The sequence below is a fragment of the Blautia massiliensis (ex Durand et al. 2017) genome (genome assembly GCF_001487165.1).
GTDB lineage: Bacteria > Bacillota > Clostridia > Lachnospirales > Lachnospiraceae > Blautia_A > Blautia_A fusiformis.
Genome location: NZ_LN913006.1, coordinates 1,798,953 through 1,856,623, shown reverse-complemented (window position 1 = coordinate 1,856,623; position 57,671 = coordinate 1,798,953). Strand labels below are relative to the sequence as shown.

At 44.7% G+C, this 57,671-nt stretch carries 54 protein-coding genes and 1 tRNA gene (2 of these 55 cut by a window edge); 40 read left to right on the top strand and 15 right to left on the bottom strand.

Features of this window, described 5'->3' with window-relative positions; genetic code table 11:
- On the top strand, positions 1-440 hold the 3' end of the coding sequence (locus BN3261_RS09515; protein WP_059086127.1) for an acyltransferase family protein. Its footprint begins 637 nt before the window's first position; the window shows 440 of its 1,077 coding nt (coding positions 638-1,077); its start codon lies off the left edge, out of view; the stop codon is at positions 438-440.
- Positions 441-492: 52 nt separating this feature from the next.
- Entirely contained in the window at positions 493-2,067 is a 1,575-nt protein-coding gene (locus BN3261_RS09510) for a serine hydrolase (RefSeq protein ID WP_059086126.1), read from the top strand.
- A 139-nt stretch (positions 2,068-2,206) separates the two neighbouring features.
- Here the strand turns inward: BN3261_RS09510 and BN3261_RS09505 are convergent, their stop codons facing one another.
- Positions 2,207-3,127 (bottom strand): substrate-binding domain-containing protein, encoded by a 921-nt coding sequence (locus BN3261_RS09505; protein ID WP_059086125.1) that lies wholly within the window; start codon positions 3,125-3,127, stop codon positions 2,207-2,209.
- Entirely contained in the window at positions 3,120-3,332 is a 213-nt protein-coding gene (locus BN3261_RS09500; RefSeq protein ID WP_015527392.1) for a TOBE domain-containing protein, read from the bottom strand. The genes BN3261_RS09505 and BN3261_RS09500 overlap by 8 nt, the downstream gene beginning before the upstream one ends.
- A 307-nt stretch (positions 3,333-3,639) precedes the next feature.
- On the opposite strand from BN3261_RS09500, the gene modA reads away from it, so the two are divergent.
- The 3 genes from modA to BN3261_RS09485 all read left to right on the top strand — a co-directional run bounded on the left by modA (position 3,640) and on the right by BN3261_RS09485 (position 6,354).
- Complete coding sequence (gene modA / locus BN3261_RS09495) at positions 3,640-4,542, top strand: molybdate ABC transporter substrate-binding protein (protein WP_059086124.1); 903 nt, start codon at positions 3,640-3,642, stop codon at positions 4,540-4,542.
- Positions 4,543-4,609: 67 nt separating this feature from the next.
- Complete coding sequence (gene modB, locus BN3261_RS09490; protein ID WP_015527390.1) at positions 4,610-5,305, top strand: molybdate ABC transporter permease subunit; 696 nt, start codon at positions 4,610-4,612, stop codon at positions 5,303-5,305.
- Complete coding sequence (locus BN3261_RS09485) at positions 5,305-6,354, top strand: sulfate/molybdate ABC transporter ATP-binding protein (RefSeq protein WP_059086123.1); 1,050 nt, start codon at positions 5,305-5,307, stop codon at positions 6,352-6,354. The genes modB and BN3261_RS09485 overlap by 1 nt, the downstream gene beginning before the upstream one ends.
- Before the next feature lie 84 nt (positions 6,355-6,438).
- On the opposite strand, the gene BN3261_RS09480 is transcribed toward BN3261_RS09485, so the two are convergent.
- Positions 6,439-7,527 carry a PucR family transcriptional regulator gene (locus tag BN3261_RS09480; protein WP_059086122.1) on the bottom strand — a complete coding sequence of 363 codons (1,089 nt, stop codon included), beginning with the start codon at positions 7,525-7,527 and terminating at the stop codon, positions 6,439-6,441.
- A gap of 103 nt (positions 7,528-7,630) precedes the next feature.
- Complete coding sequence (locus BN3261_RS09475) at positions 7,631-8,746, bottom strand: ABC transporter ATP-binding protein (RefSeq protein WP_015527387.1); 1,116 nt, start codon at positions 8,744-8,746, stop codon at positions 7,631-7,633.
- A 331-nt stretch (positions 8,747-9,077) separates the two neighbouring features.
- On the opposite strand from BN3261_RS09475, the gene BN3261_RS09470 reads away from it, so the two are divergent.
- The 3 genes from BN3261_RS09470 to BN3261_RS09460 all read left to right on the top strand — a co-directional run bounded on the left by BN3261_RS09470 (position 9,078) and on the right by BN3261_RS09460 (position 12,227).
- Entirely contained in the window at positions 9,078-9,536 is a 459-nt protein-coding gene (locus BN3261_RS09470) for a transcriptional repressor (RefSeq protein ID WP_021651932.1), read from the top strand.
- Positions 9,537-9,795: 259 nt separating this feature from the next.
- Positions 9,796-10,137, top strand: coding sequence for a DUF6110 family protein (locus BN3261_RS09465; protein WP_059086121.1), 342 nt, complete (start codon positions 9,796-9,798; stop codon positions 10,135-10,137).
- Between the two features lie 14 nt (positions 10,138-10,151).
- Complete coding sequence (locus tag BN3261_RS09460) at positions 10,152-12,227, top strand: heavy metal translocating P-type ATPase (RefSeq protein WP_059086120.1); 2,076 nt, start codon at positions 10,152-10,154, stop codon at positions 12,225-12,227.
- A gap of 180 nt (positions 12,228-12,407) precedes the next feature.
- Here the strand turns inward: BN3261_RS09460 and BN3261_RS09455 are convergent, their stop codons facing one another.
- Positions 12,408-13,355, bottom strand: coding sequence for an AraC family transcriptional regulator (locus BN3261_RS09455; RefSeq protein ID WP_059086119.1), 948 nt, complete (start codon positions 13,353-13,355; stop codon positions 12,408-12,410).
- A gap of 260 nt (positions 13,356-13,615) precedes the next feature.
- Between BN3261_RS09455 and BN3261_RS09450 the strand changes: the two genes are divergently transcribed.
- Entirely contained in the window at positions 13,616-15,733 is a 2,118-nt protein-coding gene (locus BN3261_RS09450) for a glycoside hydrolase family 36 protein (RefSeq protein WP_110925789.1), read from the top strand.
- A gap of 245 nt (positions 15,734-15,978) precedes the next feature.
- Here BN3261_RS09450 and BN3261_RS09445 read toward each other — a convergent pair whose 3' ends face one another.
- The 7 genes from BN3261_RS09445 to BN3261_RS09420 all read right to left on the bottom strand — a co-directional run bounded on the left by BN3261_RS09445 (position 15,979) and on the right by BN3261_RS09420 (position 22,817).
- Positions 15,979-16,392, bottom strand: coding sequence for a C-GCAxxG-C-C family protein (locus BN3261_RS09445; RefSeq protein ID WP_022426236.1), 414 nt, complete (start codon positions 16,390-16,392; stop codon positions 15,979-15,981).
- A 20-nt stretch (positions 16,393-16,412) separates the two neighbouring features.
- Positions 16,413-17,771 (bottom strand): M20 family metallopeptidase, encoded by a 1,359-nt coding sequence (locus tag BN3261_RS09440; protein ID WP_110925788.1) that lies wholly within the window; start codon positions 17,769-17,771, stop codon positions 16,413-16,415.
- Between the two features lie 104 nt (positions 17,772-17,875).
- Entirely contained in the window at positions 17,876-19,084 is a 1,209-nt protein-coding gene (locus tag BN3261_RS09435) for a MalY/PatB family protein (protein WP_059086118.1), read from the bottom strand.
- A gap of 177 nt (positions 19,085-19,261) precedes the next feature.
- On the bottom strand, positions 19,262-20,425 hold the full coding sequence (locus BN3261_RS09430) for an RNA-guided endonuclease InsQ/TnpB family protein (RefSeq protein WP_059086117.1): 1,164 nt from the start codon (positions 20,423-20,425) through the stop codon (positions 19,262-19,264).
- Entirely contained in the window at positions 20,373-21,032 is a 660-nt protein-coding gene (locus BN3261_RS09425) for an IS607 family transposase (RefSeq protein WP_059086915.1), read from the bottom strand. The genes BN3261_RS09430 and BN3261_RS09425 overlap by 53 nt, the downstream gene beginning before the upstream one ends.
- A 449-nt stretch (positions 21,033-21,481) precedes the next feature.
- Entirely contained in the window at positions 21,482-21,637 is a 156-nt protein-coding gene (locus BN3261_RS17730; RefSeq protein WP_021652569.1) for a hypothetical protein, read from the bottom strand.
- 142 nt (positions 21,638-21,779) lie between these two features.
- Positions 21,780-22,817 carry a helix-turn-helix domain-containing protein gene (locus BN3261_RS09420; RefSeq protein WP_059086116.1) on the bottom strand — a complete coding sequence of 346 codons (1,038 nt, stop codon included), beginning with the start codon at positions 22,815-22,817 and terminating at the stop codon, positions 21,780-21,782.
- A 268-nt stretch (positions 22,818-23,085) separates the two neighbouring features.
- On the opposite strand from BN3261_RS09420, the gene BN3261_RS09415 reads away from it, so the two are divergent.
- The 4 genes from BN3261_RS09415 (at position 23,086) to BN3261_RS09400 (ending at position 26,737) form a co-directional block, all read left to right on the top strand.
- On the top strand, positions 23,086-24,108 hold the full coding sequence (locus tag BN3261_RS09415; protein ID WP_021652568.1) for an ABC transporter substrate-binding protein: 1,023 nt from the start codon (positions 23,086-23,088) through the stop codon (positions 24,106-24,108).
- A 320-nt stretch (positions 24,109-24,428) separates the two neighbouring features.
- Positions 24,429-24,851: an IS200/IS605 family transposase gene (gene tnpA, locus BN3261_RS09410; protein ID WP_059086115.1), complete on the top strand. Its 423-nt coding sequence runs from the start codon at positions 24,429-24,431 to the stop codon at positions 24,849-24,851.
- Entirely contained in the window at positions 24,851-25,492 is a 642-nt protein-coding gene (locus BN3261_RS09405) for an RNA-guided endonuclease TnpB family protein (protein ID WP_059086114.1), read from the top strand. Before tnpA ends, BN3261_RS09405 begins: the two co-directional genes overlap by 1 nt.
- 222 nt (positions 25,493-25,714) lie before the next feature.
- Positions 25,715-26,737: a threonine aldolase family protein gene (locus BN3261_RS09400; protein WP_059086113.1), complete on the top strand. Its 1,023-nt coding sequence runs from the start codon at positions 25,715-25,717 to the stop codon at positions 26,735-26,737.
- Positions 26,738-26,827: 90 nt separating this feature from the next.
- On the opposite strand, the gene proC is transcribed toward BN3261_RS09400, so the two are convergent.
- The 3 genes from proC to BN3261_RS09385 form a co-directional block, all read right to left on the bottom strand.
- Positions 26,828-27,622, bottom strand: coding sequence for a pyrroline-5-carboxylate reductase (gene proC, locus BN3261_RS09395; RefSeq protein WP_059086112.1), 795 nt, complete (start codon positions 27,620-27,622; stop codon positions 26,828-26,830).
- A 68-nt stretch (positions 27,623-27,690) separates the two neighbouring features.
- Positions 27,691-27,761 (bottom strand) — tRNA-Gly (locus tag BN3261_RS09390).
- 108 nt (positions 27,762-27,869) lie between these two features.
- Positions 27,870-28,352 (bottom strand): CYTH domain-containing protein, encoded by a 483-nt coding sequence (locus BN3261_RS09385; RefSeq protein WP_059086111.1) that lies wholly within the window; start codon positions 28,350-28,352, stop codon positions 27,870-27,872.
- Between the two features lie 182 nt (positions 28,353-28,534).
- On the opposite strand from BN3261_RS09385, the gene BN3261_RS09380 reads away from it, so the two are divergent.
- The 27 genes from BN3261_RS09380 to greA all read left to right on the top strand — a co-directional run.
- Complete coding sequence (locus BN3261_RS09380) at positions 28,535-29,092, top strand: DJ-1 family glyoxalase III (RefSeq protein ID WP_092068762.1); 558 nt, start codon at positions 28,535-28,537, stop codon at positions 29,090-29,092.
- A complete protein-coding gene (locus tag BN3261_RS09375) occupies positions 29,089-30,369 on the top strand; it encodes an InlB B-repeat-containing protein (RefSeq protein ID WP_059086110.1) in 1,281 nt (426 codons plus the stop codon). The genes BN3261_RS09380 and BN3261_RS09375 overlap by 4 nt, the downstream gene beginning before the upstream one ends.
- 156 nt (positions 30,370-30,525) lie before the next feature.
- Complete coding sequence (gene tig, locus BN3261_RS09370) at positions 30,526-31,812, top strand: trigger factor (protein WP_015527366.1); 1,287 nt, start codon at positions 30,526-30,528, stop codon at positions 31,810-31,812.
- A gap of 24 nt (positions 31,813-31,836) precedes the next feature.
- Positions 31,837-32,418, top strand: coding sequence for an ATP-dependent Clp endopeptidase proteolytic subunit ClpP (gene clpP, locus BN3261_RS09365; RefSeq protein ID WP_015527365.1), 582 nt, complete (start codon positions 31,837-31,839; stop codon positions 32,416-32,418).
- A 111-nt stretch (positions 32,419-32,529) separates the two neighbouring features.
- On the top strand, positions 32,530-33,843 hold the full coding sequence (clpX, locus tag BN3261_RS09360; RefSeq protein ID WP_059086109.1) for an ATP-dependent Clp protease ATP-binding subunit ClpX: 1,314 nt from the start codon (positions 32,530-32,532) through the stop codon (positions 33,841-33,843).
- A gap of 17 nt (positions 33,844-33,860) precedes the next feature.
- Entirely contained in the window at positions 33,861-36,173 is a 2,313-nt protein-coding gene (gene lon / locus BN3261_RS09355; protein ID WP_022426170.1) for an endopeptidase La, read from the top strand.
- 69 nt (positions 36,174-36,242) lie between these two features.
- Positions 36,243-36,854: a ribosome biogenesis GTP-binding protein YihA/YsxC gene (gene yihA / locus BN3261_RS09350; RefSeq protein WP_059086108.1), complete on the top strand. Its 612-nt coding sequence runs from the start codon at positions 36,243-36,245 to the stop codon at positions 36,852-36,854.
- A 14-nt stretch (positions 36,855-36,868) separates the two neighbouring features.
- Positions 36,869-37,720 (top strand): energy-coupling factor transporter ATPase, encoded by an 852-nt coding sequence (locus tag BN3261_RS09345; RefSeq protein ID WP_059086107.1) that lies wholly within the window; start codon positions 36,869-36,871, stop codon positions 37,718-37,720.
- On the top strand, positions 37,705-38,592 hold the full coding sequence (locus BN3261_RS09340) for an energy-coupling factor transporter ATPase (protein WP_022426171.1): 888 nt from the start codon (positions 37,705-37,707) through the stop codon (positions 38,590-38,592). The genes BN3261_RS09345 and BN3261_RS09340 overlap by 16 nt, the downstream gene beginning before the upstream one ends.
- Positions 38,589-39,392 carry an energy-coupling factor transporter transmembrane component T family protein gene (locus tag BN3261_RS09335; RefSeq protein WP_015527359.1) on the top strand — a complete coding sequence of 268 codons (804 nt, stop codon included), beginning with the start codon at positions 38,589-38,591 and terminating at the stop codon, positions 39,390-39,392. The genes BN3261_RS09340 and BN3261_RS09335 overlap by 4 nt, the downstream gene beginning before the upstream one ends.
- Before the next feature lie 157 nt (positions 39,393-39,549).
- Positions 39,550-40,287 carry a tRNA pseudouridine(38-40) synthase TruA gene (gene truA, locus BN3261_RS09330; protein ID WP_021650594.1) on the top strand — a complete coding sequence of 246 codons (738 nt, stop codon included), beginning with the start codon at positions 39,550-39,552 and terminating at the stop codon, positions 40,285-40,287.
- Between the two features lie 243 nt (positions 40,288-40,530).
- Positions 40,531-40,959 (top strand): 50S ribosomal protein L13, encoded by a 429-nt coding sequence (rplM, locus tag BN3261_RS09325; RefSeq protein ID WP_021650595.1) that lies wholly within the window; start codon positions 40,531-40,533, stop codon positions 40,957-40,959.
- Between the two features lie 16 nt (positions 40,960-40,975).
- Entirely contained in the window at positions 40,976-41,368 is a 393-nt protein-coding gene (rpsI, locus tag BN3261_RS09320) for a 30S ribosomal protein S9 (RefSeq protein ID WP_059086106.1), read from the top strand.
- A 614-nt stretch (positions 41,369-41,982) separates the two neighbouring features.
- Positions 41,983-42,999 (top strand): O-acetyl-ADP-ribose deacetylase, encoded by a 1,017-nt coding sequence (locus BN3261_RS09315; protein WP_059086105.1) that lies wholly within the window; start codon positions 41,983-41,985, stop codon positions 42,997-42,999.
- A gap of 56 nt (positions 43,000-43,055) precedes the next feature.
- A complete protein-coding gene (locus BN3261_RS09310) occupies positions 43,056-43,517 on the top strand; it encodes a hypothetical protein (RefSeq protein ID WP_021650598.1) in 462 nt (153 codons plus the stop codon).
- Positions 43,518-43,602: 85 nt separating this feature from the next.
- Positions 43,603-44,550 carry a DUF4868 domain-containing protein gene (locus BN3261_RS09305; RefSeq protein WP_059086104.1) on the top strand — a complete coding sequence of 316 codons (948 nt, stop codon included), beginning with the start codon at positions 43,603-43,605 and terminating at the stop codon, positions 44,548-44,550.
- A 961-nt stretch (positions 44,551-45,511) separates the two neighbouring features.
- Positions 45,512-45,889 (top strand): helix-turn-helix domain-containing protein, encoded by a 378-nt coding sequence (locus BN3261_RS09300; protein ID WP_015527351.1) that lies wholly within the window; start codon positions 45,512-45,514, stop codon positions 45,887-45,889.
- Positions 45,889-46,707, top strand: a complete 819-nt coding sequence (locus BN3261_RS09295) for an ImmA/IrrE family metallo-endopeptidase (protein ID WP_021652250.1) — start codon at positions 45,889-45,891, stop codon at positions 46,705-46,707. Before BN3261_RS09300 ends, BN3261_RS09295 begins: the two co-directional genes overlap by 1 nt.
- Positions 46,708-46,723: 16 nt before the next feature.
- The gene (locus BN3261_RS09290) at positions 46,724-47,527 is read left to right on the top strand and encodes a hypothetical protein (protein ID WP_021652251.1); all 804 of its coding nucleotides are present in this window, start codon (positions 46,724-46,726) and stop codon (positions 47,525-47,527) included.
- Between the two features lie 398 nt (positions 47,528-47,925).
- Positions 47,926-49,482, top strand: coding sequence for a cardiolipin synthase (cls, locus tag BN3261_RS09280; RefSeq protein WP_059086102.1), 1,557 nt, complete (start codon positions 47,926-47,928; stop codon positions 49,480-49,482).
- Positions 49,483-49,499: 17 nt separating this feature from the next.
- The gene (gene bsh / locus BN3261_RS09275; protein WP_059086101.1) at positions 49,500-50,489 is read left to right on the top strand and encodes a choloylglycine hydrolase; all 990 of its coding nucleotides are present in this window, start codon (positions 49,500-49,502) and stop codon (positions 50,487-50,489) included.
- Between the two features lie 222 nt (positions 50,490-50,711).
- Positions 50,712-52,268: an ABC-F family ATP-binding cassette domain-containing protein gene (locus BN3261_RS09270; protein WP_021652255.1), complete on the top strand. Its 1,557-nt coding sequence runs from the start codon at positions 50,712-50,714 to the stop codon at positions 52,266-52,268.
- A gap of 122 nt (positions 52,269-52,390) precedes the next feature.
- The gene (locus BN3261_RS09265) at positions 52,391-53,260 is read left to right on the top strand and encodes a patatin-like phospholipase family protein (protein ID WP_110925787.1); all 870 of its coding nucleotides are present in this window, start codon (positions 52,391-52,393) and stop codon (positions 53,258-53,260) included.
- 84 nt (positions 53,261-53,344) lie between these two features.
- Complete coding sequence (locus BN3261_RS09260) at positions 53,345-56,359, top strand: translation factor GTPase family protein (RefSeq protein ID WP_059086100.1); 3,015 nt, start codon at positions 53,345-53,347, stop codon at positions 56,357-56,359.
- Between the two features lie 216 nt (positions 56,360-56,575).
- Entirely contained in the window at positions 56,576-57,109 is a 534-nt protein-coding gene (locus BN3261_RS09255) for a CarD family transcriptional regulator (RefSeq protein ID WP_022427065.1), read from the top strand.
- A complete protein-coding gene (locus tag BN3261_RS17725; RefSeq protein WP_158526432.1) occupies positions 57,106-57,249 on the top strand; it encodes a hypothetical protein in 144 nt (47 codons plus the stop codon). The genes BN3261_RS09255 and BN3261_RS17725 overlap by 4 nt, the downstream gene beginning before the upstream one ends.
- A protein-coding gene (gene greA, locus BN3261_RS09250) for a transcription elongation factor GreA (protein ID WP_015527340.1) crosses the window boundary here: on the top strand, positions 57,246-57,671 show its 5' portion. 75 nt of this gene lie beyond the right edge of the window; only the first 426 of its 501 coding nucleotides appear in the window; its start codon is at positions 57,246-57,248; its stop codon lies off the right edge, out of view. Before BN3261_RS17725 ends, greA begins: the two co-directional genes overlap by 4 nt.

Sequence of the window (57,671 nt, the reverse complement as noted above, 5' to 3'; positions counted from 1 at the left end):
TGTGTGTAGCCAAGTATGATCTGTTTAACCGATGGTTTAAGATATGGAATGCTGGAATGAAGCATGTTTTCAAATTTCTTCTGGAGCTTCTTGCGGTGTTTATTTTGTATAAAGCGTACAGAACTTTGCCGCTGACGGTATACAGTGAGATCCACTGGGGTGTGTATCCAATTGTATTTATGGCATTTTGCTGCGAATTTATTAATGTCATTCCGGGAGTGCGACAGATTTTATTGTTCCTCGGAAAACATTCCATGAATATATTTCTGATACATACATTTATAAGAAAATCTTCTTTTGTGTATGTGAGTGGATATTTTCTGACCAATACACTGACGCTTCTGCTGGCTTCACTGGCAGTGTCCATAGCGCTGGAATGGCTGAAAAAGGTAAGCGGATACAACCGCCTGATCCAGAACATCTGTGTGAAAATAGGATAATAAAGATAAAGGAGAAAGACCTGCCATCGTCTGTGGCAGGTCTTGTTAAAGTATGAAAGCAAAAAAAACAGTTTGTATATATTGGTTGATATTAGTAGTGGTTTTTGGATGTATTATTGGTGCCAGAAGTACAGAGATAAAGGTCGAGGCTGCTGAAAGAACGGTACGATTTTGGGATAACAGTGGAAATTATCTTCAGAAATCTGGCGGGAACTGGTATTTGAAAGATTCTAATAAGCGAAAACTTACCGGATTACGTTATTTGTCAATCCCAAAGACAGAGTTTTTAAAAACAGGATTTTATATGTTTGATAAAAACGGAAAACTTTTGAGAAAGCAATCCGTTTATTATTTCGATAAAAAGACAGTTTCTGGTGTCCGCTTTGATAAATACCACATCACAGACTCCAATGGAAGAATTTCAAAGGGAGAGCGTGGCTTTGTAAACATAGCTGAACAGAAGGTACGGGGCAAAAAAATTATCGCAGGCATTTATTATGTGGAAGCGTACGGAAAACTGGCTGATCGTGGAACAGTACGCTATATAAGACAGAGAAGATTCGGTGGGCGTAATTTTAAAGGTGGTTATTATTATTTCTATGGAACCGGAAGAATCTGCATGCGTCCGTCTTTTCATAAAGTGAACAAAACAGTTCAGGGAAAAAAGTTTAACGGAATTTATTATTTTGGCAATGATAACGGAAGAATGGTACAGAAGGCAGGGTGGGTAACCTGTGAGGGCCAGCAATATTATGTAGACCAAAATGGAAAAATGCTGGTGAACCGGTGGAAAGATGGTTATTACCTGAAATCGAACGGAACCATTGCGAAAAATATGAAAACACCGGATGGTCAGTATGTGGACTGGCAGGGAAGAAAAAGTACAAGATCAGAGTATGCTCTAAGTGCATTTAAATCGGAATTGGAGAGCTTTGTTTCTGCCTACGGTGGAGAATGGTCTGTTTATATAAAAGATCTGAAAACAGGAAATGTTGTAAACATAAATGATCGGGAAATGTATCCGGCAAGTACGATCAAGGCATTTGTGATGGCGTCGGTCTATGATCAGATCCGTCAGGGAAAAATGCAATACAGCTCCGGTGTGTACAGCTTGCTGTGGGATATGATCACCGTCAGTGATAATGAATGTTATAATGAACTGGTAAGGCGTCAGGGAGGCGGAAGCTTTGTAGGAGGAACGGCTGTAGTGAACCAATATCTTCGAAAGAACGGTTACAAAAATACCGGTTGTCACAGTTCCCTGCATCCGTCTTCTTCTGCCTGGAGCAGTGATGGCTGGCGTAACACGGCATCTGCAAAAGATTGTGGGATACTCTTAGAAAAAATCTATCGAGGTCAGTGTGTTTCTCAACAGTATTCCAGAGAAATGCTAAATCTTTTACTGCATCAGACGAAACGATACAAAATTCCATCAGGTCTTCCGACAGGTATAGTATGCGCGAACAAAACTGGTGAGACAAGCTCAGTTCAGCATGATATGGCAATCGTCTATGGAAAGAAAACAAATTATGTATTATGTATATTTTCAGAAGGCGCTTCCGAAGATCATTTACTGTACGGAATTCGTTCGATTTCTTCAAGAGTATATCAATATCTGAATAAATAAAGATCAGCCAGCAGTCATAGGATCAAGAAACTTCCTTAATTAGGCAAAAATAAGGAGTGATCATTGACGTGCTGGCTGATTTTGTATTATCAAAGAAATGGTTGCGGAAGAATTTTTTACATAAGCGTTTTTCTTAGCCCTAAATATGCCGGATATTTCCGGTGTCAGTAGTATCGTATCCGGTTTGAAGAGCTAAAAACCGGCGGAAAGGTTCGGATGCAATGGTTTCCGCTACGGCCTGAAAGCCGGGGGTGCTCAGATTTTTGGTCTGCATAACCAGGAAGAGTGATTCCTGGCAAACAGGAAGAAAATCCAGCTCTGGAAAGCTTCTCGCTACACAGGCCTCGCCAAGAGCTATGTCTGCCTGTCCGCCAGCCACTGCAGCAGCCGTGGAGTGATCGGTAACAAGCTCATTTCGATATCCGGATATGGAATCCGGTGAAATTTCGGAAGACAGAAGTGTACGGTCAAGAAGGATACGACGGCTGCTTCCTTTTTCGCGGTTCACAAAAATAATATCTGCCCGTGTAAGATCAGAAAATCCCCGGATATTCTTGGGATTTTCTTTTTTTACATAGAAGCCGACAGGATATTGACACAGAGAGATCACAGTCAGTGGGATACCGGGTATAAGGCTATGGATATCTTCCGGTGAGGCGGATGCACAGGCAATGTGGACTTTTTCAAAATAGAGAGAATACAGTCCGTTGTAGGTGTTCATGTGAGACTGCAGAACCGGCAGATTGTCCGGGTGTGTGGGAAGCTGATTTAGGAGAAGATCCAGAGCCGGAGAAGCCTGTCCGCTGATGATCAGTCCACTGGAATGCAGAAGATAATCCCTTTTCAAAAGAGAACTCTCCGGCTGGTGATCATAAGACTGAGCAGAAGACGCAGAACATTCCGAACCCTTAAGATACTGAGACAGCTGTTCCTCGCTGACCCGTAGCTGTTTGCCGACTTTGGAGGAGGAAAGCTCTCCGCGTTTGATCAGGTCATATACTGTGGATTTTTTGATCTTTAGTTTATCTGCAACTTCCTGTGTTGTGTAGACTTTATTCATCGATACCTACCATAACATTGGTTGCCTTAATAACTGCGTAAGCATCAGAGCCTACTTTCAGTCCAAGTTCTTCCACCGCCGCACAGGAGATGGTAGCAGTGATGATATTTCCACCACCGATATCAATGGAAACGATGGAATTTACAGCTCCCTGGTTGATGTTGATGATTTTTCCTTTTAACTGATTACGTGCACTGAGTTTCATAAGTAATTCTCCTTTTCTTGAATATTGAATGAACCGGATCAGGCAAATTCTCTGCTTCCGTTGTGCAGAGCAATGAACCTTGTGTGGGATTTGTCTGTATCAGGAGTGCTGTAAGCCACTCATGATAAGAAACGAAGCGGATCGTGAACATCCGCCTGGCTTGTCAACTATGTATTTATGATAGCACTTGTAGAGAAAAACAGCAATGCCTTATAGCTTGACAAGAAACTTTCCTTTCGGTAAAATTAAACAAAACCATTCAAAACTAAACAAAACTGAACGAAACGGAAAAGGAGAGAAACAAAAGATGAAGAAAAAAATCTTAGCAGCCCTTACCGCGGGAATTTTAACAACAGGCCTTATGACCGGAACTGTTTTCGCGGCGGACACAGAAGTGAAAGGTGATGAGAACCTGAAGGGAGAGGTTTATGCATTTATTGCTGCCAGCCTCAGCAATTCCATGGAGGAGATCCAGAAGGATTTCAATGAGCTTTATCCGAATGTAACGATCTATTACAGTGCAGACAGCTCAGGTACACTGCAGACACAGATCGAGGAAGGTGCACGCTGTGATCTTTTCTTTTCAGCAGCAGATAAACAGATGGATGCCCTCACAGAGGAAAAACTGACAAAGGAAGACACCGTTAAGGATCTTCTTGAGAACAAAGTCGTTCTGATCAGACCAAAGGACGGAGAGACAAAGGTAACAGGATTCGAGAATATCACAGACGCTGAGAATATGGCGCTTGCAGGAGAGGATGTTCCGGTGGGACAGTACGCCCGTGAGATCTTTAACAATCTTGGAATCATGGACGATGTAAACAAAATGGAGATCAACGAGTGCAAGAATGTAACGGATGTACTTGCAGCAGTCAGTGAAGGAAGTAATGAGGTTGGTGTTGTATATGCGACAGATGCTGCATCTGTTACTGATAAAGTAGATATCATCGCAGAGGCGCCGGCAGACAGCCTTAAGACGCCGGTTCTTTATCCTGTGGGACTTATCGAGGACAAGGAAGCATCGGAAGACGATACCAGGGCTGCAGAGGCTTTTCTTGATTATGTAGAGTCTGACGCAGCGATCAAGGTATTTGAGGACTATGGATTTACAGCATATGAGGATGAGGATTCCGAGGATGCCACAGAAGCTTCTGCAGACAACACGGAGGCTGAGGACAGCACAGCTTCCGCAGACAGCACATCCAAATGAGTATGATGTAGAAAACCGGCAGGCAGTAAATATTGAAACACAGTAAATGCCGGCACAGGAATGAAATATGACAGAATTTTTGAGAGAAATAAACTGGAGTCCTCTGTGGATTTCCTTAAAAACAGGTCTGGCAGCCACAGTGATCGCTTTTTTTCTGGGAATATTTTGCGCCCGGAAGATCATGAAGCTGAAGCCGGGAGCCAGAGCAGTACTGGACGGGATCCTTACTCTTCCGCTGGTACTTCCTCCTACAGTGGCTGGATTTTTTCTGCTACTGATCTTCAGTCTGAAAAGGCCCTTCGGAAGCTTTCTTCTGGATAATTTTGATATTAAGATCGTGCAGACCTGGAAGGGCTGTGTGGTCGCAGCGGCAGTGATCGCATTTCCGCTGATGTACCGCAATGCTCGGGCTGCTTTTGAACAGGTGGATATAAATCTTATCCATGCAGGCCAGACTCTGGGGATGAGCGACAGCCGGATATTCTGGCGGGTAGTCATGCCGGCGGCAGGACCGGGGATCGCATCCGGAACAGTGCTGGCATTTGCACGTGCGATCGGAGAATATGGCGCAACCTCCATGCTTGCCGGAAATATCCTTGGAAAAACCAGAACAGTTTCTGTTGCCATTGCATCAGAGACAGCAGCCGGAAATTACGGAACTGCAGGATTCTGGGTCGTTGTGATCGTGCTGATCTCCTTTGTGATCGTAGCGCTGATCAATATCGTATCCGGAAAAGGTATGAAAACAAGAAGGTGGATCTGATGGCAGTCAAAGTAAATATCGAAAAAAACTTCTGTGATTTTTCCCTGAAGGTAGATTTTGAAGGCAGTTCGGCAGCCATTGGGCTTCTTGGTGCTTCCGGCAGCGGAAAAAGCATGACCTTACGCTGTATTGCAGGAATCGAAACACCGGATAAGGGAAGGATCGTTATCAATGGAAAAACAGTGTTTGATTCTGAAAAAGGGATCAATTTGAAACCGCAGAAGCGACGGATCGGATATCTGTTTCAGAATTATGCGCTGTTCCCGACCATGACAGTGGAACAGAACATCCGCTGCGGTTATCGTGGGGAAAAATCCTCCGCCAGAGAAAAAGTGGCAGATCTGATCCGGCGATATCATCTGGAGGGGCTGGAGAAGCGCCTGCCTTCACAGCTTTCCGGCGGACAGCAGCAGAGAGTGGCACTGGCCAGAATGATGATCGGAGAGCCGGAAGCTATTCTTCTGGATGAGCCGTTTTCCGCACTGGACGGTTACCTGAAGGATGTGCTCCAGCGGGAGATGCAGGATTTCCTCAAGGACTATCCGGGAGATATGATCCTTGTGACACACAGCAGAGATGAGGCCTATAAATTCTGCAGGGAGCTTTCCATTGTACATGAAGGCAGGATCCTTGTGACCGGGGAGACAAAGCAGCTGTTTGAGAGACCGGGACTTCTGGAGGCAGCAAAGCTTACCGGCTGTAAGAATTTTTCCAGAGCGGAGAGGCTGGGACCGCACGAGATTTATGCGGCGGACTGGAAAATGAAGCTCCATACCGAAGAAAACGTAGATATGGATATTACCCATGTAGGAATCCGAGGCCACTGGATCCGCCCGGAATCAAAGCCGGGTGAGAACTGTATGGCAGTACGGGTAGACCAATACATAGAAACTACATTTGAACATCAGTATATGATCCGAAACAAAGCGGAAGAGAATGCTGCCGGATTATGGTGGATGCGTCCCAAAAACAGCTTTACGGAGGATCCGGATAAAGATCTTCCGGAATATCTGTATCTTCCACCGGAGCATCTGATGCTGCTGAAATAAAGAACCCCCGGAAACAGACATTATCTGCTGTTTCCGGGGATTTTTTGTGTTCCTGCATTTTGGATGGATTTTTACGAGCAGAATCTATTTTCCATGATTTCCGGAATAGGTGATGTAATCGGACACCATCATGGCAAGCTTGAAGGCCAGTGCATCCTCAAAGGTACGGATATCCAGGCCAAAACGCTTCTGCAGCTTTTCAAAACGGTACACCAGAGTATTCCGGTGCACATAGAGCTGTCTGGAGGTTTCAGAAAGGTTCAGGTTATTTTCAAAGAAGGTCCGGATGATATTGAGGGTTTCGTCGTCAATAGATTCCAGGGATTCTTCTCCGAAGATCTCGCCTACAAACATGTTGCAAACCTGAGTGGGAAGCTGATAGATCAGACGTCCGATGCCCAGACGGTTGTAACCGAAAACGTTTTTGTCAGCATAAAAGATCTTGCCGACCTCCAGAGCAGTGCGGGCTTCCTTGTAGGCATCGGAAAGCTCCATGATATCATCTGCAACATTGCTGTAGGAAACCCAGGCAGAGGTCATGGCCTCTGTATTGAGCATATCCACCAGCATGCAGGCGATACCATCCAGTTCTTCGTAGCTTTCGGTGCTCTGAAGCTCACGTACTACGATGATGCCGGAATCATCCAGTGCAGTGATAAAATCTCGTGTACGGGCAGAAAAGATGTTGCGGATGGTAGCCAGGGCATTTTCGTCCTTGTGCTGCTTGGTTTCCACAAGAAATACCGCACGGCGGGCAGAAGGTGTGATATGAAGACGGGCAGCCTTGTTAAAAGCTTCTACCTGGGAATAGCGGTCCAGGAGAAGATTCTGCATAAAGGAGTTCTTGTCTGTTTTTTCCGTATAGGCGGTGAGGAGACTTTCTACCTGGCAGACAGCAAGCTCTCCGATGGTAGAAGCCTGCTCTCCGGAGCCCCATACGATCAGAAGCATATTGCTCTGAGGTATGTTGTTCAGCTTGTACAGACTGCAGCTGCGGTTGGAGATGCATAAGGCAGGATCCTCCCGGAACTGAGCAAGCTTTTCAGAAGAAGGAAGTCGACGGTCCCCTGTGGAAATGTATATCTGATCATTTTCATCCAGAATACAGAAATCAAGACCGCTGATCCGGTTCCAGTCATCCAGACATTTTTGAATTGTTTGCTGTATTTTCATAAAAAGCGTCCTTTCTGATGTGAAATAAAACTAGTGAAATAAAAAGAAACCCCGGGAAATCATATCCCCGGGGTTACATTCTGTTTTTATGATTCGACGAGAATTAGTTTGTGATAGTAAGCTCTGTCTCTTTGTCGAAGAAGTGAGCTTTCTCCATATCGAATGCAAATCTGATCGGATCACCGGTCTTAGCTGTTGTACGAGGATCAACTCGTGCTGTAACCTGAGTTCCGTCAACATCGAAGTACAGGAATACTTCAGCACCAAGAAGCTCGTAAACTTTAACTACGGAGTTCATTGGTTTGCTTGGAGATGTCTCAAGGAACATCTGAGAATCATGGATATCCTCAGGACGGATACCAAGAACAACTTTCTTTCCAACATAGCCTTTGTCTTTCAGGACTTTAGCCTTAGCTGCCGGAACGATAACCTCATGCTCACCACCGATCGTAGCAACTACATTGCCGCCTTTTTCGGAGATAACAGCATCAAGGAAGTTCATCTGCGGAGATCCCATGAATCCTGCAACGAAGAGGTTGCCTGGTTTCTGATACAGGTTCTGTGGTGTATCAACCTGCTGAACAACACCGTCTTTCATAACAACGATTCTGGTACCAAGTGTCATAGCCTCTGTCTGGTCATGTGTTACATAGATGATAGTAGCGCCAAGTCTCTGATGGATCTTGGAGATCTCGATACGCATCTGTACACGAAGCTTAGCATCCAGGTTGGAAAGAGGCTCATCCATAAGGAATACCTTAGGATTACGAACGATAGCACGTCCCATAGCAACTCGCTGTCTCTGACCACCGGAAAGAGCCTTCGGTTTACGATCAAGAAGCTTGTCAAGGTCAAGGATTCTTGCTGCTTCACGAACAGCCTTGTCAATCTGGTCCTTCGGAACTTTACGAAGCTTAAGTCCGAATGCCATGTTATCATAAACTGTCATATGAGGATACAGAGCGTAGTTCTGGAATACCATTGCGATATCACGGTCCTTAGGCTCAACATCGTTCATGACTTTGTCACCGATCTTAAGTGTACCACCGCTGATCTCCTCAAGACCTGCGATCATACGAAGTGTTGTAGATTTTCCACATCCGGATGGTCCTACGAAGATGATGAATTCTTTGTCTTCGATCTCCAGGTTGAAATCTTTAACTGCCTGGAAGCCGTTCGGATAAGTTTTATTAATGTGAGATAATGATAAACTTGCCATTGTTGTTTCCCTCCAAAATTAATATATTGTTTTACGTAATTTCCTTTGCTGGTTAACAGTATATCGAAAATGAGAGAAAAGGGCTAGAGCTGAATCTTACAAAGTTTCCGGCAGTTTCTTGTCATTCTGACGAAAAAACGAAAGGGGATTTTTCGTCATTTTGTCAAAACGACGGTTTCCTATGTACAGGTTCACGAAACATTATACGGTATTCAGGCAGAATCCTCAATATGTAAAAAAAGTTCAAAGGAGTTATTTACAACTAACCTAAGTTGGAGTATACTAACTTATTAGATAAAAGAAAAGTTTTCTCAATAAAGGAGGGATCAGAATGCATATTGCAGAAGCCGAAACAGAAGAGAAAAAAACAGGATGCTACCGACATACAGAGATGCAGAGGGATCTTATTATAGAGAAACTGAAGGAGAAGGGGCTCCGCATCACCAGACAGAGAAAGATTCTTCTGGACATTATCCTGGAGGGAGAGTGCTCCTGTTGTAAGGAAATCTATTACAGGGCTTCCGCATTGGATCCGAAGATCGGTGTAGCTACAGTATACCGTATGGTCAATACGCTGGAATCCATCGGTGCTATCAGCCGAAAGAATATGTATCGCGTGGCATGCAGCACAAAAGGCGTCTGCACAGTAGAACTGGATGATGATACGATATGCCATCTGTCCGGACAGAAGCTTAATGAAGTGATCCTTGCAGGACTTCGGGCTTGCGGGGAGATCAGTGAACAGAATATCCGTACCCTGGCGCTGCTGCCTGTTCATGAGGTCGGGTGAGTATGGAAAAGCTATGGCACAATATAATAGGAAAGAAGAGGTTTGTATAGACTAAGAATTAGATAGATCAAACTATTAGTAAAAATTAACTGTTAGGTAAAAATAACTGAAAATTTAACGAATTGTGCTGAGTTCACACAAAAAACACTGGACTTTTTTTTACAGACATTTTATAATATTGAAAATATCGGGGCGGACATGAAAAATCCTCACCGGGAATCAGAAAAAAATAAAAATCATATATCAGGAGGAAATTATTATGGTAGACTTTAAATTCAAGAAATCAGGACTTTTTGCAGCAGGCGTTCTTTTCGGTACAGCAGGAATCAAGATCCTCACAAGCAAGGATGCGAAGAAGCTTTACACAGGATGCACAGCAGCTGTTTTAAGAGCTAAGGACTGCATCATGAAAACAGCTACGAATCTTCAGGAGAATGCTGAAGATATTTATGCTGAAGCTAAGGAGATCAATGAGGAAAGAGCAGTAGCTGAAGAGGCTGTAGAGGATGTTGAGACAGAAGCAGAGGAAACTGCAGATGAGGATGCATTCAAAGAAACAGCAGAAGAGACAGAAGAAGCAGCAGAAGAGACAGCTGAGTAAAGAGGCGATTTTCCGTGAAATTTTATATCAAACATGAGACAAGAGGCCGGCTTCGTATCCATCTTGCTCAGAAGAGGATGAGCTACGGGCAGGCAGATACGCTGTTGTATTATCTCGAGAATCTTGATGGAGTGGTTTCTGCCAAGGTATATGAGAGAACCTGTGACGCAGTTGTAAATTATCGGGGCAGCAGAGCTGCGGTTATCCGTGGTATCAGCGAATTTCATTATCAGGATGTAGAGGTTCCTTCACAGGTGCTGCAGAGCTCAGGGAGAGCGCTGAATGCAGAATATCAGGAGAAGCTGATCTCCAAGGTGATCTGCCATTACGGAAGAAGGCTTTTTCTGCCATATCCGCTGAATGCCATTTATACAACAGCTACTTCCCTGAAATATATCTGGAAGGGAATCGATACACTTCTTCATCGTAAGATCGAGGTGCCGGTCCTGGATGCCACTGCAATTGGAGTGTCTGTATTACGTCAGGACTTTGGTACTGCAGGCTCCATCATGTTCCTGCTTGGAATCGGAGAGATCCTGGAAGAGTGGACGCACAAGAAATCCGTAGGTGATCTTGCAAGAACCATGTCCCTGAATGTTGGCAGGGTATGGCTGAAGAGAGAGGATCAGGAAATCCTGGTAGAGTCCGGAGAGGTCCAGCCGGGAGATGAGGTTGTTGTACGTATGGGTACTGTAATTCCTTTTGACGGAAGTGTTACAGATGGAGAGGCTATGGTCAACCAGGCTTCTCTTACCGGTGAGTCTGTACCTGTATGCAAGAAAGAGGGCAGCGTTGCCTATGCAGGCACTGTTGTGGAGGAAGGTGAGATCACCATCCGCGTAAAGACGGTAGGTGGTTCCAGCCGCTATGACAAGATCGTTACCATGATCGAGGAGTCTGAGAAGCTGAAATCTTCTTTGGAGGGAAAGGCAGAGCATCTGGCAGATAAGCTGGTTCCCTATACTCTTGGAGGAACAGCACTTACATATCTCCTTACCAGAAATGCCACCAAGGCCCTTGCGATCCTAATGGTGGATTTCTCCTGTGCGCTTAAGCTTGCAATGCCGATCTCTGTATTGTCTGCGATCCGTGAGGCCGGTACACATAAGGCTACAGTTAAGGGCGGTAAATATCTGGAAGCAATGGCTGAGGCAGATACCATCGTATTTGATAAGACAGGAACTCTGACAAAGGCGAAGCCAACCGTTGTGGATGTGGTTCCTTTTGACAACAATGATCCGGAGGAGATGCTGCGTATCGCCGCATGTATGGAAGAGCATTTCCCACACTCCATGGCCAAGGCTGTTGTCAGTGCTGCCAGGAAGAAGCATCTGGCCCATGAGGAGATGCATTCAAAGGTTGAATATGTAGTAGCGCATGGAATTTCCACTACGATCGAAGACCATAAGGCCGTGATCGGAAGCTATCACTTTGTATTTGAAGATGAGAAATGTCTGATCCCGGAGGATGGCAAGGAGAAATTCGACAATATTCCGGAAGAGTATTCCCATCTGTATCTTGCCATTGACGGACGCCTTGCGGCCGTGATCTGTATTGAAGATCCCCTTCGTGAGGAGGCGAAAGCTGCTGTAGAAGCACTGCGCGGGGCAGGGATTTCCAAGATCGTTATGATGACAGGGGACAGCGAGCGTACAGCAGCAGCCATTGCCAGACGTGTGGGAGTGGACGAATATTATTCCGAGGTGCTTCCGGAGGATAAGGCCAACTTCATCGAAAAAGAGAAGGCAGCCGGAAGAAAGGTTATCATGGTAGGTGACGGAATCAATGATTCTCCGGCACTTTCCGCAGCCAATGTCGGTATCGCCATCAGTGATGGCGCTGAAATTGCCCGGGAGATCGCAGATATTACTGTAGGTGCAGATGATCTTCAGGAGCTTGTTGTTCTGAAAGAGATCAGCAATGCACTGATGAAGCGTATCAGACGTAATTACCGTTTTATTATTACCTTTAACGCAGGTCTTATCGCCTGTGGCGTTGCAGGTATCCTGCAGCCGACTTCATCCGCACTTCTGCATAATACCTCCACACTGGCGATTAGCCTGAAGAGTATGCAGAATCTGCTTCCATAGAAAATTTTTAACCGAGTCAAGTAAGTCCTCTGCAGGATTGCGAATATCCGCTTGACAATAAATATAAAAAGCCGGCCAGGTTATCGAAGAGATAAGAGCTTCGTACCTGGCCGTTTTTTTAGGCGGCTCAGACGTGGATCGCAGGTATCAGCCTGAAGGTGTAGGTGTATGAAGTAAGTTTTATTCCTGAGGAAAGGGTTCGCTTTCCAACATCAGTCCGTCAGTCATATGATAGCGTTTTTTTTGGGTATCCGAACGGAGAGGCCGGGTATGAAGGCTTCGGTACCTGGAGGGGCTCATATGATAAAATTTTTCGAAGGTATGTGCAAAATGCTGCCGGCTGTTATATCCGGAAGAAAAGGCAATATCCGTAATGTGCAGAGTACTGTTGCACAGAAGAAAGGAGGCCTGTTCCATACGCTTGCGGTTGATATAGGTATTGATGGTGCAGCCGTTTTTTTCTGTAAAGAGCGCCTGCAGGTAGGATTTGTTGATCCCTGCATATGCGGAGATGGCAGGAATATCAATGTCTTCCAGATAATGCTCGTCAATATAGCGGAGCGCTTTTTTCAGATAGACGATTCCCTGGGTGCTCCGGCTGGAGCGGGCGCAGAATGCAAGCTCTGTAAGCATGCGGCTGAAAAGAAGAAAGAAGAGAAATTCTTCCTTTTGTATCTGACCGGAATTTTGTTGTAAAAAGGTGAGCAGATCCTTCAGGCTGTATCCGAAGCTGCGGGAATCCGCGCCGGAGCAAAAGCCCTGGGAGGATTCCGTAAAATTCCAGAACCAGGAAAATCCGGGATCCTTTTTCAGGAGAAGCTCCAGAGCAACCGGACTTTTTTCGGGAGTAAGGGAAAATTCCAGATTCAGGATCGAGCAGGGAAAACCATCCGGAATCTCCAGCCGGTGAGGTACATCCGGACGGATAAAGATAAATTGCCCGGATTTCAGTGGGAATTCCGTGTCCTGTGTGCCATCCAGGCAGAAAACCCGGCAGGAACCGGAGGTGATATACATGATCTCATAGCTGGAATGTGTGTGATGCTCCATATGATAATAAGGCAGGGAGAGAGCATAAAAAGCAGAAATATGGAAATATCGGGAAGAGCCCTGGAAAATATCTGGCATGAAAAAACCTCCTGAGTATACTGCGAAGCGGAATGTAAATATTTCAGCTGTAAATTGCGAGTCGGACAGATGCAGATATTCGATTAAATCGCCCTACATGTCTGACTGACTGTACTCTTTACTGTCAGCAAACAGTATATCACGCAAAAATAAATACGACAATATATTGCATTTTTACATTCAGGGGATGATACCTGTCACCTTATAAAAAAACAGATATTATACTGTGATCAGAATCAGAAAAACGGAGGGTATTTTCTATGAGCTATAAAAATGAAAACATGAAAATGATCGAATTACATGAGAATGGCCTGGATATCCAGTTTCGTATCCGGGAAAACGGCGTGGTAGAGCTGGCAGATTTTTCTTCACAGGAAGTAAAAAAAGCAGTCATGGAGCCGAAGGAGGATATCTGTTATCCGGCTGTTGAGATCCACAGAAGCGGCACAGGAAGCTTAAACATGCATGCCTACAAAAACAACATCAATCAGTCCTCTGTGGATTTTGTTTATGAGAACCATGAGCTGAAGGCACAGGCCGGCGGAAAAGAGCTGGAGATCGTAATGATTTCCCCGGAAAAGCTGAAGGCAGTATATCATATGCGCCTGTTTGACGGAGTGCCGGCAGTACAGACCTGGACAGAAATCATCAACGAGGGAAGCGAGAATCAGGGGCTGACCTATGTTTCTTCTTTTATGTATCAGGGAATCTCCAGAGGCGGCGAGAAGCCTTATTATAAAAAAACAGATATCTATGTGCCGTTTAACAGCTGGTGCTGTGAGGCACAGTGGCAGAAATACGATGCAGAAACGCTGAATTTAAACGGAATGGTCGTAGATGGCTTCAATCATCAGGGATATGGCCTGAACCGTTATTGTTACAGTGGAAAGGGCACCTGGTCTACCTGTGAGTATCTTCCCATGGGAATTGCCGAGGACAGAGAAACAGGGGAGACGTATATTTTCCAGATTGAAAGCTCCGGACAGTGGCTGGCAGAATATGGCTCTGCACAGGGCGGAAATCTGTATCTTGCCTTAAGCGGCGCCACAGAGCAGGAGCATGGCTGGTATAAGAATCTGAAACCGGGAGAAAGCTTTACAACCGTTCCGGCAGGGGCAGCGGTTGTAAAAGGTGGCCTGAATCCGGCAGTAGCGGCACTGACCAGATATCGGAGAAAAGTACGCAGACCGAATACGGACGATGAGAAGCTGAACGTGGTATTTAATGATTACATGAACTGCCTGATGGGAGACCCTACAACGGAGCGGGAGCTTTCCATCATTGACAAGGCAGCAGAGCTCGGATGCGAATATTACTGCCTGGATGCAGGCTGGTATGACGACGGATTCTGGTGGGACCGTGTCGGGGAATGGAAAGAAGCATCCGGAAGATTCCCCAATGGTTTGAAAGAAGTCTGCGATCATGCACACAGTAAAGGCCTGAAAATGGGACTCTGGCTGGAAATCGAGGTTATGGGAGTTGCCTGCGAGCTGGCAAACAAGCTTCCGGATGACTGGTTTGTCTGCCGTCATGGAAAACGCCACATTGACAATAAACGCTATATGCTGGATTTCCGCAATCCGGAGGTACGGAAATATTGCCGTGATGTAGTAGACAGACTGATCAATGATTACGGTGTAGAGTACTTTAAAGTGGACTATAACGTAACTATGGGATATGGAAGTGATCTGAACAGTGACAGCTGTGCAGATGCCATCCGTGAGCATTATGAATGTCTTCACCAGTGGTATGAGGAAATCTTCCGGGATCATCCGGAGCTTGTTGTGGAGAACTGCGGTTCCGGCGGACAGCGTATGGATTATGGTATGCTGAAGATCTTAAGCCTGCAGTCTACCAGTGATCAGACAGATTATCTCTACAATGCCAATATCGCTGCCAATGTAGCCAGTGCGGTAACTCCGGAGCAGGGTGGTATGTGGGTATATCCGTATGAGGATGAAGAAGAGCATGTAATCTACAATGTAGTAAATGGTATGCTTCTCCGCCCATATATCAGCGGTATGGTATGGAAGCTGGGCGAAAATTCCATGAACCGTATGAAGGAGGGAATCTCCCTGTATAAGGAGATCCGTGAGGAAGTCCGTGACGGCGTGCCGTTCTTCCCACTTGGTTTTGGAACTCTGAAATCTGAAGTTCTTGCTTACGGAGTGAAAGCAGAGAAGAATACCTATCTTTCGGTATGGACACCGGGAACAACAGAAGCAGTGATCCCGCTGGAAAATGCAGAGCAGGTCCGCAGAGTATCCGTGATCTATCCGAAGGAAGAGATGTGCGGATATAAGATCGAAAATGGAAATCTTGTAGTGAAGATGCCACAGGAAAAAGCGGCCAGACTGTTTAAGATCGAGATGAAATAGAAAAGCGTGAAAGACCGTAAGTTTGACGAAGAGGCGTGGGCAAAAATAAAAGAGCGCCGGCATTTTTACCAGAAAGCTCATCAGTCTGGATGAAGTTGTAAAGATCCCGGCTGTGTACCTGAATTATAAGAAATACAGATGGGTGAAGGATCTGACAGTGAAAAGCGAATAGAAACAGAAAACAGCAGAGCTGTATGTCCCGGGATTACAGGGAATATACAATTCTGCTGTTTTATTTTATGAGATTATCTGTTTTCCGCAAGATATTCTTCTGTAAGAGCAACCGCATCGGTGATACACTGCGGGCAGCTGCAGAGAACCTTGCCTGTCTCTACACCTTTTAATTCACGGCAGATACAGGAACCGTTTTTTTCTTTGAATTTCTGGATATAGGTGCGGAGCTTTTTGTAAGTGTCACCTTTGGAGCCGGAACCTTCTTCGGTATTTCCGCGGCTGTTGGAAAGTCCGATGATCATAGCCATACCGGAAAGAGCACCGCACATTTCCATAACACCCATTCCAAGGCCGAAGCCCTCGGCAATACGGAACATCTCGTTTTCATCGATGCCAAATTCCTGGCAGAAAGAACAGGCAACTGCCTGTGCACAGTTACAGCCATTCTCGTGTAATTTTGTAGCGTGTTCAGCTTTTGTACTCATGATTTCTTATCCTCCTGATTTCAGATCGCAAGCATATTTTTGATCGCTTCCATATAGATCAGTACTGCTTCTTCCATGCCGGAGACCAGGATAAATTCATCGGCTCCGTGGATACGGTAGTCAATTCCCTCTTTTTCAGGTCCGAAGGCTATGATGTTTTTGAGGGATTTTGCGTAAGTGCCGCCTCCGATGACCATTGGTTTGTGTTCGGTATCGCCGGTCACATCTGTGTAAGCTTTGTAAAGAGCATTTACCAGCGGAGATTCTCTTGGGAAGAATAACGGAGCAACAACCTTTATGATCTCAATACGACCGTTTTTATCTTCCAGTCTGTCCTGGCACATTTTGCGGATATCGGTCTCATTAAGAGTTACCGGAACACGGATATCGATGGTACAGGAAATGACACCGTTTTCTGTTTTTACGATTCCGTTGCATAACGTCAGATCGCCGTATTCATCTGCAAATTTCAGACCAATGCCGGAGCCGTCACATGCAGTGCCGATATGGGAGTTATAGAATTCCACAAAGTCATCTTCAAAGCCTGCTTTTGCCAGACATTCAAAGGTTACTCCTGCAGCATTGACACCGAGATGGGGAGTGCTGGCATGAGCCGGAATACCTTTGGCGTAGATGGTGAGCTCACCATTTTCTTCGGTTACCTTATATTCCTGGAGCTTCGTCCGGGAAAGTGCGGATTCCAGCTTTTCCTTCAGACCGTCCTCATCGGGAACAATGGTTGTACAGGTGTCACACATTGCATTGGATACAAAACCGCCGTTCATGGAGATAATCCGGGTGTTTTTGGAGCAGGCGATCATGGCAAGCTGACCTTTTTCACCGTGGATACACGGGAAGCTGGCATCCGGTGTGAAACCGCAGGAAAGCTCTTCTGCTACCTGATTGTAGTGATCCATACATCTGGAACCTGTTTCCTCGTTGCAGCCCATGATCAGGCGGACTCTTTTGTTCAGCTTCACGCCGTGGTCGCGGAGAAGCTTCATGGCATAGAGCGCTTCCAGGATAGGGCCTTTGTCATCAGTGGTCCCGCGGCCGTATACATGATCGTCTTCACGGGTAAGGCGGAACGGATCGTAGGTCCAGTCTCCGCCTACAGGAACGATATCCAGATGACCGGCGATGCCGACGATCTCATCGCCCTCACCCATTTCGGCATAACCGCAGTAGTTATCCAGGTTTACGGTTTTAAAGCCAAGTTCTTCGGCAATCTTCAGTCCCTCTTCCAGGGCTTTTGCAGGACCCTCACCAAATGGTTTTCCCTCGGAAGGGGTACCGAGCTGGGAGTCAATGGCAACCAGTCTGCCAAGATTTGTGAGCATTTCTTCTGATAATGCGTGGATTTCCTCTTTAATATCCATATTGATTTCCTCCTGTTTACAGCGTTCCGGAAAGTGACAGGATGGAACGCTGATGTTATGAGCTCTATTATAGCATAGATTGTAATGAATGGCAGAGTGGATTTTTACCTGTTGAAGACGTACCGATCCATTCGGCGGAAGGCTTCTTCTATGCGGGAACGGGGTGAGGCCAGATTCATTCTCAGGTGACAGGGACCGAAAAACATCCTGCCGTCCTGGACGGCAACGCCGACATCCCAGCAGGCTTTTTCCACATCTTCGATTGTTTTGCCATGGGCAGTACACCAGTCGGTGCAGTCGGCAAAGAGCATGTAGGTGCCTTCCGGTCTGGAAACGTTGACACCCTTAAAGTGCCGGTCAATGTAATCACAGGCAAAGCTTACATTTCCGCTTAGTACTTCGCATAGTTCATCGGTCCATTCATAGCCTTCAGGCTGATAAGCGCCAAGCAGAGCGTGCATGGACAGAACATTCATCATATTATAATGGCTCAGACTGGACTCCTTCAAAATACGATCCCGCCACCAGCTGTTGTATACAATGTGATAGCTGCCAACAAGTCCTGCCAGATTAAAGGTTTTGGATGGAGCGTAGAAGGCTGCTGTACGCTGGCGGGCATCTTCGCTGACGGACTGGCTGGGGATATGCTTATGGCCATTCAGGATGAGGTCAGACCAGATCTCGTCTGAGATGACGTAGACATCATATTTTCGGTACAGCTCCATGGCTTTTTCCAGCTCCCGGCGTTCCCACACGCGTCCGCAGGGATTGTGTGGATTGCAGAGAATGGCAGCGTGGATCTTCTTTTCACGGAGTTGTTTTTCCATGTCTGCATAATCCATTCTCCATATGCCGTTTTCATCCCTTACCAGCGGAGAATGTACGGCCTCGTAGCCGTTGTTTTTCAGGCTTGAGGTGAAGCCTATGTATGTCGGGCTGTGGACCAGGACGTTATCACCGCGGGAGCAGATGCAGTTCAGTGCACTGATAACTCCGCCCAGAACGCCATTTTCGTAGCCAATGTGCCTGGGCTTCAGACCGGTGACACCGTGGCGTGTTTCCTGCCAGCGGATGATGGCTTTATAATATTCCGGCGGGGCTTCGAAGTAACCGAAGGCCGGGTGACTGGCCCGTTCGATGATCGCCTGCTGTATGGTAGGTACAGTAGGAAAGTTCATGTCTGCTACCCACATCGGGATGGCATCGAAGCCCTCCTTCGGCGGGGCAGGAGAGAAACCATCGCCCTTCAGGCCGTCTACTGCGATGGAATCTCTGCCATGCCGGTCAATGATGGAAGTGAAGTCGTATTTCATATGAATGCTCCGTTACTGAAAACTTATAAAAAGTTATAAACTTCTATGTTTCATTCCTACTTCAACGAGTATGCTTTTGATGATATAAATATCTATCTACTCACAAGTTCTTGTACTCTCCATAGGCGTAAATTCCGGATTAACGTACCCGTACATATTTGCACTAACGTTTTAGTGTTAGCTTGCAAATCTTTCTCCATAAGCCTTGAGATTTATAGATGCCTGAAAATCTCTATCAATGACATTTCCACAATCACATTTATAAATTCTGTCAGATAATTTCAAGTCTTTTTTAATGTTTCCACAGCAACTGCAAAGCTTTGATGATGGATAAAACCGATCAGCCACAATAAGCTGGATCCCTTTATCGCTGCACTTGTATTCAAGCTGCTTTCTAAACTCAAAAAACCCCTGATTCTGAACTGCTTTTGATAAATGTCTATTTTTCATCATTCCACTAACATTCAAATCTTCAATACAAATAAATCTTGGTTTTCGACTTACAATTTCAGATGTAGTCTGATTCAAATAGTTCTTACGGATATTTGTTAATCTGTGATTTCGTTTTAATAAAAGTTTTTCCTTTTTGATTACATTATTTGTTTTGCAGTAACTTTCTCCTTTCTTATTTTTCTCGTAAGAGCGAGAGATACTACGCTGTAATCTGCGTTTCTGTTTTTCTAGTTTCTTTACTTTCTGACTTTTATTGATGTTCTTATACTTAGCTCCATCAGAGCAAATAGCCAGATCTTTGATTCCTAGATCTATACCAATCCCATCATCATTAAGTTTTTCTATGCAATCAGGAAATTCCACACATACGCTGATCCACCAGTTCAACCCATCAAAAGATATTCTCGGATTCATGTATTTAGCATCTGTAGGAATACGACCATGCTCTGCAAGTCTTACCCAATTTAGTTTTTGTTTATTTCTTTTCCTGCTCGAAGAAAATCCTTCAAACTTAACATGAGTATTGCTGAATTGTATCTTAATATTATCCTGATAGAACTTCGGTATTGATCTCTTTTTTGGCTTGAATCTTGGGAATTTCTGCAAACCTTTGAAAAAGTTCTTATAAGCGGTGCAGGCATCTTTGATCGCCTGTTTGGTTACATTATTTGAAATACTCAATAACCATGCGTATTCATCAGAATGTCTAAGCTTTGTAAATTCTTTTCTGAGTTCTGCATCTGAAATGAATTTTCCGCCTTTTTCATAGTTTTCTATCTCCATTGCCAAAGCCCAGTTATAAGCAAATCTTGAAGCACCTGCGTACTGAAACATCTTAGTTTTCTGTACATTGTTTGGTATCAACATTGCTTTTATGGCTTTTACCATCTACTTCCTCCTGTATCAGTTCCCGGATAAGTTTCTTGGCTTTATTCGCTCGTTTTCCTTGTAATTTGCAACTGAATACTGTGATTATCTGAACCAGATCTTCAACAAGTTCCGGCTGTTCGGATTTTTCAGTATTATCAATAATCTCAATCTCACAATTATAAAGCGAAGCGATATATTCTATCAATTCAAAACCAAATCGCAATAGCCGATCTTTATATAAAACAACAACCTTTTCAACCTGATTTTGAGATATTCGCCTGATCAATTCCTGGAGTTCTTTTTTCTTATAATTAATTCCGGAACCGATATCACTTATTATCTCAAATGGCTGTCCTTTTGCCAGAAGATATGTCTTAACATTATCAATCTGTCGTTCCAGATCATCTTTCTGTTTATGGCTGGAAACGCGACAATATCCAATTGTAATGCGATTTTTAGGCTTTACATTTATTACCTGGTTGAGTTGCTCGTCAGAATAATATCTATAGCCGCTTACTGTAGTATGATGCGGATGAAGTTTTCCATTGGCATCCCAATTTCGTAATGTCTGGGCGGATACGCCTATAATTTTTGAAAATTCATGTATAGAATAATATTTACTCAAAGCATCAACTCCTTTCAATAATATTCTGCTCTAATATCTTATAAAACTCAACATGTACTTATATGATTTTATAATTTTATAATTTATATTTAACTGTTAATAACCTCCTGAAAAATTCTATTTGCTTCACCTTATCATATTTTGGGGGTGGCGTACATATATTAATGTAAATTATGAGACGATTTGATTTTGTGTAATTGAGTGGATGGATTGAATAGTGCGAATAATCTATAAAAGAAGTGGCGGAAATACCAGCAATGATATTTCCGCCGTTTTACAACTCCGAATATCCTATCCAGAGCTACTTTGTGTTCAGAGTATATGTTATAAAATCAAATTTTATGAAATGTAAAAAGGAACTCGTCCAGAGCCCCTTTCCTTTGAATAAGTAATAATATCTTTCTCACTCCGGAAAAAGACTTCTTTGTACTTATATGATACTGGTTCAATTACTCCTTGTCAATATTTATTTTTATCTTTGTAATGTGTTCTGTCAAAGAAATATCATCTGGCAATTCAAGAATTTTCCTTAGTTCAGCAAGTTCGTCCTGTGCCTTATTACGTTCTTCTTTTATTTTTGAAATATATTGCAATTTATCATCCATTGAGGTGGTAAATTTCGTTGCAATCACGCACCCTATGGGTTAAAAGAGATGCAGGAGCCGCGACGCCTGCATCTCTTTCATCTATAAATGTGATCTATTGCGAATGAATAGGTTTTTTATTTTGCAATAAACATAAGCAGGATCAATACTTTGCTAATAATTTTTTCCAGGGTTTATAGCCTTTCATATAAGCAAAGTCTTCTTCATTTTGGAAGCCTGCAATCAGTTCTTTTTTCATTTCTTCAGCATATGGATTTTCTACATCTTGGAATTTTATATGTTTATATAATCTTGATTTCTGAAAATCACAGATTGTATCGACATTCTCCAGCAGTTGTTTTATTACCTTAAAAGTATCTTCTACATTTTGTTCTGCCACCACAACATTAAACATGGTTGCACATTCATTGTATTTTCCCATCTCAAAAATACCTGCTAATGCATACATTTTCTCGGCCAGGAATCTTGCGGATTTATGATCTTTATTGTCAAGAGCTTTTGTGATCATCATGCCAAAGGCAAGATTCAAAGTAGTATACTCTGAAAGAATTATATTTTCCAGTTTTTCATATGCTTCTTCTGTTTTTTCCTGTTCCATGTATAATTGCCCAAGTCTTAGTTTTTTCATGGGATCATAGTCGGAAAAATAGTTCAGATATTTTTCTGCCATTTCATAATTCCCTTTTCGCAAGTAGAATCCGAACAGAGAATCTGCCGCATGGTGCTGGATTTTTTCGTCCTTGTCATTTAGTGCCATTTCGTACCAGGAATTAATCTGTTCGTCGTACTTATCGGGATGCTCACACTGACCTATGATTCTTCGCGAGTCAAGCATCACCGCCACCTGCCAGATAAGCATGTTGCAGTTAGGGTAATCTTTTATGATATTTACTGCCCATTGATAGGTCTTTTCGTAACCTTCTGCTGAAAACATTTTGTCCATTTCCTGAATAAGTTCTGTAATTTCAACGTCTGTCAGATTTTCATGAAAAGACAACAGGGTATCAAGGGAAATATGTAGCAGTCTTGCAATTGGTGCTAACAGTTCAATATCTGGATTGGAGTTCCCGTTCTCCCATTTATTCACCGCTGGAGTAGTTACTCCTAAGCGGTTTGCCATTTCCTCCTGGGTGAAACCAGACTCTTTTCTATATTTTTTTATCACATTTCCAATATTCATCCTAATTCTCTCCTGATTGAAATTTCAAAAGCTTTTGTGATTAAATCATAGCAGGATTGGAAATTGAACACAATTGAATTGTTGTTAAATAAAATTCATATTTTTTAACTGATGGGAAAGTTGATCGTGATCAGCAGTTGGTTTTTGGGCATATCCTAACAAAAGGAATCATGGAGACTGTGTTTTACGATACTTTGTATGTTTCCCTGGTCACCAATTAATTAATTATGCATACTCTAACAGAAGAAGTCTGTAAAGGAGTATCTGCATGAAAAATAAAAAATGGATTGCACTGGCGGCAGCAGTTGTGCTGGCGGTGACGGCGCTGCCAATGGGAGTATTTGCTGCGAAGAAAGACAGCACAGAAGAGAAGCTTACAAAGGTTACACTGAATGAAGTCGCACATTCAATCTTTTACGCACCGCAGTATGTGGCGATTGAGGAGGGATATTTTGCGGAGAAAGGTCTGGATCTGACGCTGGTGACGGGATTCGGAGCAGATAAAACGATGACTGCTGTGATTTCCGGTGAGGCAGATATTGGATTTATGGGCGCAGAGGCATCTGTTTATGCTTATCAGGAGGGCGCCACGGATCCTGTCGTAAATTTTGCACAGTTAACCCAGCGTGCGGGGAATTTTCTAGTGGCAAGAGAAGAGATGCCTGATTTCAAATGGGAGGATCTAAAAGGAGAGAAGGTTCTTGGCGGTCGTAAGGGCGGAATGCCGGAAATGGTATTTGAATATATACTGAAGAAAAACGGCATTGATCCGCAAAAGGATCTGACCATCGACCAGAGCGTTGATTTCGGTTCCACAGCAGCAGCTTTTACCAGTGATGATTCCGCGGCATATACAGTAGAATTCGAACCATCTGCGACCATTCTGGAAAAAGAAGGAGCGGGCTATGTAGTTGCATCTCTCGGAGAGGCATCCGGCTATGTACCATATACATCCTACAGTGCAAAAGCAAGCTACATGAAAGAAAATCCTGAGATCATCCAGAAATTTACCGATGCACTTCAGAAGGGAATGGACTATGTGCAGAGTCATACGCCGGAGGAAATCGCAGAAGTGATCGCACCGCAGTTCAAAGAAACAGATCTTGAAACCATTACTGCCATTGTAAAACGTTATTATGACCAGGATACCTGGAAAGAAAATCTTATTTTTGAAAAAGACAGCTTTGAGCTTCTGCAGGATATCCTGGAAGATGCAGGTGAGCTGACGGATCGTACAGCGTATGAAAATCTGGTGCAGACAGAGTATGCACAGAAAGCATGTGAAAATTAAAAAATAGTTTAGAAAGTTTAAAAAAACATGGGAAAAACCTGCGGCTTTTATAAAAACCGCAGGTTTTTGTATGTAATAAAGAGGAAATAAGAAAAAAAGAAAAGTTGATTTCGGTGCATATGCGTTTCTGATACCGGCAGCAGTGATCTACCTTTCCGTAATTGTGGTACCGGTATTTTACTCACTGTTTATCCAATGCGTCGTAAAACCCCTTGTTTCCGCTATGGGGATATAAGACGCGTCCATCGAATTTATGCAAGTAATTGAAGATGGACAAAATAGTAATTGTATTAACTAATAAACCATAGTATAATATAAATATGAACACAACATATAAATCAAACAACAATGTCGTCTATTCCTGTAAATACCATGTAGTATGGTGTCCAAAGTATAGACGAAAAGTATTAATTAATGGTGTGGACGTCCGGCTGAAGGAGCTGCTCACAGAGTATGCTGCAAATCTTTCTGTAGACATTCTGGAAATGGAGATCATGCCAGATCATGTTCATATGCTTTTGGAAGTAGATCCTCAGTTTGGCATCCACAAAGCTGTAAAGTCATTTAAAGGCTATACGTCCAGAATTTTAAGACAGGAATTTCCCTATCTTAAAACGAAAATGCCGACTCTCTGGACAAACAGCTATTTTGTATCGACGGTGGGCGGTGCTCCGCTGGAAACAGTAAAACAGTATATTGAAAACCAGAAAACATCGCAGAGACAAAAGGATAAAATGGGATAATGCAAAAAGGAATTAAATTTAGAATCTACCCGAACAGAGAACAGAAAAACTTCATCCATCAGACCCTGGGATGCTGCCGGTTCATCTACAATCGGGGACTTGCCATGCGTAAGGAAGGCTATGAAAATGGGGAAAAGATCGGCTATTCCCAGACTTCCGCCATGCTGACTGAACTGAAAAAGCAAGAGGAGTTTGCCTTTCTGAAAGATTCCCATAACCGCGAGAAGCAGCGGATCAGGGTGGCAAGAGTGTATGAGAAAGTAACCAATCAGCGGAATGATTTCCTGCAGAAACAGTCAACGATGCTGGTGAGTGAAAACCAAACCATCTGTATTGAAGATCTGAATGTTAAGGGGATGATCCGGAATCATAAACTGTCAAAATCGATAGCGAGTGTTTCCTGGGCAAAATTTTTTGAAATGCTGGAATATAAAGCTGGCTGGTATGGAAATGAAATTCACAGAGTACCAACGATGTATCCGAGCAGTCAGACCTGCAGCTGTTGTGGCTACAGAAATCCACGGATAAAAAATCTGGGCATTCGTATCTGGGAGTGTCCCAAATGCCATGCGGTTCATGACCGGGATACGAATGCAAGTATCAATATTCTGAAAAAAGGACTGCAGATGCAGTCTGCATAAAGATAAAAACTGTACCGTAGGGCATACGGGAACAGTATAAATATAGCTTGTGGACACTGTGTAAGACATTGCAGTACCGTAAGGTGTTTGCCAATGCAGTAGTGGGAGAAGCAAGAATCCCCCTGCTTTAGCTGTTGGGAGTGTCAAATCGTTTTCCACATGTAAGATCATTCCGGGGAAGACGGTCAAATAAAATGAAAATACAGATGAGGAGAAAATAAAATGTTATTTTTTGTAAACGATTACTGCGAGGGAGCCCATCCGGCGATCCTCCAGAAGCTTCTGGAAACCAATATGGAGAAGCTTTCCGGCTATGGCACAGACAAATACTGTGATTCTGCAAAGGAGAAGATCCGTAAAGCCTGTGGCTGCCCGGATGCAGATGTGCTTTTCCTAGTGGGAGGAACTCAGACCAATGCCACGATCATAGGTTCTGTCCTGAACCGTTATGAAGGTGTTCTTGCGGCGCAGACCGGACACGTAAGCTGTCATGAGGCCGGAGCAATCGAGTATACAGGACATAAGGTACTGACACTTCCGGCAGAAAACGGAAAGATCAAAGCAGAAAGTATCACAGATTATGTGGAAACTTTTTATGGGGATGAAAGTCACGACCATATGGTATTTCCGGGAATGGTTTATATTTCCCATCCGACAGAGTACGGAACACTTTATACGAAGAAAGAGCTGGAGGAAATTTCCGAGGTATGCCATAAATACGAGCTTCCGCTGTTTCTGGACGGAGCAAGACTTGGCTACGGTCTGGTAAGTCCGGAAGCAGATGTGACACTTGAGGATATCGCCAGATGTACAGATGTGTTCTACATCGGCGGAACCAAGGTCGGTGCACTCTGCGGTGAGGCAGTGGTCTTTACGAAAAAAGCTCCGAAGCACTTTATGACTATGGTGAAGCAGCAGGGAGCCCTTCTGGCAAAAGGCCGTCTTCTGGGAATCCAGTTTGACACACTGTTTACCGATGATCTGTATACAAGAATCAGCAAAAATGCTATTGAAACAGCCATGAAGCTGAAAAGAGCCCTTCAGGAAAAAGGATATCAGCTTTTCCTGGATTCTCCCACGAACCAGCAGTTTGTAGTTTTGGAAAATAAAAAGAAAGAAGAACTGGGCAAAGAAGTTCAGTTTGATTTCTGGGAAAAATATGATGAAGATCATACAGTGATCCGTTTTGCCACAAGCTGGGGAACAAAAATGGAAGATATTGACGCACTGATCGAGTTGCTGTAGGGCTGTCGGCAGACGATAAAAGAGATGAGATGGAAAAACTCCGTGAGGTCCGGGTGAATGCAGACCTCACGGAGTTTTTGTTTTCGAAAATTATAACTTCTTACCCTTCTCAGCAGCTGCGGTAAGCGCTTCGAATACGGCACTGCGGAAGCCGCTCTTTTCCAGGGTGCGGACACCTTCAATGGTAGTTCCTGCCGGTGAGCAGACCATGTCTTTCAGGTCTCCCGGGTGTCTGCCGGTTTCCAGAACCATTTTTGCGCTGCCGAGAACAGTCTGGGAAGCAAATTTATAAGCCTGCTTACGAGGCATTCCCTGGCTGACAGCGGCATCTGCCATGGCTTCGATAAACATAAACACATAAGCCGGTGAACAGCCGCCTACAGCGCCTGCGGCGTCCATCAGACGCTCCGGTACCACTTCGGTACAGCCAAAGCTGTCTGTGATCTTAAGGATTTCTGCCAGTTCGTCTTCCGAAACCCGGTCATTGGTACATACAGCAGTCATTCCGGCCCCAACCTGTGCAGGAGTATTAGGCATAAAACGGACAACTTTCAGAGGAAGACCGGCTTTTTCTTCCAGCCATGCAAGAGTCTTGCCGGGAGCGATTCCGATGATGGTGTGCTCTGTTGTGAGACTGTCGTGGACCTCTGTGAGAACTTTCTCATAAAACTGCGGCTTTACTGCAAGAACGACAGTTTTTGCAGATCTGACTATTTCATTGTTATTCAGAGTGGTGACAACACCAAGAGTTTTTTCACTGCGCGCTCTGCCTTCGTCTGTAAGGTTGGAAACAATGATCTCGTCCTTTGAAAAGATCCCCTGACGGAGAATACCGCCGATCATGGCAGAGGCCATATTTCCACATCCGATAAATCCAATCTTCATAAACAAAAATCCTCCTTGAAATTTATAAAAAAGGACACGCCTGACTGCGTGCCCTCTTTGGCAATGAAAGCAGATAACGGGAATCGAACCCGCCTCCTCAGCTTGGGAAGCTGATGTTCTACCGATGAACTATATCTGCCTGCATTACTAATTATAGCACCTGAAATAAGAAATACAAGTGCGATTTACGATACCAGTCAGTGATCGCTCTGCGTTACTGTTCAGTGGTAATATTCCGCGAAGCGTGTTACTGAGAACGGAGTGAACAGTAATCGCTCTGCCAGCCCTGGCTCATGGTACTGTTATGATATCTGGTGGAATAAGTTACATCTTCTCCGAACCAGTCCGGCGCAGTGTAGGCATTGGCGGCTTCCTCTGTAGGAAATTCCACCTCAGCCAGAAGAACTCCCTCGTATTCTCCGTGGAACACATCCAGTTCAATAAAAAGTCCGTCTTTTTCCGGGATCACATAGCGGTCCTTGGTAATGAGGATACCGTCTGCTTTAGGCTTCAGATGCTCATAGGCTTCAACGGTGAGCGGAAGATTATATTCTTCACGGCTCATGAGACCCCTGGATTTGTAAGTAAGAAAATAGTCATCATCCTGCCGGCGGATGCGGACGACAGGGGAAGTGCAAAGATACCCCTGCTCGATCCTGTGGCAGGGATAAGAAGCCAGATCCTGCGGAAGGTCATCCTTCCGGATCAGAAATTTACGTTCGATCTCCATATAAAAAACCTCCGGATTTGTGAAATGAAAAGATATTATGTTCAGTCTACAGGAAAAAAACAGGATTTGCAATGGCATATCTGTTGAAATTTCTTGACATTTTCAGATGGAAAAAGCATTATGGAAGGGAATGGGGAATACAGAAAATATTTATGGATTTTATAAAAGAAAGGATGAACAGGATCATGAGTAAAGTATATATTTTTTTCGCAGATGGTTTTGAAGATATTGAAGGACTGACCGTGGTAGATCTGATGAGAAGAGCCGGGATCGACATCCAGACAGTATCTATCAAAGAGACAAAAGAGATCAGAACCTCTCATGGGATCGATCTTCTTACAGACCGTACCTTTGGAGAATGTGATTTTTCCGATGCGGATATGCTTGTAATTCCGGGAGGAATGCCGGGAACAAAATATCTGGAGGAATATAAACCGCTGACTGAGCTTCTGACAGATTTCTATCAGAATGGTGGCAAGGTAGCAGCTATCTGTGCGGCACCAGGTATATTCGAGAGACTTGGATTCCTGAAAGGCAGAAATGCTACATCGTACCCATCTGTTATGGAACAGCTTAAAAGTGCCAGAACATCTCTGGAGCCTGTAGTGGTAGATGGAAATGTAACTACCAGCAGAGGCCTTGGAACAGCCATCGATTTCAGCCTTTCCCTGATCGGACAGCTGGAGGGAAGCGCAAAGGCAGAAGAGATCGCTGAATCGGTGGTGTATGTAAGAGCATGAAAAAAGAGATGAAACAGGTCCTGTGGGTAGTGGCGCTTTTTGTTATACTGATGACAGCCACAGGAAATTTGGTGTCAGCTGCCGGCTTTGACTGGTCGGATGATACATTCGGGAATGCTTGCAAAAAAGTGTATTCCGTATCTTTCAGGTCAGGCGGAGGAGCCTCCTCTGCTATATATAAAAAATTGGAAAAGAAACAGAAATATGGTTCCATGATCACGATTCCCAAAGTGCCGCAGGTCCCAGCAGGATATCAGGCAGAAGGATGGTCTCTGAAAAAAGGAGGAGCGGAGGCAGGATATAAGCCGGGAAAAAAATATTTTGTAAAAAGAAATGTAACGTTTTATGCAGTGATAAAAAAGAAGAACAATCCCAAACTGATCCTGCACAGGAATGACGGAGATATCTACAAGATCATCCAGGCTCCAAGCGGAAAACTGAAACTACCGGTGATGGCCAATGAAGAGAATTATACATTCCTTGGATGGTCTACCAGGGCAGGTCAGAAGACCGCACCAAGGTATGAAGCCGGACAGGTGATCACAGTCAGTGGGACCATGCATCTCTATGCGGTGAGATTCTGGCGGTATCAGGAACCGAATCTGGTCAGGAACAGCTTTCATTATCCTGAGAATTACGAAAGGATCATCTTCGTGGGAGATTCCAGGACATATGGTCTTCAGAAGGTATTGTACGAACAGTTTGGAAAGGAGTATGTGGACAGCCATGTCAGCTTTGTATGCTGTTCTAATACGGAACTGGGCTGGCTGAAGTCAACGGGCGCACAGGCTCTTTTGAAAGAAATAGAAAAATGTCGTAAAAATGAAAAATACGCAAAGATCGCAGTGGTGTTTAATCATGGTATCAATGATCTCAGAGATATTAACGGAAAACAGGATCTGAATGATAGACTCTCACAGTACGTGTCTTATATGAAAAAGCTGGGAACAAAGCTTTCCATGAAAAACTGCAGTCTGTATTATATGTCTGTGAATCCGATCAATGGAGGGGAAAAGGGAAGTACCAAGAATCGTAAATGTGAGGATGTCCGGACTTTTAACAGCGGTCTTGCCGGTGAGCTTGGAAGTCAGTACCACTATATTGATGTTTACAGTTATCTGATGCGGACCGGATATGGTACTGTATCCAATACGGGAGACGGTACAGACGATGGTGTTCATTATACGCCTAAAACTTATAAAAGGATTTTTACATTTTGTCTTAACAACATAAGAAAGACAGAAAATTACTTTGACATTGAGGACGTGGGCAGCTGAGAAATGCCCTGTGGGGGCATATGGAAAACTGAAAAAAATACTGGCGTTTTTACAGTGGTTATGCTATACTACAGAAATGACTGTAAATATATAATGCGAGTGTTAACTATTTTATATAAGGTATTTACTCGATATGATTAAGGAGGAACAAGAAACATGAGTTTACAGGTGGAGAAAATGGAGAAAAACATGGCGAAACTTACAATCGAGGTTTCCGCCGAGGATCTTGACAAAGCAATGCAGAATGCATATCAGAAAGCAAAAGGCAGAATTTCTATTCCGGGATTCCGTAAAGGAAAAGCTCCAAGAAAAATGATCGAGCAGATGTACGGAAAGGGAGTATTCCTTGAGGACGCTGCAAACGCTCTGATCCCTGAGCATTACAGCAAAGCACTTGCTGAGTGTGATCTTGAGATCGTTTCCCAGCCTAAGATCGATGTAACACAGGTTGAGCCTGGCAAACCATTTATCTTTACAGCAGAAGTAGCTACTAAACCAGAGGTAACTCTTGGTGACTATAAAGGACTTGAGGTTCCGAAGTCTGAGACAGAGGTAACAGACGAGGAAGTTGAGGCTGAGCTTAAGAAAGAGCAGGAGAAAAACTCCAGAACCATCACAGTTGAGGATCGTGCAGCACAGAACGGCGATACAGCAACTATCGATTTCGAGGGCTTCGTAGATGGTGAGGCATTCGAGGGCGGTAAAGGAACAGACTATCCGCTGACACTTGGATCCAACACCTTCATCCCGGGATTCGAGGAGCAGCTTGTTGGTGCTAACACAGGTGATCACGTAGAAGTTAAGGTTACATTCCCAGAGGAGTATCAGGCAAAAGAGCTGGCTGGCAAAGAAGCTGTATTCCAGTGCGATGTTAAGAAGATCGAAGCAAAAGAGCTTCCGGAGCTTGACGATGACTTTGCTAAGGATGTATCTGAGTTTGATACACTTGCTGAGTACAAGGAAGACGTTAAGAAGAACCTGACAGAGAAGAAAGCAGAAGATGCACGTCGTGCAAAAGAAGACGCAGCAGTAGATAAAGTGATCGAGAATGCACAGATGGATATTCCGGAGGCAATGATCGAGACACAGACACGTCAGATGCTTGACGATTTCGCAAGAAGAATGCAGTCCCAGGGTCTTTCCATGGAGCAGTACTTCCAGTTCACAGGCCAGAGCGTTGACAAGATGATGGAAGACATGAAGCCACAGGCTCTTAAGAGAATCCAGACAAGACTTGTTCTTGAGAAGATCGCTGAGGTAGAGAACATCCAGCCAACAGAGGAAGAAGTTAACGAAGAGATCTCCAAGATGGCAGAGATGTACAAGATGGAAGCAGACAAATTAAAAGATCTCATCGGTGAGAACGAGATGGAGCAGATGAAGAAAGATATGGCTGTTCAGAAAGCTGTTACATTAGTTGCCGATGCAGCTGTAGAGGCGTAATAAACCTCGGAAATGGAGGGCAAAATGAGTTTAGTACCTTACGTCATTGAGCAGACCAGCAGAGGAGAAAGAAGTTATGATATCTATTCAAGACTTCTTAAGGACCGAATCATTTTCCTTGGAGAAGAGGTAAACGATGTCAGTGCAAACCTGATCGTTGCGCAGCTTCTCTTCCTGGAAGCAGAAGATCCTTCCAAGGATATCCAGCTTTATATTAACAGCCCGGGTGGTTCTGTAACTGCCGGAATGGCAATTTATGATACAATGCAGTATATCAAGTGCGATGTATCTACGATCTGCCTTGGAATGGCAGCCAGCATGGGAGCTTTCCTCCTGTCCTCCGGTGCCAAAGGCAAGAGATATGCACTGCCGAATTCGACGATCATGATCCATCAGCCATCAGGCGGTGCACAGGGGCAGGCTACAGAGATCCAGATCGTAGCTGACCAGATCGCAAAAACCAAAAAGAAGCTGAACGAGATTCTTTCTGCGAATACCGGACAGCCTCTTGAGATTGTGGAAAAAGATACTGACCGTGACAACTATATGACAGCGGAAGAAGCTAAGGCATACGGCCTGATCGACGGTGTTGTGATCCACAAATAATGCGTAAGAAAAGACTCCTGTAAAGACACAGGAGTCTTATCTTGCTTTAAAAAGGAATTTTAAATGTCTGCGAGAGACGGACATTTACGCTTAGAAAGGAAACAAAAAGATATGGCAGATAAAGTAAAAGAAGGAAAGGTAAGATGCTCCTTTTGCCATAAGACTGAAGATCAGGTACGCAAGCTGATCGCAGGTCCGGATGGAGCATATATTTGTGATGAATGTATCGGGATCTGCTCCGAGATCATGGAAGAAGAATTCAGTATGTATGATCATGAGGCAGATTATGAAACAGGGATCAACCTTCTGAAACCGGAAGAGATCCACAGTATCCTGGATGAGTATGTGATCGGACAGGATGATGCCAAGAAGGCACTTTCCGTAGCTGTTTACAATCATTACAAGAGGATTCTTGCTTCAAGAAACCTGGACGTGGAGCTGCAGAAGAGTAATATCCTGATGCTTGGTCCGACCGGTTCCGGTAAGACACTTCTTGCACAGACACTGGCAAGACTGCTGAATGTTCCTTTTGCCATCGCAGATGCCACTACTCTCACAGAGGCAGGTTATGTTGGCGAGGATGTTGAGAACATTCTTCTGAAGATCATTCAGGCAGCCGATTACGATATTGAGCGTGCCCAGTACGGGATCATCTATATCGATGAGATCGATAAGATCACAAGAAAATCCGAGAATACCTCCATCACCAGAGATGTGTCCGGTGAGGGCGTACAGCAGGCACTTCTGAAAATTCTGGAAGGAACCGTTGCAAGCGTACCTCCTCAGGGAGGAAGAAAGCATCCTCATCAGGAATTTATCCAGATCGATACTACAAACATCCTGTTCATTTGCGGTGGTGCTTTTGACGGACTGGAGAAGATCATCGAGGCAAGACAGGATACCAAATCCATTGGTTTCGGGGCGGAGGTTTCCGAAAAGGAAGACCGCAATGTGGGCGAAGTTCTGAAGGAGGTTATGCCGGAGGACTTTATTAAATTTGGTCTGATCCCGGAGTTTATCGGACGAGTTCCGGTCGTGGTAACCTTGGATTCTCTGGATGAAGAAGCACTGATCCGTATTCTGAAGGAGCCTAAGAATTCCCTCACAAAACAGTACGACAAGCTTTTTGAGCTGGATGGCGTGCAGCTTGAGTTCCAGGATGAAGCACTTGAGACAGTTGCCCGGAAATCTCTTGAGAGAAAAACAGGTGCCAGAGGACTTCGTGCCATCATGGAGCATACCCTGATGGATCTGATGTACAAGACACCATCGGACGACACCATCCGTAAGTGTATCGTCACAAAAGAGGCAGTGGAGGGAACCGGAGAGCCGGAGATCATCCACGGGGAGGCCAAGACTCCTGCAAAAAAAGCAGGACGCAAAACATCCCGTTCGAAAAAGAAAGGCAAGCCGGAAACAGCTTGATGAAGGGAATGACATAAATGACAAATCAGGTCAATATATTGCCAATGATCGCTCTCCGTGGGACTACAGTCCTTCCGGATATGATCGTACACTTTGATGTGAGCAGGGAGAAATCTATCCGTGCCGTGGAAGCAGCCATGCTCCATGACCAGAAGATCTTTCTGCTGACACAGAAGGATCCTGAGGTGGAAATACCGGAACTTACGGATCTGTATCAGGTAGGAACCGTCGCTTATATCAAGCAGGTGGTGAAGCTTCCGCAGGATCTTTACCGGGTTCTGGTAGAGGGACTGGACAGGGCAGAGGTTCTGGGCCTGGAGCAGGAGGAACCATATCTGAAGGCGGAATGCGAGATCGTTACGGCACAGGAAGAGGATTACCCGGAACCGGTAAAGGACGCCATGCTTCGCAGCATCCGGGAGCTTTTTCAGAGATACTGCAGAGAAAGCGGAAAAGTAAGCAAGGATCTGGTAACCCAGATCATGAACATCGAAGATGTGCAGGAAACCATCGACCAGATCGCAGTAAATCTTCCGATGGCGTATCAGAACAAGCAGAAGCTTCTGGAAGCAGTGTCTTTGAATGACCGTTATGAGATCCTTGGAGCGCTTCTTGGCAGCGAGATCGAGGTGATCCATATCACCAAAGATCTTCAGCGCAAGGTGAAATCCCATATCGACAAGAATCAGAGAGAGTATATCCTCCGGGAACAGCTGAAAACCATCCGTGAGGAGCTGGGCGAGGAGAATACTGCTGATGATATCGATGAATTTAAAAAACAGCTGAAGGAGCTGGATGCATCTGATGAAGTAAAAGAGAAGATTTCCAAGGAGATCAGCCGTTTTAAAGGAATGGCAGCCAGTGCTGCAGAGGCAACGGTGCAGAGAGGCTATCTGGAAACCGTTCTTGCACTTCCGTGGAATAAGAAATCCGAGGATTCCGAGGATCTTGAGAACGCATGGAAGGTTTTGGAAGAGGGTCATTACGGACTGAAAGAGGTCAAAGAACGTATCATGGAATTCCTTGCTGTACGTAAGCTGACCCACAAGGGAAAGAGTCCGATCCTCTGTCTGGTGGGACCTCCGGGAACCGGAAAAACTTCCATTGCACGTTCTGTGGCAGAGGCCATGAACAAGAAATACGTCCGCATCTGTCTTGGAGGTGTCCGTGATGAGGCTGAGATCCGTGGCCACAGAAAGACTTACGTCGGTGCCATGCCAGGAAGGATCACAGTCGCACTGAAGGAAGCCGGAGTCAGCAACCCGCTGATGCTTCTTGATGAGATCGACAAGACCAGCAGCGATTATAAAGGAGATACCTCCGCAGCACTTCTGGAGGTTCTGGATCCGGAGCAGAACAGTAAGTTCAATGATCACTATGTGGAGATTCCCCAGGATCTTTCCGAGGTACTGTTTATTGCCACTGCAAATGATGTTCAGGGAATCCCGAGACCTCTTCTTGACCGTATGGAGCTGATGGAAATCCCGGGATATACGGAAAATGAGAAGGAACATATCGCAAGGGAACATCTGATCCCGAAGCAGATGGAGATCAACGGTATTCCGGAAGGCAAGCTGGTGATCCAGCCGGCAGCTCTTGGCAAGCTGATCAACAATTATACCAAGGAAGCAGGAGTCCGTTCTCTGGAGAGAAGCATCGGACGTATCTGCAGAAAAACTGCACGTGCTATCATGGAAGAGGGTAAGGATAAGGTAGTTGTCACATCCCGAAATATTTCCAGATTCCTTGGCAAAGAACGATATAACTATCTAATGGCCAATGAGAAGGATGAGATCGGGATCGCCCGCGGTCTTGCATGGACACAGGTAGGCGGTGATACCCTGCAGATCGAAGTCAATATCATGCCCGGAAAAGGCGAGCTGCTTCTTACCGGACAGCTTGGAGATGTGATGAAGGAATCTGCACAGGCAGGTATCAGCTATATCCGTTCGGTTTCTGACCAATATGAGATCGATCCGGAATTTTTCCAGAAGCATGATATGCATGTACATATCCCGGAGGGTGCTGTTCCGAAGGATGGTCCGTCTGCCGGTATTACAATGGCAACTGCCATGCTGTCTGCAATTATCGAAAAACCGGTACGTGCGGATCTTGCCATGACCGGTGAGATCACCTTAAGAGGCCGTGTGCTTCCGATCGGCGGACTGAAAGAGAAGCTGCTTGCAGCTAAATATGCCAGGATCAAGGAAGTCCTTGTTCCGGAGAAAAATCGTCCGGATATCGAGGAGATGGACAGAGAGATCATCCAGGGACTGAATATCCGGTTTGTGGATAGCATGAAAGAAGTTCTCGGTGAAGCTCTTGCATAAACAAAAAACAGAAAAACCCTGCCCTGACCTTCAGGACAGGGCTTTTAAAAGAAAAGGGAGGAATAACGAATGGTAATCAAAAACGTATCGCTGGATATCGTCTGCGGCATCACAAGCAAGATCCCGGACACAGGAAGGCCGGAGGTAGCTTTTGCGGGAAAATCAAATGTAGGGAAATCCTCCCTGATCAATGGTCTGATGAACCGCAAGGCCCTGGCAAGAACCAGCGCACAGCCGGGAAAAACACAGACGATCAATTTTTATAATATTAATGAAGCAATGTATCTCGTAGACCTGCCGGGCTACGGCTACGCCAAGGTTTCTGCGGCAGAGAAGGAAAAATGGGGAAAAATGATCGAGGGCTATCTTCATAATTCCAAAGAGCTCCGTGCGGTTTTTCTCCTGGTGGATATCCGCCACAAGCCTTCCGCCAATGACAAGCAGATGTATGACTGGATCTGTCACAACGGATATGAGCCGGTGATCATCGCGACCAAGCTTGATAAGCTGAAACGCAGCCAGGTGGCAAAAAGCCTGAAGGAGATCCGCATCGGACTGGGCCTTCCGAAAGAGGGAAAGATCCTTTCGTTTTCTGCGGAGACGAAGCAGGGAAGAGACGAGATATGGGCACTGATCGATGAGTTGACCGGCCTTGGTGAACCGGCAGCTACAGAGGATTAAGGAGAGCAGAAAAGATGGGAATTATCAAGGCGCTTAAGCTGGGATTTGACTATCAGAGATACGATGATGACGGCAATGTGGTAGACATGCAGCGTGCAGTCAATGATGTGGACCTGGACATTAAAGCAGGAGAATTTGTGGCAGTTCTGGGACATAACGGATCCGGAAAATCCACACTGGCGAAGCATATGAATGCGCTTCTGATCCCAACAGAGGGAACGATGCTGGTGGACGGGATCGATACCGCCAGAGAGACCAAACTCTGGAAGGTACGCCAGAAGGCAGGAATGGTATTTCAGAATCCGGATAACCAGATCATAGGAACCGTTGTGGAAGAGGATGTAGGATTTGGTCCGGAAAATATGGGAGTTCCTACAGATGATATCTGGAAACGGGTGAATGACAGCCTGGAAAAAGTCGGTATGACAGCCTATCGTTATCAGTCCCCAAACAAGCTTTCCGGAGGGCAGAAGCAGAGAGTGGCTATTGCAGGCGTGATGGCCATGCGCCCGCGGTGCATCATTCTGGATGAGCCTACCGCCATGCTGGATCCTAACGGAAGAAAGGAAGTCCTGGAGGCAGTGCGGGAGCTGAACCGTAAGGAAAAGGTAACAGTTATTCTGATCACCCATTACATGGAGGAAGTGATCCATGCTGACCGTGTTTATGTCATGGACAGCGGAAATGTTGTGATGCAGGGAAATCCCAAAGAGATCTTTTCCCAGGTGGATACCCTTAAGGCGTATGGACTGGATGTACCACAGGTAACACTTCTTGCATATGAACTGAAGAAATCCGGCGTGGATGTTCCGGATGGAATACTGACTACAGAGGAGCTGGTGAGCGCATTATGTCAATCGAATTAAAAAATGTAACCTATACCTACAGCCCCGGGACAGCCTATGAGAGCCATGCGCTGAAGGATGTCAGCCTTGTGATCCCGGACGGCCAGTTTATCGGGATCATCGGACACACAGGAAGCGGAAAATCCACGCTGATCCAGCATCTGAATGCGCTGGTACAGCCAACATCCGGCCAGGTTCTGTATAACGGAGAAGATGTGTGGGCTGAGAAATATGACCGGAAACAGCTCCGCAGCGAGGTTGGTCTGGTGTTCCAGTACCCGGAGCATCAGCTGTTTGAAAATGATGTGATCTCGGATGTATGCTTCGGACCTATGAATCAGGGACTTTCCAGGGAAGAAGCAGAGAAAGAAGCGAAGCAGGCGCTGACTCAGGTTGGAGTAAAAGAGTCCAATTTCAAGAAATCACCCTTTGAGCTTTCCGGAGGCCAGAAAAAAAGGGTAGCTATTGCAGGGGTTCTTGCCATGAACCCGAAGATCCTGATCCTGGACGAGCCCACAGCAGGGCTTGACCCGAAGGGCAGGGATGATATCCTGGATCAGATCGCAGAGCTTCATAAGGTGCGAGGGATAACCATTGTTCTGGTTTCCCACAGCATGGAGGATATTGCGAAATACGTGGAGCGCCTCATTGTTATGAATCACGGAGAAGCTGTATTTGATGATGAGCCGAAGAAGGTTTTTTTCCATTATAAGGAACTGGAAACCATGGGACTTGCCGCACCGCAGATCACTTATATCATGCATGCGCTGAAGGAACATGGGCTGCATGTGGATGCAGATGCCACAACGGTGGAGGAAGCCAGAGACAGTATCCTTGCCGCACTTGCGCAGGCGAACTCTCCATTACTGAACAAAGGAGGGGCGGAAAAATGATCAGAGATATTACCATTGGCCAGTATTATCCGGCCAAATCCGTTCTTCACAGACTGGACCCACGGACCAAATTTCTGGGAACTCTGGGATTTCTGATCTCTGTGTTCCTGTTCCATACATTTCTCGGATATGCGGTGGCAACAGCATTTCTGGTAGCCATGATCGCAATATCCAAGGTCCCGGTGAAATTCATGTTCAAGGGTCTGAAGGCTATCGTTATGATCCTTCTGATCACGGTTGTGTTCAATATCATCCTGACGCCTGGCGAAGTGCTGTGGCGTTTCGGGATCATCAAGGTCACAAGGGAAGGCCTTGTTCTTGCAGGAAGAATGGCAATCCGTCTTGTTTACCTTGTGATCGGATCTTCCATCATGACATTGACTACCACGCCGAATCAGCTGACAGATGGTCTGGAGAGACTGCTCCGTCCGCTGAACAAGATCCGGGTGCCGGTACATGAGATCGCCATGATGATGTCCATTGCCCTTCGATTTATCCCGATCCTTCTGGAGGAGACGGATAAGATCATGAAGGCACAGATCGCCAGAGGTGCAGATTTCGAAAACGGAAACCTGATCCAGAAGGCGAAAAATATGGTACCCCTTCTTGTACCGCTGTTTATTTCAGCGTTCCGCCGCGCCAATGATCTGGCAATGGCCATGGAAGCAAGGTGTTACCATGGTGGAGAGCACAGAACACAGATGAAGCCGCTGCATTATGAAAAAAGAGATTATGCGGCCTATGGAATCCTTGTGGCATATCTTGCGGTGGGTGTTGCATTCCGTGTGGCGGGACTGTAGCCAAATCCTGCCGGTACTCAGACATGGAACGGTCCGAAGCGCTGCATTTTGCACAGCAGAACTGTAACCGGATCAGGCAGGCATTTTGCAGGACGGTATGTCTGTTTTGGGATAGAAAGTACTGCAGGGATGTCTGTATCAGGAGGGAATATATTTTATGAAACGAGTAGGACTTGTTGTAGCTTATGATGGAACCAAGTACTCAGGCTGGCAGACACAGCCAAATGGAATCACCATTCAGGGCGTTTTAAACGATACCTTAAGTGAGCTGCTTGGGGAAAAGATCGAGACCATCGGTGCCAGCCGTACAGATGCAGGAGTGCACGCTCTTGGAAATGTGGCGGTGTTTGATACCGAATCCAGGATCCCCGGGGAAAAATTTTCCTATGCACTGAACCAGAGACTTCCGGAGGATATCCGTATCCAGCTTTCTGAGGAGGTGGAGCCGGATTTTCATCCCCGTTACTGTGACAGTGAAAAAACATATGAATATCGTATCCTGAACCGGCGGTTTCCGGTGCCAACGGAGCGTTTGTACTCTTATTTTTACCATTATAAACTGGATGTGGATAAGATGAAGGAAGCAACATCTTATCTGATCGGACGCCATGATTTTGCCAGCTTCTGCGGCTCCGGCGCACAGGTGAAGACCACCATCCGCACCGTGACCTCCATGGACGTGTGGAGAGATGGTGACATGGTGACCATCCGCATTTCAGGAACAGGTTTCCTTTACAATATGGTGCGTATCATTTCCGGAACCCTGATCGAGATCGGAAACGGGCAGTATCCGCCGGAACGCATGGATAAGATCCTGAAAGCCTGTGACCGCGGGGCAGCAGGCCCCACAGCTCCGGCTCAGGGGTTGACGCTGATGGGAATCGAGTTTTTCTGAAAACAGGAATTTTGTTGAAAATTACAAGAAAAAACAGTTGACAGGCAAGGTGCCTTATAATATAATAACTCAATGTGACGTAGTGCGAAGATGCTTGAGCCAATAGCCCCGGCGACGGCATTTTATCAGCGGTTTCGGACATTTCCGCGATTTATTTTGCACCCGCGTTTCCATTTACTTTTTTTCGCGGAAGTACCGCGGTTTGAGAAACATTATCGTTGATAAATAACAGGAGGTAGGACCATGCAGACTTATATGGCTAATCCGGATAAAATCGAAAGAAAATGGTATGTAGTTGACGCAGAGGGTTGCACTCTGGGACGTCTGGCATCCGGTGTTGCAAGTGTTTTAAGAGGAAAGAACAAACCTCAGTTTACACCGCACGTTGACACAGGAGATTATGTAATCGTTGTAAACGCTGATAAAATCAAAGTTACAGGCAAGAAGCTTGAGCAGAAGATTTATTATAACCACTCCGACTATGTTGGTGGAATGAAAGAAACCACATTAAAAGAAATGTTAGCAAAGAAACCTGAGAAGGTTATCGAGCTCGCAGTTAAGGGAATGCTTCCGAAAGGACCTCTTGGAAGAGCTATGAACAAGAAACTTTTCGTATACGCAGGACCAGAGCACAAACATGAGGCTCAGAAGCCTGAAGTTTTAACATTTTAATAGGAGGTAGAAAACATTGGCTAGCGCAAAATTCTACGGAACAGGAAGAAGAAAGAAATCAATCGCAAGAGTTTACCTGGTACCTGGAACAGGTAAAATCACTATCAATAAAAGAGATATCGATGAGTACTTCGGACTTGAGACTCTGAAGGTTATCGTTCGTCAGCCACTGGCTTTAACAGAGACAGAGGGTAAATTCGACGTGATCGTTAATGTTCACGGCGGTGGATACACAGGACAGGCTGGAGCAATCCGTCATGGTCTTTCCAGAGCACTCCTTGAGGCAGACAAAGACTACAGACCAGCTCTTAAAGCTGCTGGATTCCTTACACGTGATCCACGTATGAAAGAGCGTAAGAAATACGGTCTCAAAGCTGCTCGTCGCGCACCGCAGTTCAGCAAGCGATAATTCCAATCGAATACGGAAATTTATCAAAACCTCGGAAATTTTTGATTTTCCGGGGTTTTTTTATGCCTGAAAGTTCTTGGATTTTCTAAAAAAGTGGGCGATTTTGAAGTGTAGAACACACGTAGCGCACAAAACACCTTAAAAAATATATTGAGTATATTGCAAAGAAAAATTGCGTATGATATAATGCCAGTAGGCAAAAGGTATTAAAGTGTTTATAACAAAAAGAGTGAAAGCCCTTGAAGTTGCAGCTTCTTGGGCTTTCTTCTTATTTTATTATAGTGGATAAGAAACCACTAGGCTATTTGTTGTCCCTATCATGTCTGTCTAACCATTTGCAGATGAGATGGCAAGTAACACCTGCCGCAACAGTGATGATAAAGGTAATTAAAGTGTCTATAACGTTCACCTCCTCCCGTTGCCGGGTTTCGGTTGGACAACAATAGTATTATAGCATAGAACAATACGGACGGGAAGCAAATATATTTGCCCTTTATGGCAGTGTATTTGCAGGAACAGTGTAGCGCCGAAAAAATTGAAAGCAATGTATGAGACACTTTAATAGATATTTGATCAGACAAGGACTCTGATCGGACGAATGGGAGGTATGCTTCATGCCGTTACAGATTATCAGAAACGATATTACAAAAATGCGCGTTGACGCAATCGTCAATGCTGCCAACACTTCTCTTTTGGGCGGCGGTGGTGTGGACGGCTGCATTCATCGTGCCGCCGGACCGGAACTGCTTGCAGAATGCAGTACGCTGCATGGCTGCGAGACTGGCAGCGCAAAAATCACAAAGGGATATCGCCTGCCCTGCAAATATGTGATTCATGCAGTCGGCCCGCGCTGGCGAGATGGCAAGCATCAGGAACAACAGCTTCTGGAATCCTGTTATCGGACATCTTTGAACCTGGCAAAAGAAAATGGCTGTCAGGCGGTGGCTTTTCCGCTGATTTCCTCCGGCATCTACGGCTATCCAAAAGACCAGGCTCTGAAGGTTGCAGTCGATACCATCAGTGCATTCTTGCTGAAAAATGAGATGATGGTCTACATCGTTATCTTTGATAAGAAGGCATATCAGATTAGCGGAAAACTGTTTGCTGATATCGCGGCGTACATAGATGACTGGTATGTGGATGAACATACCGACAGTCGAGTAGAACAGAGACGGCGGCTTGAAGCGCTGTCAGAGGAATCCTGCTTTGAAGCTGCATCTGCCCCGCTGCCGTCCGAAGTAATCTGTAAATCTTGCAGCAGTCAATCTCTGGAGGAGGCACTGGGGCAGATTGATGAGAGCTTTTCGGAAATGCTGCTGCGGAAGATTGACGAAAGCGGCATGACGGATGTCCAGTGTTACAAGAAGGCAAACATTGACCGGAAGCTCTTTTCCAAAATTCGCTCTGATAAATTCTATAGGCCATCCAAACCAACAGTGCTGGCATTTGCTCTTGCTTTGGAACTGCCGCTTGCCCAGATGCAGGAGATGCTCGGTAAGGCAGGGTTTACCCTTTCCCATTCGAGCAAATTCGATATCATTGTAGAATATTTTGTCGAACGGGGAAACTACAATGTGTATGAAATCAACGAGGCATTGTTTGCTTTTGACCAGAGCCTGATCGGGGCATAAGGACAAAGAAATGTCGTTTTCTATGCGACCACTTCACAAAAGAAAATCGCTATATTATGGCTGTAAGGTACGAAACCGAGCAGCCAGTGCTAACACCGGCTGTATCGCAGATGTCGATGCTTCCAACAATAGATCGTGAAGGAATTACAAAGTTCATCAATGAACAGGGATATCTGACTTATATCGTCCGTGCGGTAAAAATCAATAGTTATTTGAAGTCTTTGATGAGCTTGGCAGGGCTGTTATCGCAGTTCAATATCTGTATTACAGAAAGTAGAGAGGCGAAGGGGCAAGCGTTGGAAAAGACCAAGGCTGATATCGATAAATATCTACGTGATGTTGAATATTGGAACCAGTTTGAAGAACCAGAAGTGGATCACAAATTACATTACTGGAAAATCGACAACTGGGGTGAAAAGATATTTGGTTCACATGGCGTTTTGTTCCTTGGAGCATTCATGGACAATACAAAACTCCTCTTCCCAGTTTTACTAATAATGAAATTTGTTTGGCTGTAGTTAAAGGCAGGTTTTTAAAAAATCCTAGTACAGTAGAATATAAAGTGATTAATGATACAGTCCTCTACATGAAGGAGATGAACAAATGACCAAGGAAGAAATTCAGGCATCGATTAAGTCGATAATGTTTTCTGGTTCAGTTTGCGGTATTGAAATATATGCCTGCCTACGCGATGAAAGTGGATATCAAACCAAAAAAATCAGAGCAACAGATAAGTTGCTTTCTAGCACAAAAGATAAGGTGGCAGGTTTTATCAATTGTACCTATCTTGCAGATGATGTCGAATTTGATACATCAGAAAATATTGCAGACAATAAGAAAGAATTTTATGAGATTAGTCTGATAGAGAACTATAGACCCTTTACTTTTCTTGATGATGCTGAAAAGCGTACGGAGTACTACTCGGAAAGCGATAGAAATAAACTGTCTGGATTTCTTTTTAGAATCAATTTGAATGACAAGTACTTTTGGGTTTATCAACATATATACTCTGTATCAAGAATTGATCGAAGTAAAAATGTTATAGCCCTATTTGTTGGTGATACATACGATGAAATTGATAGCGATATTGTGCAGATAGATTCACGAGCAGATGTAATTATCTTTTCTTCAAGTGTTGTTACGGCAAAAATGGATCTTATGCAGAGATTTTTTGGATTTGAGCAATACATACGAGCGGGGGCACAGAAGACGATTGAGATTATTCGCGATCTGGATATTGTAGATAGCCTTGAAAAGTTTGTTGCGTTTGAAAATAAAAGTAAGTTGACAAATGCAAAGAAGTTATTAAAGGCAAAAAATTCGCCTGTTTTGCAGATGAAAAAGAACGATTTGTTAGAGAATCTGAAAAAGCATTCTCGCTACAAAACTATGTTCAAGTTTGAAGAAGATCATATTGTGATTTCTTCACAAAAAGAGGCAGCGGCATTTATTAAAATGTTGAATGATGATATTGTTCGGTCTGAACTCACTGGAAAAGAATATGACAGCTCCAGCAAAATGCTTTTGGGCCCAGTGGGAGCAAGTCACTGACTGACCAATGATAGGAAAATATAGATGAGTGATAGAAGAAAAAAAGGATTCTATGTCACAGGTACTGTCAGATATAAAGCCCCATATGACGAAAAAGTTCATGACGGCTCATTGTATTAATGAGCAAGATATTCAGTCTATCAGTCCAATCTTCCTGCCCAGATATAAGAATGTGTAGCTCATGCAGGGATTGACCAACAACAAGCTGGATTTCAGAATTCAGGTAAAAGGTGTGTTCGGGACAGAAAGAAACTAACGAAGGCTAAGTGGAAAGAAACACAGCTCTGGATTTTTTCTTCACCGTCATGAGGCTCTTTTTCGGAGCTGTCTACGATTGCGAAGAAAATCTAAAAGGCATGGATTCCAGTTCCAGACCGGATACAAGACCTCCAAGAGAGACAAATTCGATTCTATCCTCATAGACATTGACCAGATTGCTTCCGCTGAAAGAGTAATCACGGTGAACAATGCTGTTCAGTAAAGATTCTCTGATTGCATCCTCTGGATAATCTCTTCTGTCAGTTCGATCCAGATTTGAAAAGGTTGCCTTTCCTTTCTTTTTCTTTCTTTCTCATTATAAACAAGAAAGAAAGGTCAAGGGGTGTAGAAACAAGCATTTTGTCGACCTGCAACAATTACAAGCCTCGTTGGAAAAGCAATGGGGTGTTTTTTAACCGGTTTTTTGGTGGATTCGTTTTGAGAGCAACTTTGAAATCAAATTTTGTTGCTTCGGCAATGAGCTGTTCTATCATAGAAATCTCTCTGTTGAGGTTGTAGAAGGTCTTTTGAATGAGGAAAATACAGGTTTATAGCGTTAGTGTAAACCACTCTTCTGAAGGTTAGCGATGACTTGTAACTAAAATAGCGACAAAATAAATTAAAAACTAAGATCAGTCTCTAAATAATTGATATTCTATGTGAAAGAGCGTATAATATAAGTACAAGAACAGGAGGCGATTATATGCTGGATGTAAATATGATAATTGCAAACAACATTCAGGCTGAACTGAAAAAAGAAAACAAAAAGCAGGTTGATCTGGCAGAAGGAATTGGAGTCTCCAAACAGACAATGAGCAAAATTATGAATGGTGCAAGAGCAATCAATGCGATTGAACTTCATAAGATTTCTGAATATCTGCATGTGTCGATGGATTCTCTGATGAAGATGCCAGAAAAGCCGATGGATACGAATGTGATTCATGCGTTTATGGGGCGTGTTAAAACAGAAGAAGCAAGAAAGGGAATCCGGCTTGCGGATGAACTGTCCGACATGATTCTGTTCCACACTAGGGCATGCGAGAATGGCAAAAAGATGGAGCAGCTCTGGGAGGATAAGTGATGAACAATGTTCTGAAAGATAGCCTTTTTGTAAGCCAAAACAGGAAATTTGATGAAATTCAATCTGTTGTCAGGCAGTTTTCGGCAGAGTATGTCGGTAATTCTATTATCAAAGATAATATTTTTGCTGTTATACAGAACTATGCAAGAAAGAAAGAAATTGCACTGGAACTGCTTCGTTTTCCAATTCATGATGATGAATTATGGGCATTGACTTTTTTGAAGCAGGATACGATTTTTGTGTGCGTAAATACGGCACTTCCACTATGTAAGCAGTTTTTCGCTGCGTCGCATGAATTGTATCATATCTACTGTTATGTAGAAAATGCAGACCAGAGCTATATAAAAAATGGTTCTATGCTGGATTCGGCAACAGGTGATGAAACAGGAAGAACACAGGAGGACTTGGAAGCTAATGCCTTCGCAGGTCTGCTTTTGATGCCGGATCAACTTCTCCATGAGCAAATTCTACTGTATGGAATTGATAAAGATTTGGTTTCGGTAGATTCCGTTTTGATACTTATGGATATGTTTGCTATGCCCTACAAGGCAGTTGTACTGCGCTTGTTTGAAAGTGGAAACATATCCCACCAGCAGGCTGAAAAGCTGCTGGAGATAAGTTCTGCGAATGTAATGAAAAGGGCATCACTGATAGGTAAGGCAAAGCGCTGGCAGCTTGATGGCAGGGGAACAGAATCTTTTGGCACACTCCTTGAGAAAGTTGAGTATAACAGACAGCATGAGTATCTGACAGAATCCAGAGAAAATGACGATGTGGCTTACATTACTCAACTGAAAAAAGAGTACGGTTTGGATTGAGGGGTGTCAAAGCGAAGTGAAAAAATATGCACTGCTAGATACCGATTTCATTTCCAAAACGCACTCTGTTCAAGATGGCGGCGATAATCATTTGATTGACCGGGTCATGGAATTGCCGGAATATGTGTTCTTTTGTCATGCGCAAATCGTAACAGAACTTAATCGGTATAATGCTGATGCGCCAATCTGGTTGAGCGAAAAGATTGGCGCGCAAAAGATAAAAAGCTACACGGATCAAGAAATTCTTGAAAGCCTGTCACATGTACGAGGGCCGCTGGCGTGTGCGACTTATACACAGATGTTAAAATTGGCCTGTGATGTTTTTTCTAAAGATTACTTTTCGGAACATTATCGAGCATTGGAAGATGCTGATTACACGGCGATATCGAGAGAGGATTATTTGAAAGAGCTTGAACGACTCGATATCGAAGTGGGCAAGAAAAATAATCTTGGAGAAATCAAGTCTTTTGTGCTGTTGCAGGTCTTGTCGGTGATGCTTGGGGAGCAGATTTATGTGTTCTGCTCCGATGACCGAAATGCTCGGAATGGCGCTACAAATTTTGAAGATGTTCGATGTATTAGTCTGGTATCGGTATTCTCGCGTTTGAAGGAGGAAGCAAACTGGACGTTTGAAGATGCTGAGCCGTATATTGAATCGCTCATTGCATTTTATCAAGATCATCACCAAACTACTTTCCGAGTAATGGAAGCGTCTGAGGTTAGAAGATTGCAACGGATACCATGCAGACAGGTGTTGCAGGAAATCTTTAACGGAAAATTTATTGAATTGAAAAATGGTATGTTGCGGTACAAGCGGTAAGTGAAAACAGGTTAAAGAATACCAACAATCACATGTCTAGTTGGGAAACCAGCGGAGAAAGTTATTGCAATGATAGAAGCAAAGAGTTCAGTAAAAACAGAAACATCTTAAAAAGTATACAGAGTATATTGCGAAGAAAAATCGCATATGATATAATGCTCGCAGGCAAAAAAAGAATTAAAGTATTTATAACGAAAAAAGCAAAAGCCCTCGAAGTTGCAGCTTCCAGGGCTTTCTTCTTATTTCATTTTTTATTACAGTGGACAAGGAATCATCAGGTCAGCGCTGCGCTGTTTGCAGTATAGAAGATAATTGTTGATTTTATTACGCAACAGGAATATTCAGTTAGGCTTACGCACAACAGAAAATTCTCATTCAATGCAGAAAGGGGCGGTTTTATGAAGCAGGATACACTGGAGGGTAGAGCAAAAACGAAAAACGGTGTCATTCGATTATGCTTTTCGGTGCTTTGTATTTTGTTGGAAGCAGCTTTTATCATTATCGTGATCACAAGGCTGAATGAATATGCGGAGATCGTTAATCTGCTGACTAGAGTCTTTGCAGGAATTCTGGTTCTGGCACTATATGCATCCGATCAGACCTCTTCCATGAAAATGCCGTGGATCATTCTGATACTTGTGTTTCCGATCATGGGTGTAGCACTGTATCTTCTGATTGGATTAAATGGCGGAACCCGTAAAATGCGAGAACGATATGCGGATATCGACAGAAAGCTTCTGCCGCTTCTGCCGGACAATCGGGAAAAACTGGAAAATATCAAAAATAAAATCCCCAAAGCAGGAAATATCAGTGAGTATATTTGGAAAAATGCAGGTTATCCTGTATACCAGAATACGGATATTGTTTATTATGATGAGGCGGTAAAGGGATTAGAAGCACAGTTATCAGCACTGTCAAAGGCTGAAAAGTTTATTTTTATGGAATACCATGCGATAGAAGATGCAGAGGCCTGGAAAAAGATCCAGAAAGTGCTGGAGGAGCGTGTACAGGCAGGCGTGGAAGTGCGAGTATTTTATGATGATATGGGCTCTATTGGCTTTATTAATACGGATTTTGTAAAAAAGATGGAGCAGATCGGAATCCACTGCCGGGTATTTAATCCGTTTATGCCGGGTCTGAATGTATTTCTGAACAACCGTGATCATCGAAAAATAACTGTGATCGATGGAAAAGTAGCTTTCACAGGCGGCTATAATCTGGCAAATGAATATTTTAATTACACCAATCCTTACGGACAATGGAAGGATACCGGGATTCGTCTTGAAGGCGATGCAGTTCAGTCGCTGACAGCAACATTCCTTGAAATGTGGAATGCAGCCAATGACAGGAATAATAATGAGGATTTCAGCAAATATTTTATAAGATCAGAATATAAGGCAGATCAGAACGGATTTGTACAGCCTTATGCAGATAGTCCAATGGATGATGAACAGGTAGGAGAGGAAGTTTATATCAGCATGGTCAACAAAGCTGAAAAATACTGCTGGTTTATAACGCCATATCTGATCATTACGGATGAAATGACACATGCGCTGTGTCTTGCTGCAAAGCGGGGGATTGATGTCAGGATCATTACACCGGGTATCCCGGATAAAAAAATGATTTACAGTGTTACACGTTCCTTTTATCATGGACTGGTTAAAAATGGGGTGCGGATCTACGAGTGGACACCTGGCTTCTGTCACGCCAAGATGAGCGTGGCAGATGACTGTATGGCAACCTGCGGAACCATAAATCTGGATTACAGAAGTCTTTATCATCATTTTGAAAACGGATGCTTTATGGCAGACAGTCCGGCTGTGTTATCCATACGAAATGACCTGGAAGAAACAATGAAGGAATGTCGGGAAGTAACAGAACAATACCGTACAGGACGCAGTGCATATCTTCGTCTGGGACAGCTTTTCATGAGATTGTTTGCAGGATTATTGTAAGGAAGAGGTGTAGATCTATGTGTACAGCAGCAACGTATCAGACAAAGGATTTTTATATGGGAAGAACTCTTGACTATGAGTTTTCCTATGGGGAAGAGGTGACCATAACCCCAAGAAATTATGAGTTCGATTTCCGATATGCAGGAAAAGCAAAAACACATTATGCTCTTATAGGAATGGCGTTTGTAGCAGGAGATTATCCGCTTTATTATGATGCGGCTAATGAAAAGGGACTGGGTATGGCAGGACTTAACTTTGTGGGGAATGCGGCATATGCAGATGAAGCGACAGAGGCAAATAAAGATCTTGTCCAGGTGGCGCAATATGAATTTATTCCATGGATCCTTACCCAGTGTGCTTCGGTGGCTGAAGCAAGGAGGATGCTTTCCAATATGGAGCTTATGGGAACACCCTTCAGTGAACAGCTTCCAACGGCACAGCTTCACTGGATGATCGCAGACAAGGAGGAATGCATCGTTGTAGAATCTATGAAAGACGGAATGCACATCTATGACGATCCTGTTGGCGTACTTACAAATAATCCTCCATTCCCCGGTCAGATGTTTGCACTTAACAATTATGCGGGTGTATCCAGAAAGCAGCCGGAAAGTACATTTGCAGGAGTGCTGGAGCTGGATCCATACAGCAGAGGAATGGGCGGAATGGGAATTCCGGGAGATCTTTCAAGCCAGTCAAGATTTGTAAAGGTTGCATTTACAAAATTAAACGCAATATCCGGAGATGGGGAAAACGAAAGTGTCAGCCAGTTTTTCCATATTTTAGGCTCTGTTGATCAGCAGCGGGGATGCTGTGAGGTATCAGAGGGCGCATATGAGATCACAATCTATACTTCATGCTGCAACACGACAAAGGGGATCTATTATTATACCACATATGATAATCACCAGATAACCGCAGTAGATATGTATGCGGAAAACCTTGATTCAGACAAGCTGATCCGTTATCCGATCATATTAAACGGTGAGATCCGATGGCATAATAAATAAGAACAGGATTTTTACAGAAGATAATGAGGTAGGAAGATGGAAAATTATTCAATAGTATTCAGCAGCTTAACCGGTAATACAAAAAGCTGCCAGTCAGCCGATTGTAGTGTATACAGAGATTTGACTTTACAGCAGAGAAAAATATCAAGTATAATACTATAGCATTATTAAAAATCCCTTCCGGGAAAACAGAAAAACCACAATGATAAAGGAATATAACAAATGAGTATTTTAAATGTAGAACACCTGACCCACGGGTTTGGAGACAGAGCGATTTTCGAAGATGTATCTTTCCGGCTTCTTAAGGGAGAACACATCGGACTTGTAGGCGCTAATGGCGAAGGAAAGTCCACATTTATGAGTATCGTGACCGGAAAACTGATGCCGGATGAGGGTAAGGTAGAGTGGGCAAAAAATGTCCATGCAGGCTATCTGGATCAGCATGCAGTTCTGGAAAAGGGGATGACCATCGGCCAGGTGCTGAAATCCGCTTTTGATCCTCTTCTCAAAAAAGAAGAACGGATGAACGAGATCTGCGACAAGCTGGGAACTGCAGATCCTGACGAGATGGATGGTCTGATGGAAGAGCTTGGAACGATCCAGGACGAACTGACACTTCACGATTTTTATGCGATCGATGCCAAAGTGGAGGAGGTTGCTAGAGCTCTGGGCCTTCTGGATCTGGGGCTTGACCGTGATGTTACGGATCTAAGCGGCGGACAGCGAACCAAGGTACTTCTTGCGAAGCTTCTTCTCGAGAAGCCTGACATCCTGCTTCTGGATGAGCCTACCAACTATCTGGATGAGGAGCATATTGCATGGCTGAAAAGATATCTTCTGGATTATGAGAATGCATTTATCCTTATTTCCCACGATATTCCGTTCCTGAATTCTGTAGTTAACATTATCTATCATATGGAAAATCAGGAACTGAACCGTTATGTAGGAGATTACGATCATTTTCAGGAGGTCTATGCGGTCAAGAAGGCACAGCTGGAGGCTGCTTACCGCAAACAGCAGCAGGAGATCAGTGAGCTGAAGGATTTCGTAGCAAGGAATAAGGCCCGTGTTTCCACAAGAAACATGGCTATGTCCCGACAGAAAAAGCTGGACAAGATGGATGTGATCGAGCTGGCAGCAGAGAAGCCGAAGCCGGAGTTCAAATTCCGTTATGGCCGAACACCAGGAAAGATGCTTTTTGAGACCCATGATCTTGTGATCGGTTATGATGAGCCGCTTTCCAAGCCGCTGAATTTTACTATGGAGCGAGGACAGAAGATCGCACTGGTGGGAACCAATGGAATAGGAAAAACAACACTTCTTCGAAGCCTTCTTGGACTGATCAAGCCTCTTTCTGGAAGCGTGGAGCAGGGCGAGAACCTTGAGATCGGATATTTTGAGCAGGAAGTTAAAGGTGAGAATCGAACTACCTGTATCGAAGAGCTCTGGCAGGAATTCCCGTCATTTTCCCAGTATGAAGTGCGTTCCGCGCTGGCAAAATGTGGCCTGACGACCAAGCATATTGAGAGCCAGGTACGAGTTTTAAGCGGTGGTGAGCAGGCAAAAGTGCGTCTTTGCAAGCTGGTGAACCGTGACACCAATATTCTTCTTCTGGACGAGCCTACCAATCATCTGGATGTAGATGCAAAAGACGAGCTGAAAAAAGCTCTCCGGGAATACCGCGGAAGTATCCTTCTCATCTGCCATGAACCGGAATTTTACCAGGATGTGGTAAATGAAGTCTGGGATATGAGCAAGTGGACAACCAAGATATTCTGATAATGGATATAGATATATGGCAGAAAAGACAGATATAATTCAAAAAGTACAATAAATGGGACATAAAAGATGACAGCATAAGGGCAGCAGAGTCTGCCAGACAGAATACAGAGGACAAATAAATGAAAGAAACACAATTGAAAAAATTCAGTATCGTTATGGAGGGCGGCGGTATGCGAGGCTTGTATACCGCCGGTGTGATCGATGTTCTGATGGAAAATGAGATTTACGCGGACAGTGCGGTGGGCGTATCGGCTGGAGCTGTTTTTGGATGCAATTATAAGTCCAGGCAGATCGGAAGAGTTCTTCGCTATAACAAAAAGTACTGCAAGGATAAAAGACTTGCAAGCATCCGGAACTGGATCACCACAGGAGATGTATACAGCCGGGAATTCGGATATTATGAACTGCCCTGGAAGCTGGATATTTTTGACCGTCAGACCTACGCAGAAAATCCCATGAAATTTACAGTGGTGTGTACGGACCTGGATACAGGAAAACCGGTGTATCATGAATGTCCCAACGGAGATGTGGAGGATATTGAATGGATGCGTGCGTCTGCATCGATCCCGATAGCCTCCCGACCGGTGAAGCTTGGGGGAAAGAGACTTCTGGATGGTGGTGTGTCTGATCCGATCCCGGTTAAGTGGATGCTTTCCCGGGGATACGAAAAAAACGTAGTGGTGCTTACCAGAGATGTGAAGTACCGAAAAAAAGCAAACCCGAAGATGCAGCTTTTTCTGAAAGCAGTATTACATAAATATCCGGCTTTTCTGAAGGATCTGGAGGAACGGCATATCCATTATAATGAAACACTGGAGGAACTGGCTTCTCTGGAAAAAGAGGGTCGCGTTCATATCATCCGTCCGAGCAGTCCCATCCAGGCGGCGATGATCGAGCGTGATGAGAGCAATCTGGAGCGGATCTACCAGATAGGAAGAGCAGATATGAAAAAGGATCTGGAGAAGCTGAAAGCCTACCTGGATTCCTAAATCACAGACCGAAACAAAATTCGACTTATACCCCTTTCTATGTTATGATATTGGATATCATTACAACAGAAAGGGGTATTTTCAATGGGAGAAAAACCTCAGAATATAAAACACAGACATATAAGCCTGGGCGTGCTTGCCCATGTGGATGCAGGAAAGACGACATTATCGGAAGGCCTGCTTTTTAAATGCGGAAGGATCCGGAAAATCGGAAGAGTCGATCACAAGGATGCGTATCTGGATACCTATGAGCTTGAGAGGGAGAGAGGAATCACCATTTTTTCAAAGCAGGCAGTTTTTTCCATGGGGGATATGGAAGTGACACTTCTGGATACGCCGGGGCATGTGGATTTTTCTGCTGAGATGGAGCGTACCCTGCAGGTGCTGGATTATGCGATTCTGGTGATCAACGGCGCAGATGGTGTGCAAGGGCATACACAGACATTGTGGAGACTGCTGACACAGTATAAGATCCCAACATTTCTTTTCGTAAATAAAATGGACCAGGAAGGAACAGACAGGGAAAGACTTCTTGAGGAGCTGAAGAAGAAATTAAGCGGATGCTGTGTGGATTTTAGTGGAGAACTGGAATGTTCCGGTGCAGAAGCAGCAGGGAAAAAGGAGAATCCTGTGGATAACTCCGGGAAATCTCCGTCAGCTGAAGGAATGCAGCTGAAAGACAACGCCAATGAAGCAGAAAAAGAGAATATATCCGAAACGCAGGGCGCTTCTGATAAAATAAATGGAACTGATGATTTTCTGGAAAATATCGCCATGTGTGAGGAGAACCTTCTGGAAAGCTTCCTGGAAACAGGAACGATCACAAAAAAGGACGTGGCAGAGCTGATCCTGGAGCGAAAGCTTTTTCCCTGCTTCTTTGGATCTGCCCTGAAGATGGAAGGCGTAGATGCTTTTATCCATGGAATGGAGACCTACATGGCAGTACCGTCCTATCCCGCAGAATTCGGAGCCAGGATCTTTAAGATCGCCAGAGATGAGCAGGGAAACCGTCTCACTTATATGAAGATCACCGGCGGCAGCCTGAAGGTTAAGGAGACGCTGACCAATGCAGGAAGAAATGGTATTCCGGCAGAGGAGATCTGGGAGGAAAAGGCAGATCAGATCCGTATCTATTCTGGTGCAAAATTTGAAATGCTCAAAGAGGCAGAGGCAGGAACCGTCTGTGCAGTTACAGGTCTTACCGAAACATATCCGGGAGAGGGACTTGGCATTGAGGCGGATTCTGCTATGCCGGTGCTGGAACCGGTACTGAATTATCAGATCATCCTTCCGGAGGGCTGTGACGCCCACAGGATGCTGAAAAGCCTGAAGGAGCTGGAGGAGGAAGAACCGCAGCTTCATATCATGTGGGATGAGCAGCTGGGAGAGATCCACGCCATGCTGATGGGCGAGGTACAGATCGAGATCCTGAAGCATCTGATCTGGGAGCGCTTTCATGTGGCAGTAGAATTTGGGACCGGTAATATCGTATACAAAGAAACCATTGCCGCACCGGTGGAAGGTGTGGGACATTTTGAACCGCTTCGTCATTATGCGGAGGTGCATCTTCTTCTGGAACCGGGAGAGAGAGGAAGCGGACTGCAGTTTTTCACAGCGGCAAATGAAGATCAGCTGGATCGGAACTGGCAGCGGCTGATCCTGACACATTTGGAGGAAAAAGAGCATCTGGGAGTCCTTACCGGATCACCCATCACCGATATGCAGATCACACTTCTCACCGGACGGGCACATCAGAAGCATACGGAAGGTGGAGATTTCCGGCAGGCGACCTACCGTGCTGTGCGCCAGGGCCTCAAGAAAGCGGAGACACTTCTTCTGGAACCCTATTACAGCTTCCGACTTGAGGTTCCGGCAGAAAATGTAGGACGTGCCATGACGGATATCCAGAGGATGCAGGGAACCTTTCAGGGGCCGGAAACCCAGGGAGAGCTGTCGGTGCTCACAGGAAGTGCGCCGGTGGCAAAAATGAGGGATTATCAGAGCCAGGTAGTTTCCTACACAAGAGGCAGAGGTCATATGACCTGTACTCTGAATGGCTATGAACCCTGTCAGGATCAGGAGCAGATCGCAGAGGAGATCGGATATGATTCCGAGAGAGATCTTGAGAATCCTACAGGCTCTGTATTCTGTGCCCATGGAGCAGGCTTCGTGGTTCCCTGGTATGAGGTAGAAGAATATATGCATCTGGAAGGAACTCAGCTTCCGGACAGTAATGATGCCTATGAGGATTCCGACAACAGCTCTGCAGGAGTGCGTTCAGTTCAGGGAACAGCCAAAAACAGTCCGGATCACAGAACAGCCAATGCCGGCCGTGGAAAATATACCTCCATGTATGGAAGCTACGAAGAGGAAAAAGAACTGAAGGCAATCTTTGAGAAAACCTTTGGTCCGGTGAGCTCAAAGAAATACAGCAGTAACAGCCGAAGCTTCGGAAATCCGGAAAGCGGAAGCAGCTTTTCCGGGAAGGGAGGCAAAGGTGCAGCAGATTCCGGACTTCCGGCAAAATCCGGTCACGGCGCCTGGAGAAACAGCAGTCCGGCCATCCACAGAGAGGACTATCTGCTGGTGGACGGCTGCAATATCATATTTGCCTGGGAGGATTTAAGAGATCTGGCACAGGCAGACTTTCATGCGGCACAGTCCAGGTTAATGGACATATTAAGCGATTATCAGGGGATCAAGGGCTGCATCCTGATCCTGGTATTTGATGCCTACCGTGTGGAGGGCCATCCGGAGGAAACCTTCCAGTATCATAACATTCATGTTGTCTATACAAAAGAAGCGGAAACTGCAGACCAGTATATTGAACGCACTGTCCATAAAATCGGACGGAAGCATAACGTGACAGTTGCTACATCAGACGGACTGGAGCAGATCATCATTATGGGACAGGGAGCCGCCAGGATCTCAGCACGCGGATTCAAAGAAGAGATCGCTTCCGCAAAACAGCAGATGAGAGAAGAATGGCAGGAGCGCAGGGACAACAGCAAAACCTATCTCTTTGACAGTATGACACCGGAACTGAAATCTCATATGGAAGACATCCGTCTGGGAAGAAAGAAAAAAGAAGAATTATAACAAAAAATATATGCCTTCATTGTGGGCATATTTCACAAAAATAAAAAAACTTTTTGAATTCTTTTGCAAATAAATGGGAAAAGTAGTAAAATAAGGATAGAATCCTCAGTGAGAAGCTCCTTGTCTGGATATATAACCTGGCAGGGAGCTTTCATTAGAGCACAATAAGCGCCAGGATAACAAAAGAAAAGTAAAAAAATGAAAGGAAGTGGAAAAATGTTTGAAACAGGCGAATATGTTGTGTATGGTCGTACCGGCATCTGCCAGGTAACAGGAGTTACCACAATGAGGGTGGATGGTTCCTCCGGCGAGAAGCTTTATTATGTACTGAGGCCCGGAGGAGAAACAGATGGGAAGATATTTACACCGGTGGAAGGTGGAAAGCAGGTGCTTCGCGGAATCATTACGAGGGAAGAAGCGGAGAGGCTTATCGATGAGATCCCATCCATTGAGACACTGAGTATTGAGAATGAGAAATTCCGGGAGGATAGCTACAAGAAATGCATCCGTACCTGTGAATGCAGAGATCTTCTTCGGATCATCAAGACGATCTACGTCAGAAAACAGGCCAGATTATCTCATGGCAAAAAAACAACCGCTACAGACGAGCGGTATCTGAAGCTTGCAGAGGATCATCTCTATTCTGAATTTTCCATGTTACTGGATATCCCCAAAGAACATATGGCAGATTATATTGAACAGCGAGTACACCAGCAGAAGGAAGCCGAAGAACAGGTATGCGCTGTTTGACAAAGCAGAGCGTATCTGCTATGGTATTTCCGGTAACCTTCCAGAAATCCTGTATCTGTGACAGAAGCTTCACAGGAAGTGGAGAACAGATTCAGGATCAGTCTGAATGTTATAAAGAAAAGGAGATGCCAGAGAAATGAGAGAACAGCTTACCCGCAAGGATGTTGAAAAAATAGAGCAGGAGATCGAACACCGTAAACTGGTAGTACGTAAGGAAGCCATTGAGGCGGTCAAGGAGGCACGTGCCCAGGGAGACTTAAGTGAGAACTTTGAGTATTATGCAGCCAAGAAGCATAAGAATCAGAACGAGAGCCGCATCCGTTATCTGGAGAGGATGCTGAAGACTGCATCCATTGTATCCGATGCTTCCAGATCTGACGAAGTGGGAATGGACGATATCGTGGAAGTTCTTTTTGAAGAAGATAATGAGGTGGAGAAGTACAAGCTGGTTACTTCCATCCGCGGAAATTCCATGGAAAACCGTATCAGTATTGAATCGCCTATCGGCAAGGCACTGCGCGGTCATCGTGTAGGAGACCGGGTGGAAGTAAAGGTCAATGAT

Excerpts from the sequence above, each read along its gene's own strand:
- BN3261_RS09470 (WP_021651932.1), top strand. The coding sequence starts at position 9,078 with ATGCATATTGCAGAAGCCGAAACAGAAGAGAAAAAAACAGGATGCTAC.
- BN3261_RS09500 (WP_015527392.1), bottom strand. The coding sequence starts at position 3,332 with ATGAAACTCAGTGCACGTAATCAGTTAAAAGGAAAAATCATCAACATC.
- BN3261_RS09270 (WP_021652255.1), top strand. The coding sequence starts at position 50,712 with ATGAGTATTTTAAATGTAGAACACCTGACCCACGGGTTTGGAGACAGA.
- BN3261_RS09335 (WP_015527359.1), top strand. The coding sequence starts at position 38,589 with ATGATCAGAGATATTACCATTGGCCAGTATTATCCGGCCAAATCCGTT.
- BN3261_RS09455 (WP_059086119.1), bottom strand. The coding sequence starts at position 13,355 with ATGCCAGATATTTTCCAGGGCTCTTCCCGATATTTCCATATTTCTGCT.
- BN3261_RS09430 (WP_059086117.1), bottom strand. The coding sequence starts at position 20,425 with ATGGTAAAAGCCATAAAAGCAATGTTGATACCAAACAATGTACAGAAA.
- proC (WP_059086112.1), bottom strand. The coding sequence starts at position 27,622 with ATGAAGATTGGATTTATCGGATGTGGAAATATGGCCTCTGCCATGATC.
- BN3261_RS09385 (WP_059086111.1), bottom strand. The coding sequence starts at position 28,352 with ATGGAGATCGAACGTAAATTTCTGATCCGGAAGGATGACCTTCCGCAG.
- modB (WP_015527390.1), top strand. The coding sequence starts at position 4,610 with ATGACAGAATTTTTGAGAGAAATAAACTGGAGTCCTCTGTGGATTTCC.
- BN3261_RS09255 (WP_022427065.1), top strand. The coding sequence starts at position 56,576 with ATGTTTGAAACAGGCGAATATGTTGTGTATGGTCGTACCGGCATCTGC.
- BN3261_RS09465 (WP_059086121.1), top strand. The coding sequence starts at position 9,796 with ATGGTAGACTTTAAATTCAAGAAATCAGGACTTTTTGCAGCAGGCGTT.
- BN3261_RS09260 (WP_059086100.1), top strand. The coding sequence starts at position 53,345 with ATGGGAGAAAAACCTCAGAATATAAAACACAGACATATAAGCCTGGGC.
- BN3261_RS09445 (WP_022426236.1), bottom strand. The coding sequence starts at position 16,392 with ATGAGTACAAAAGCTGAACACGCTACAAAATTACACGAGAATGGCTGT.
- lon (WP_022426170.1), top strand. The coding sequence starts at position 33,861 with ATGACAAATCAGGTCAATATATTGCCAATGATCGCTCTCCGTGGGACT.
- BN3261_RS09435 (WP_059086118.1), bottom strand. The coding sequence starts at position 19,084 with ATGAAATACGACTTCACTTCCATCATTGACCGGCATGGCAGAGATTCC.
- BN3261_RS09340 (WP_022426171.1), top strand. The coding sequence starts at position 37,705 with ATGTCAATCGAATTAAAAAATGTAACCTATACCTACAGCCCCGGGACA.
- yihA (WP_059086108.1), top strand. The coding sequence starts at position 36,243 with ATGGTAATCAAAAACGTATCGCTGGATATCGTCTGCGGCATCACAAGC.
- clpX (WP_059086109.1), top strand. The coding sequence starts at position 32,530 with ATGGCAGATAAAGTAAAAGAAGGAAAGGTAAGATGCTCCTTTTGCCAT.
- BN3261_RS09405 (WP_059086114.1), top strand. The coding sequence starts at position 24,851 with ATGCAAAAAGGAATTAAATTTAGAATCTACCCGAACAGAGAACAGAAA.
- cls (WP_059086102.1), top strand. The coding sequence starts at position 47,926 with ATGAAGCAGGATACACTGGAGGGTAGAGCAAAAACGAAAAACGGTGTC.
- modA (WP_059086124.1), top strand. The coding sequence starts at position 3,640 with ATGAAGAAAAAAATCTTAGCAGCCCTTACCGCGGGAATTTTAACAACA.
- BN3261_RS17730 (WP_021652569.1), bottom strand. The coding sequence starts at position 21,637 with ATGGATGATAAATTGCAATATATTTCAAAAATAAAAGAAGAACGTAAT.
- BN3261_RS09510 (WP_059086126.1), top strand. The coding sequence starts at position 493 with ATGAAAGCAAAAAAAACAGTTTGTATATATTGGTTGATATTAGTAGTG.
- BN3261_RS09305 (WP_059086104.1), top strand. The coding sequence starts at position 43,603 with ATGACCAAGGAAGAAATTCAGGCATCGATTAAGTCGATAATGTTTTCT.
- BN3261_RS09440 (WP_110925788.1), bottom strand. The coding sequence starts at position 17,771 with ATGGATATTAAAGAGGAAATCCACGCATTATCAGAAGAAATGCTCACA.
- BN3261_RS09480 (WP_059086122.1), bottom strand. The coding sequence starts at position 7,527 with ATGAAAATACAGCAAACAATTCAAAAATGTCTGGATGACTGGAACCGG.
- BN3261_RS09420 (WP_059086116.1), bottom strand. The coding sequence starts at position 22,817 with ATGAATATTGGAAATGTGATAAAAAAATATAGAAAAGAGTCTGGTTTC.
- BN3261_RS09300 (WP_015527351.1), top strand. The coding sequence starts at position 45,512 with ATGCTGGATGTAAATATGATAATTGCAAACAACATTCAGGCTGAACTG.
- tig (WP_015527366.1), top strand. The coding sequence starts at position 30,526 with ATGAGTTTACAGGTGGAGAAAATGGAGAAAAACATGGCGAAACTTACA.
- BN3261_RS09400 (WP_059086113.1), top strand. The coding sequence starts at position 25,715 with ATGTTATTTTTTGTAAACGATTACTGCGAGGGAGCCCATCCGGCGATC.
- tnpA (WP_059086115.1), top strand. The coding sequence starts at position 24,429 with ATGAACACAACATATAAATCAAACAACAATGTCGTCTATTCCTGTAAA.
- BN3261_RS09375 (WP_059086110.1), top strand. The coding sequence starts at position 29,089 with ATGAAAAAAGAGATGAAACAGGTCCTGTGGGTAGTGGCGCTTTTTGTT.
- BN3261_RS09485 (WP_059086123.1), top strand. The coding sequence starts at position 5,305 with ATGGCAGTCAAAGTAAATATCGAAAAAAACTTCTGTGATTTTTCCCTG.
- BN3261_RS09450 (WP_110925789.1), top strand. The coding sequence starts at position 13,616 with ATGAGCTATAAAAATGAAAACATGAAAATGATCGAATTACATGAGAAT.
- clpP (WP_015527365.1), top strand. The coding sequence starts at position 31,837 with ATGAGTTTAGTACCTTACGTCATTGAGCAGACCAGCAGAGGAGAAAGA.
- BN3261_RS09475 (WP_015527387.1), bottom strand. The coding sequence starts at position 8,746 with ATGGCAAGTTTATCATTATCTCACATTAATAAAACTTATCCGAACGGC.
- BN3261_RS09345 (WP_059086107.1), top strand. The coding sequence starts at position 36,869 with ATGGGAATTATCAAGGCGCTTAAGCTGGGATTTGACTATCAGAGATAC.
- rplM (WP_021650595.1), top strand. The coding sequence starts at position 40,531 with ATGCAGACTTATATGGCTAATCCGGATAAAATCGAAAGAAAATGGTAT.
- BN3261_RS09315 (WP_059086105.1), top strand. The coding sequence starts at position 41,983 with ATGCCGTTACAGATTATCAGAAACGATATTACAAAAATGCGCGTTGAC.
- BN3261_RS09310 (WP_021650598.1), top strand. The coding sequence starts at position 43,056 with ATGGCTGTAAGGTACGAAACCGAGCAGCCAGTGCTAACACCGGCTGTA.
- BN3261_RS09295 (WP_021652250.1), top strand. The coding sequence starts at position 45,889 with ATGAACAATGTTCTGAAAGATAGCCTTTTTGTAAGCCAAAACAGGAAA.
- BN3261_RS09505 (WP_059086125.1), bottom strand. The coding sequence starts at position 3,127 with ATGAATAAAGTCTACACAACACAGGAAGTTGCAGATAAACTAAAGATC.
- bsh (WP_059086101.1), top strand. The coding sequence starts at position 49,500 with ATGTGTACAGCAGCAACGTATCAGACAAAGGATTTTTATATGGGAAGA.
- BN3261_RS09265 (WP_110925787.1), top strand. The coding sequence starts at position 52,391 with ATGAAAGAAACACAATTGAAAAAATTCAGTATCGTTATGGAGGGCGGC.
- truA (WP_021650594.1), top strand. The coding sequence starts at position 39,550 with ATGAAACGAGTAGGACTTGTTGTAGCTTATGATGGAACCAAGTACTCA.
- BN3261_RS09415 (WP_021652568.1), top strand. The coding sequence starts at position 23,086 with ATGAAAAATAAAAAATGGATTGCACTGGCGGCAGCAGTTGTGCTGGCG.